Origin of the sequence: Synechococcus sp. H55.10, from assembly GCF_047502715.1 — a bacterium.
In the GTDB taxonomy this organism is placed as follows: Bacteria; Cyanobacteriota; Cyanobacteriia; order Thermostichales; family Thermostichaceae; genus Thermostichus.
Window position 1 is genome coordinate 1 of the sequence record NZ_JANSJJ010000257.1, and the last position, 55,466, is coordinate 55,466.

Genomic DNA, 55,466 nt, shown 5'->3' on the forward strand with positions numbered 1-55,466 from the left:
TGCACGAGCGGAATGCGCACAACTTCCCGCTGGATTTGGCGGCGGTGGAAGTGGCGCCGGCCATCCGTGGCTAATCCACTCTTGACCGAGTAGACTAGTCCTTCTTGAGTCCCCTGGCAGATGCCGGGGGATTTTTTTCTTCTACTGCCCCCTCCAATCTTTCTACCCAGGTGGGAGACCAAAATCGGCAAACGGTTTACCAGGATCTTTCCCCCAGTTTTTTCCAGTTAGAGTAGGGCTATTGCATCTGCAGGTAAAGGATATGGCGATCATTTCTTCTCGGGCTGTGGGGGCTGAGGATCCCGGGCAGCAGCAAAAGAGTTCTGCTTGCAGAGAAGGGATGGAGTTCCGCTCCCAGAACCGGGGCCGGCAAGCCGATGAGCTGTTGCAGCCACAGGCTCAGCCTGGCGAGGCTCAGGAAGAATCCCTGCGCCCGCGCACCCTAGCCGAGTACATCGGCCAGACGGAGCTTAAGGAAGTGCTTTCCATTGCCATTGCGGCGGCCCGGGCCCGCGGTGAGCCTTTGGATCACCTATTGTTCTATGGCCCGCCCGGCCTCGGCAAAACCACGGTGGCTGCGGTGCTGGCGGCAGAAATGGGATCCCACTTCTACATGACCACAGCCCCGGCGCTGGAGAGCCCCCGCGACATTGCCGGCTACCTGGTGCGCCTGAAGCGGGGGGATGTGCTGTTTATCGACGAGATCCATCGCCTGCCCAAAGTGACGGAAGAATTGCTCTACCCGGCCATGGAAGATTTTCGCCTCGATATCACCATCGGCAAGGGTCGCTCGGCCCGCATCACCTCTCTGCCCTTGGAGCGCTTCACCCTCATCGGGGCCACCACTCGCATCGGCGCCCTCACCTCGCCGCTGCGGGATCGCTTTGGCCATGTGCAACGGCTGCGCTTTTATGAGCCCCACGAGCTGGTGGAAATCGTGTTGCGCACTGCCCGTCTCCTGAACACTTCCATCGATCCGGAAGGGGCGACAGAGATCGCCCGCCGTTCTCGGGGCACGCCGCGTATTGCCAATCGCTTGTTCAAGCGGGTGCGCGATTATGCCCAGGTGCGAGGAGATGGCCACATCAGCCGAGAAGCGGCAGCCGCGGCCCTGGAGTTGTTCCAGGTGGATCCTATGGGGCTGGATTGGACAGATCGTAAGCTCCTGACGATCCTGGTGGAGCAGTTTGCGGGCGGGCCCGTGGGCCTGGAGACGATGGCCGCCGTGACGGGTGAGGATCCCCAAACCATCGAAGAAGTCTACGAGCCCTACCTGTTGCAGATCGGCTATTTGCAGCGCACACCCCGTGGGCGGGTGGTTACCCCCGCCGCCCTGCAGCACTTGGGCTACGCAGCCCGTTCCCTCACCCCCAGCCCCTCTCCCACAAGGGGAGAGGGGAGTTAATCTAGCTGCGATCGTTGCTGCCAACAGGGCTGAAACTGGGCACCACCAGCTCGCGGTTTTGCTTAGTGAGGCGGCCATACAGCTCTTGGGTGTTGGGGAAGTTGGCCGCCGGCAAGGTGGGGAAGCGGCGGTAGGGCACTGTATCTTCCCCGAAGAGATCCCGGTACTCTTGGGTATTCAGCAAGGCGCGCACAAAGGCCTTCAAACCCTGGGTGGCCAGGATCTGGTTGTACTTGCGGATCTCCTGCTGGTTCAGGGGCGCGCGGCCCAGGAAGTGCTTGGTGCCCAACTCGATCACCTTGGTGTTGGGATAGGGAGCGTAGAACTCAGAGCGGTACAGTTCTGAACACCCCAGCGCCTCGATGAACTCCTTGACGGTGATCTCGCCGTTGCGCAGCCTGGACTCGGCGGAGCTGAGCTCGGCACTGATGTTGTAAATGTCCATATCTCGCTCAAAGACCTGCCGGTAGGCGGCGCGGATGAGGTTGTTCACCTCGGCTTTGTTGGCCAGGCTGGTGAGCTTGAAGATGGGAACCTCCTGGCGCACCTTGGGCACTCCCTGCTGGGCCCGCCGCTGGATCTCCAGCTCGCCGGAGGGCATATCCTGCGGCTGGCCCAACTTGACAAAGAGGGGGATATCCTCATCGGTGCGAATGGGCTTGAGCGCCGCCATATCGCTGGATCCGGGGCGCATCCGCCGCAACGCCAGGCCGCCGGGGGTGAGGTAGCGCTCGTAGGGCACAATGTCTTCTCCGAAGGCCCGCTGGTACTCCTCGCTGTCGAGGATGGCATCCACCACTGCGTAGAACCCTTGCTTGGAGGCAATGTCGAACAGACGGTTGATCTCCTGCCGCCCGTAGGTGGGCCGGCCCAGCAGCTTGCGGTGGATAAACTCGATGGCTTTGCAAACATACAAGCTGGACCAGTACTTGTTGCGAAAGAGATCCGATTTGGCCAGTTGGCGCACAAACTCTTTGACGCTGATCTCGCCCGACTCCAGCTTGATCTCCCAGCGGGTTAGCCGTTGGCCTTCGTAGGGCACATAGCCATATAGCTGCTGGTAGCAGGCGCGGATCACCGCTTGTGTGGATCCCTCGCTGCCAACAATCCCCGCCCGTGCCCCCAACCGCCGACTGCGATCGCCAGGGGTTTGGGTGAGCTTGAAAACCTTGGGCCCCAAGCTGCCCGGATCCCCTGCCGCCCTGGGATTGGTGCGCTCGTTGGTGAGGGCAAAGCCGCGCCGGATGAGGATGCGCTTGACATCCTTGTTGAAGGGGGCGGGGCTGGCGTTGAGGGAACGGGTCTCCTTGGGGAAGATGGCGCCAAATTGAATCTCCAGCGGGTCGTTGCCGACGCCATAGGCATGCTGATCCGGCAAAGGGCGATTGTAGCGGGCAAAGAGGGTGATGAACTGGGGCACCTTGCGGCGGGGGGCAGCGTAGTTGTAAAGATCAAACTTGGCCCCCCAGTTGGCGCTGGTTTGGGCTTCCACCCCCAGCTTGCGCAGGTAGGGCACCGTCTCCTCGCCGAAGTAGTCGCCGTACTCGCGGCTATCCACCAGCGCATCCACCAGGCCGGCCAGACCCTTGCTGGAGATGATGGAGAAGTAGGTCTGCACTTCCTCGCGGGTTTCTGGGGCCCGTCCTAGGAAGTGGCGGAAGGCCAGCTCCACGACGCGGCTGTTGATGTAGGGCTCGTAAAACTGCTTGCGGTACAGTTCGGATTTGCCCAGGCGGCGGATGAACTCCTTCATGGAGATCTCGCCGTTTTTCACCTTCGATTCCAGGTCGGAAAGCTTGAGGCCGTAGGCACGGCGGATGTCTCGCTCGAACACCTGCCGGTAGGCGGCTTTGATCACGTCTTCTTTCTCGGCGTTGGACAGCCCCGGCTTCATGGCAAAAACGGGCACTTTTTCCGCCGCCAAGTTGTAAATCTGGGGGAGCTGTAGCCCCTGCAGGGGCAGGCCATCGGCGGTGCTGGCGTTGCGCTGCCGCAGCTTATCGGAGGGGGAAGGAGCGATGAACTCGCTCAGCAAGACATCGAAATATTGGTTGATGATGGCCACCGCCTCGGCATCTTTGCGGAAGTAGCCAGCGGCAGCCCGCTTCATTTCTTGAATGGCGACGATGGTGGCCTCGGCGGAGCAGGCGTTTTCGATGATCTCCCGCAGGCCACGGGTGTTGACGGCAATGATGCTGGGATCCCCGGCCACAAGAGCGTAGGTGACGTAGCGCAAGAACCAGCTCAGATCCCGCAGGGACTTGCGCATGTTGGCGGCGCCGTAGCGGGAGATGTTAATGGGGCGGAAGTTGGGGGGAATCTCCACGCCGCTGGCGCTGAAGAGGTTGCGGATGGCCTCGAGGAAGCCGCCGGTGGACTCCACGTAAAAGGCGGTGCCCAACTTAAAGGCTTCCTTCTCGTCCTGAGTGACTTCTGGCCGCTCCAGATAGGCCATGGGCGAGCCCCCCGTGAAGATGCGGTTGGCCGCCCGGCTGACGATGATTTCGGAGTTGGCCGCGATCACTTGGGCAATGTCCAGGCGTTTCAGGCCGCTGGAGAAAAAGTCCTCCAGGCGATCCAACTCGGTGCGTCCCAGATAGCGATCCTGCTGTTCTGCCTGGGAGATGGTCGATACGGGCACGGTTTGGTACAGACGGGGGCTGGAAACGACGGTGCCAGCGGATACGTTGATACCCATCGATCTCTTAAACTCCGTTTTATCGAAAAAATGGCCGACAAAGGCTGAGGACGGTGCCCTCCCATCGCGCAGCGGGCCATAGCCTTTGGGGTGAAGAGGCCGACCCACGCTCGAACCGATGTCTCTCCCTGAGCCGAGAAGGATTGATGCCGGAGGGAGAAGCCAAGCCTAGAATACTAGGGGGATGTGCCCAGAGTGGGGGGGTTGTTGCAGTTTGTAACACTGTTTCTCATCCACATAGACATGGCTCCCGACCCGGCTCTGCCCTCACATCCGTTGTTTTCCGTCTCCAGCCTTGAAGACTGGCAACAGGGGCGTTACGAGTGCCTTGTCCAAGCTTTGCAGCAGCAGCTCCAGCAGGGATCCCCCTCCTCAGAGCTGTATTGGGGGCTGGGAGCTGCCTATCTGCTGCTGGGGCGGGAGCTGGAGGCGCAGCTTGTGTGGCAAGAGGGCTTGGCAATGCAGACAGCCGGAGGTGTAGCCGAAGCCGAGGCTGTGCGTGGGTGGGCAAGGGAGCTGCAGGAGCTGGCAGAGGGGCTATGGGAAAAAGGCCATTGGCCGCAGGCGGCGGCTTTGTACCGACAGCTTGTGGAGCAGGGATCCCTTCCTCCCGATCTGGCGGCGCTGGCCGCCCATCGCGTTGGCCTAACCCAAGAGCGCAGCCGGCTGTGGAGCGCGGCAGCGGAGTGGTATGAGCGGGCTTGCCGGTGGGATCCAGCAGCGGCAGAAAGTTCTTGGCGCTGGGGCCTGGCGCTGCTCAAGTTGGGCCGGTTCCAGGAGGCCACCTCGGCCTTGGAGCAAGCCGTGCGGCTGCGGCCGGAGTGGGGGGATCCCTGGGTGCAGATGGGCTTGGCCTGGCTGGATCAAGGGGATCCGGCGCAGGCGGTGCGGTGTTTCCGGGAGGCGGAAGCGCGGGGCACGAAGACGGCAGAGCTCTACAGCTACTGGGCAGAGGCCCAGGTGCGGCTGGATGACCCGCAGGCTGCCTGGGAAAAGTTCCGGCAGGCGGTGGCGGCGGAGCGGGAGTGGCTGCAGGCGTGGTGCGAAGGCAGCGGCAGAGAAAGCCCGCTGCGGTCTGGACTGGAGCAGGCAGGCAGGGGAGAGGGGATCCCCCAGGACCTGGATTCGGCTTGGCGACGGCGCTGGGCTCCGGCAGGCTCTGTTGCCCAGGCCAGCCCCCTTGTAACCGACTCCTGGCCGCTGCCAGCCCAAGGCTACCTCACCACCCGGCAGTGGCATCAGGCCACAGGCGAAGGGGACTACCAAGCACTGGATCCAGGGGAGGTGCTCTGTCTGCAAGCGCCCCCTGTAGCTGATCCGGCCATTGGGCAAAAGCTGCGCCCGCAGCGGATCCCCCTGGCCGAGACTTTTGTGGCCCAGATCCCCCGCGGATCCGTCCATGTGGGCCACTATCCCCGCCACCTCTACGCCAGCTTTGCCAGTGCGGTGCTCACCCGCCGGGGAGAATTGCTGGCCGATGTCTCCCTCAGCTTGCCGCCACCGGAGTTTCTCGACTGGGACTGGGGGCCGGATCACCTGGAACACCACCCCATCTTGAGCTTACCCCACCTGCCGCCGCCGATCCCACTGGACGGCTCTGTCGCCCTCTTGCCGTTGGGAGCGGTCAATTACTTTCACTGGATGGTGGATGTTTTGCCTGCCCTTGATGTCCTGCAGCGGTCGGGCGCCCTCGGAAAAGACATCCCCATCTTGATCCACGGGTATCAAAGAAAACCCTTTCAGGTGCAGAGCTTGGCCGCTTTGGGGATCGCAGCCGAGCCCATCCTCAGCTTCGAGCAGGTGGGGGGATCCCATCTGCAAGCGCAGAACCTGATCGTGCCCTCAGCAGGGGCTCCGGCGGGGTGCTTGACGCCCAGGGGATTGGCGGTGCTGCGGCAACTGGCCCTGCCGAGCTTGTCCAGCGCTCCCTTGCTGCCGCGGCGGATCTACATCAGCCGTCGTGCTGCCCGCTGGCGGCGGGTGATCAACGAAGCGGAGGTGCTGGCGGCTTTGCGCCCCTGGGGATTTGTATCGGTGCAACTGGAAACCCTTTCTCTAGCGGAGCAAGTAGCGCTGATGCAAGGGGCCGAGGCGGTGATCGGGATCCATGGGGCGGGCCTGACCAACCTCGCCTTTTGTCAACCCGGCGCCACCGTCATCGAGATCCTGCCCCGCAACGCGGTGCTCCCCTACTTTTGGATCATCGCCCAGGTGGCAGGGCTCAATTATTTCCCTTTGCTGGCGCCGGTCTGCGATCCAGCTTTGGTGGCCCTTCTGGCCAGCCCCGATTTGGATCGAGAAGATGCCTGGGTGCGGATCCCGGACTTGCTCAAGGTGCTGGAACAGACAGAGCTCAATTGATGGTGGGAAAATGCCTTTTTTCGAATTTACGAGAGTTCTGCAAGCCTCGCATTCAAGATGGGATCGGAGGGACTCGAACCCTCACGTTCTTGAGGAACAACGGATTTTAAGTCCGTAGCGTCTACCATTCCGCCACGATCCCCTCTAGCGGCAACAGTACTCTAACAGACCACAGGCCAGCAGGATCAGCCTGTAGGATCCGGTGGTGACCTGATGGGGTTGGAGTCGGTCGGTCAACCAGCCAAACAAGGTAACGGGGGATCCTACTCTTCTCGTGGATGACGATGGCGCGGATGGCTTCGATTGCCACAGCCCCCATGGCCGGGACCCCCACCTCGGGCACGTCACCGCCTGGGATCCCCCCACCTACTCAGGAGAGGCGCTCAGGCGGTAGCCGCGGGGGGTGATCAGCCGGCTGCCGTAGCGAAAGGTCTGCGAGTTGCCGATCAAGACCAGGGTAAACATATCCACCTGCTCAGGATCCAACTCCCCCAGCGTGGTGAGGTGGATGACCTCGCCGGAACGATAGAGGTTGCGGGCCACCGCCACCGGGGTGTGGGCGGGGCGGGCGGCCAAAAAGATCTGCAGGGCTTTGAGGAAGGGATCCAACCGCTGCCGCGAGCGGGGATTGTACAGAGCCACCACAAAGTCGGCCTGGGCAGCCGCCTGCAGGCGTTGCTCGATGGCCGGCCAAGGGGTGAGCCGATCCGAGAGGGAAATGGCGCAAAAATCCTGCATGAGAGGGGCTCCCAGGCGGGCGGCAGCAGCCTGAAGGGCGGAGATCCCCGGCAGCACCTCCAGAGAGGGGCGGATCCCATCCCAGCTGCTGCGGGCCAAGTACTCCAGCACCAGCCCGGCCATGCCGTAGATCCCCGCATCTCCCGAAGAGATCACCGCCACCTGCAGCCCCTGCTGGGCCAGGGCAATGGCCCGCTGCGCCCGCTGCACCTCCTGGGTGATGGAAAAGGCTTCGCAAATCTGGCCCGGGTGTAAGAGGGGCGCCACCAAGTCCAGGTAGAGCTGGTAGCCGATCACCACGTCGGCTTGGGCCAGGGCCAGGCGGGCGGCCAAGGTCAATTGGGCGGGATCCCCGGGGCCGGTGCCAATCAGCCACAGGTGCCCGGCGCGAGGGGAATACTCCTGAGCAGCGCGGGCAATGGCCAGGGTACAAGCTCCCTCGCTTTCTGAGGCAAAGACCTGCTTGGGGCAGAGAAGGGTGGCTCTCCCCTGGGCTGGATCCTCATCCCCCGACATGCGCTGGGCGGCCAAGAGGGCAGCCGCCTCCGCCACCGAAGGGGTGCCCACGGCCTGCCGCACCGCCTCCGAAGGGTGGGGAACTGGGATCCCCGCCAGGGCCGCGGCAGAGAAGAACTGGATGGGCCAACCGTGGGCCTGGGCCAACTCCAGCAGTCCCGCCTCATCCCGTTTCAACTCCAGGGTGGCCAAGCCGGCAACGGCCTCGAAGGCCAGCCCCTGGGCCTGCAGCAGGCGGCGCAGGGATCCCTCCATCCAGGCGCGGCTGGTGCCCCGCTCGCAGCCCACACCCACCCACAGCACCCGTGGATGCCAGTGAACGGTGGGGAGCTTGTCCAGAGAAGTTGTAGATTCGCTGATCCGGATCTGGGCCACTGCTTGGTCGGGAGCGGTGAGGAAAAGAGAATGATCCGCTGGCCAGGCTCGCCGCCAGAGCTGCGTGCCACAGGTTTGCTCAACGGCCACCGGCTCTCCCCGCGCCAGAGCGGCTGCCACCCCGTTCCAATCGCCGGCGCCCCGCTGCCAACCGTAGGGATCCCCCAGCAAATCCAAAGGCGGGATCCCCAGCCCTTCCGAGGCAGAGGTGAGGATGGGCTCGGCTCCCAAGGCAGCCGCCACCCGCCGCGCCAGCGCCTCAGCTCCTCCCACATGGCCGCCACAGAGGCTAATGGCCCAGCGCCCAGCTTCGTCCACCACCACCACCGCCGGATCCCGGTATTTGTCTTGCAAGAGGGGGGCAATGAGCCGCACCACCGACCCAACTGGCAAGACAAAGATACAGCCCTGCACCTGCGGCCAGCTCTGGGCCACCGCTGCCGCCAGGGGATCCCCATAGGCTTGCCAGGGGGGTGGCAGCGGCTCTCGCTGGGGGTTGGCCTTGCTCCAGCAGATCCACTCCTCCGGCAGCAGCGACAGCAAAGGCTGGGCCAAGCGGCGACCGCGCGGGGTAGGGGCAAACAGGGCAAGCTTCATCAGCCTAGGGATCCTATACTGGACTACAGAGCCACCCGCAAATAGACGAGTGCCAATGCCAACCCCCCTTGGACTGATGCTGCCGCTGATCCCCCTGGAGGTTCTGCTCTCCACGAAGGGGCTGATGTTTTTGTTGCTATCGGCCTATGGCGGGGCCATGTGGACATTTTTAAGTGGCGCTCCCCGGGTGTACACCATCATCGTGCCCGATCTGGAGCAGGCAAGGGGCTTCTACGAAAAGGTTTTGAAGCTGCCGGAGGCGGAGCTGCCGCTGCAGTACTACTACGGCTATGAGCAAAGCATGGTCAGCTCCAGCCTGGGATCGCCCTATTTTCCGGGAGATATTGGCCTCAGCTCTCACTTCGATACCAGAACCCGTCCCACTTCTGGATCGACACAACCGGATACCCCTGGCCTCTGGTATCAGCTCTCCGACAATGTGCAATTGCACGTGATCCTCGGCTCCACGGATCCCTACGGCAGTCCCTCCAGGCCCTCCTCTGTGCCTGCCTACGGGGCGGCAGCCGGTCGCACTGGCGGCGTCCGCTATCGCCACACCACCTATGAACGGGAAGCCCTCAAAGCGCTCCTGAAGCGGATCAACAAGCAAGGGATCCGCAACAGCGTCCGCTCCGAAAAGCCTTTTGTCTTCTGGGTGCGCGATCATCAAGGGCAGATCATCGAATTTGCCGAAATAAAAGGATGAAGGGATCCCCTAAGATCGTTGAAGGAAGGGGAAGCAAAAAGTCGGCGAGGGGAGACGCCAACAGATGAAACGGATGCTGCTGCTGTTGCTGGGTTTGCTGTGGATCGGGATGTGGGGTGGACAGCCGGCCGTGGCTCTGTCGCGGGCCAAAGACAACCCCGTGGTGGGCATCCAATCCCCAGCCAAAGACTTCATCACCACCGAGTCGGGCCTGCAATACTACGACATCGCTCAAGGCAGTGGGCCTTCACCTCAACCGGGGCAAACGGTGGTGGTGAACTATGTGGGCAAGCTGCAGGATGGCACCGTCTTCGATAGCTCCTACAAGCGCAATCAACCTTTCATCTTTACCTACGGAGTAGGGCAGGTGATCCGCGGCTGGGAGGAAGGTCTGGCCACCATGCGGGTGGGTGGCAAGCGGTACTTGCGCATTCCGCCGGAGTTGGCCTACGGCAGCCGCGGCGCCGGCGGCGTGATCCCACCCAACGCCACCCTTGATTTTGAAGTGGAGCTCCTGGCCATCCAGTAGACTCTGGACATCCACACCTAAGCTTGACTGGGGGTGGGGAAAGTCAAGGCGGTGAGATTGCAGGGCGCTGCGGCAACTCCCTTCTGGGTAACAAACCTGTCTCCGTCTGTGGAGCCCAATTTTCCCCCTGAAGCTCCTAGCGCAGAAAAAGCTCGCCTGCGCCAGCACTTCCGCCAAGTGCGGCAGGGGCTGGAACGATCCCTGATCGAGCAGAAAATAGTGGCTCATCTGGCCTCTCACCCCCGGCTTTTGGCGGCCAGAACCATCTTGGCCTACGCGGCCTTCGGCTCTGAGGTGGATCTGGGATCCCTGTTCGCCCTTTTCCCTGAAAAGCGCTGGGGGATCCCTCGTTGCTTGCCGCAGCGGCAGTTGGGATGGCACCGCTACCACCCAGCCGAGCTTGTTCCCAACCGCTGGGGGCTGCCGGAGCCCTCTCCCACCAGTGAGGTTATCGACCCTGCCGAAGCGGAGTTGATCCTCGTGCCCGCCCTGGCCTGCGACCGCTGGGGGAGGCGTTTGGGCTATGGCGGCGGCTATTACGACCGCTTTTTGGCCTCGCTGCCGGATCCCGGTGTGCCCAAGTGGGGCATTGTCCCGCAGGCCTGCCTGCTGCGGCAGCCTCTGCCTCAGGATCCCTGGGATCAACGCCTGGACGGGATCCAAACCGAAGAGGGGTTTTACCCGGCGGGGGATCCCCTAGACTAAGGGAGATGGGCCTTGGAGGAAAAACATGAGCCAAGTTTGGAAGAAGGGGCTTCGCTCCCTCTGCTGGAGCCTGGGCTGGGCGGCTTTGGCGGCCCTCTTGCTGGGCTTTGGCGCCATCCCCCTACAATTGAAAGATCTGCACATCACCCCCTGCCCGGATACCCCCGAATACACCAACCTGGTCACCAGCAACGGCAACCCCATACCGGCCAGGTGCATGTTCATCGAAGGGACGGTGGTGAACCGCTCCAAAAACACCTTGGTCAATGCGGATGTCTTCGGTCGCCTTTACGATGCCAACGGCAATGAGGTTCTGCCGGAGCGCACCCGCGTGGGAGCCATCGAAGAGGTTCCCCCCGGCGAAAGCCCCTTCTCCATTCGCATCTCCGTGCCCGTGACCAGCCCGCTGCCCTTGACCCTGGAGCAATTCAAGGCCAGCGGCTTCAGCGGCACCGTGCGCCGTTGACATCCAGTTGATCCCTAGAAGAGTTGGCGGGTGAAGTCCACCTGGGCCGGGCGCCCGGGCAAATGGAGCTGGGCAACCACCGGCGGGGTTTGGGCGATCAGCCGTCCCCGACGGAAAACGTACAGGCAAGCCGGTTTCAGGCGAATGGCTTCGACGGCATCGGCAGCCTGGAGCACCACCAAATCGGCATAGCAGCCGGGTTCTAGTCCGTAGCCTTCTAACCCCAGAATGCGGGCCGGGTTTTCCGTAACGGCCAAGAAGCACTGGCGCATCTGCTCATAGCCGGTCAATTGGGCAGCGTGGATCCCCATGTGGGCCACCTCCAGCATGTTGCCGCTGCCCAGGGGATACCAGGGATCCATCACGCAGTCCTGGCCAAAAGCTACTGTCAGCCCGGCGGCCATCAGCTCCGGCACCCGCGTCAGCCCCCGCCGCTTGGGGTAGGTGTCGTGGCGGCCCTGCAGCACCAGGTTCACCAGCGGGTTGGCAATCACCCCCAGCTCTGCCTCGGCCATCAGGGGGATGAGTTTGCTCACGTAGGCGTTGTCCATTGAGTGCATTGAGGTGAGGTGGGAGGCGGCCACCCGCCCCTGCAAGCCCAGCCGCTGCGTCTCGTAGGCCAAGGTTTCCACGTGGCGGGAGAGGGGATCGTCTGTCTCGTCGCAGTGCAGATCCACCCGCAGACCCCGCGCCGCCGCAATCTCGCACAGGGCCCGCACCGAAGCTGCCCCTTCGGCCATCGTCCGCTCAAAGTGGGGGATCCCACCCACCACCTCTACCCCCCAATCCAGAGCCTTCTCCAAGAGCTGCACCGCCCCCGGCGAGCGGTAGTAGCCATCTTGGGGAAAGGCCACCAGTTGCAAATCCAGGTAGGGGGACACTTTTTGCTTGACCTCCAGCAAGGCCCGCACCGCCAACAGGTTGGGATCGCACACGTCCACATGGGCACGGATGGCCAGGATCCCGCGCGCCACCGCCCAGTCGCAATAGGTCAAGGCCCTCTCCATCACTGCCTCTGGCGTCAGCAGCGGCTTCAACTCCCCCCAAAGGGCGATCCCTTCTAGCAAGGTGCCCGATTGGTTGACGCGCGGGATCCCGTAGGTGAGGGTGGCATCCAGGTGAAAGTGGGCATCCACAAAGGGGGGCGACACCAAGCGGCCACTCACATCGATTTCCTGCAGGGCAGTGGCTTGTAAGTTGTTTTCCAGAGCAACAATGCGGCCCCCTTCAATGCCGATATCAACCCCCTTGCGGCCATCCGGCAAATTGGCCCGACGCAGAATGAGATCCATAGGTTATGGCTATTTCAACTTGGGATGAGCGACTAAAGTTGTTTCAAGGGCCTCCCTCCCCCCACTAAGGTAGGGGGATTTCCAGTCCTACCTATAGTGAGAGTGGCCGCCAACAAGCAATTCAAAAAGTAAGGCTCATGGCCTCAGCCCCAGCTCCGGCCCGCCAAAGCCCTGCAGAGGATGAGCATATTCTGAGCTGGTCAGGCCCTTGGCCTGCACCAACACCCCAAAGCTCCCCAACCCCATCGGATCCAGGAGGGCGTGAAGAGCGTATCGTCGCTGCAACACCTGGCCCACATCCACAGCTTCGCCGTCAAGCGGGTCCTCAATTTGGCCGAGAGCGGCCAGCCGCTCGGTTAACCCCAGGTTCACCAAAAAGCTGCTCTGCCGGGTGAACCCCAGATACTTCAGCCCCAGCGATTCTCCCACCTGCTCTAGGGTCGTAAAGTCCACATGGGCCGTGAGATCCTGGGATCCCACCTGAACATAGGGATCCGTGTAGCTGCCGTGCCGTCGGTAGGCCAGGAGCGTGCCTTGAGCGCGCTGGGGGCTATAGTAGCGCTGGGCGGTGTGGCCGTAATCGACAGTCAGCACGTAGCCCCGCCGCAGCTTGCGGGCCAGGAGCTGCAACCACTCCAGGGCTTTCAAGTTCACCTCGGTTTGGTAACCGGACGGATAGGTTTCTATGGGGATCCCCAGACGGGCAAAATACTCTCCCAGCTCAGGAGTGGACAGATCCCCCAGCACCTCCCGGAAGTCGGCTGCGGCAGCATCGCCACAAGCGACGTAAATTTCCCGCAACGCTCCCTCTTGCACCTGCACCCGATGTACCGGAAAAGCATCCACCAGCTCGTTCGAGAAAAAACAGCCGATGACCGAGTCATCCGGGATCTCATCCCAATCCAGCCAGCGCACCTTTTCCCCAAAAGGGGCCAGTCGCTCCTGCTGTAGCCGACGCAGATGGGCAGAACGCTCCAGGATCCCATATTCCAGCACCTGCCAAAAAAGGGGGTGAGCAGAGCGCACGTAGGTCAGCCAATCCTGGGCCAAACGGCCGCTGCCCGCCCCCATCTCGATCACCCTGAAGACAGAAGGGGATCCCAAAATATTCCAGAACTGGCGGATCTGCTCCGCCAACAGTTGGGCAAAATCTGCCGCCAGGTGAGGAGAGGTCAGGTAGTCGGTGCCAACCGGGGATCCCCGCTCGTAATAGCCCAGCCCCGGCTCGTAGAGAGCCCACTCCATAAACTGGGCAAAGGTCACCGGCCCCTGAGCGCGAATGCGGCTGCCGATCAACTCCTGCAACCTCTGTGTGGACCGAGGTAACAACCAAGGCAAACTCAGGTCGCGCCGGGGCTGCTCAGGAACGATCACAGGTGGGGGTTCCAAAGATCCAGACTCACTTGCTCAGAGGGCGACGCCAATTTTGGCGAAACTGACGGTTCGAGACCAACAGCAGCGGCCAGAGAGCCGATACCAGCCACTTTCCGGATCCCGAATAGACGCGATCCGCTTTGCGGGCCGAGTACCAGACTCCACCTGCATAAATTGCCAAGAGCAAAAAAGGCCACATCTCAACCCATCCTGTTAACGCTGCTCAGCGAGTGGGGATCTCCGATCAGTAGGCATCCTGCAGCTCATAAAAGTCAGGCGTGATGTAGTCTTTGCGCAGCGGCCAACCAATCCAGTCTTCCGGCATCAAGATCCGCTTCAAGTTCGGGTGTCCCTCAAAAACAATGCCATACATGTCGTAGGTTTCTCGTTCCTGCCAATCCGCCGACTTCCAGATCCAATACACGGAAGGCAGCCGCGGATCCTGGCGAGGCAACTTCACCTGTAGCCGCACCTCTTGCGGGCGGTCTGCCCCATCCGATAGCTTGATCAGATGATAGAGGCTGACCAGTGGCTGACCTGCCCCCAAGTCGTACCCACACTGGCACTGCAAATAGTTGAAGCCGTAGGCATAGAGGGCGGTGCACACAGGCAGGAGAAAATCCCGCTCCACCTCCAACAGCTCCACCCCCGCCGCATCTTTCCCCAGGTACTGGTGGTCAAAACCGTTGTCGGCCAGAAACTGGGAGACCGGGCCGCGCTCCAACGTCGCTAACGGTTCCGCTTGCCTTTCCTGAGCCTTGTCCTCTGCCATCTTACATCCCTCCCCGCAAAGCTTTGAGCTGCTGTTCCGCCTGCTTGAAGTCGGCAGTCTGCAAGGCCGGCGGCACCGGCAAGCCGATGGCAGCCGCCAGTTCCGGCGGAGGAGCTTGGCGGGTCTCGCTCTCCAGATACTTGCCAGTGATGATCTCCGGCACCGGCTTGAGGTTGTGCTTGACCGTGTAGTAGCGGTGAGTTTGTTGCAGGCGGCCCCGCTCCCGCATGTCTTCAGCGGCGATCTTCTTGCGCAGCTTGACAATGGCATCCATGATCGCCTCCGGGCGCGGCGGGCAGCCGGGAATGTACACGTCCACGGGGATTAGCTTGTCCACCCCTCGCACTGCTGTGTAGGAATCGGAGCTAAACATGCCGCCACTGATGGTGCAGGCCCCCATAGCGATCACGTACTTCGGCTCAGCCATTTGCTGGTAGAGCTTGACCAGCGCCGGGGCCATTTTCATAGTGACCGTGCCCGCCGTGATGATCAAATCAGCCGTGCGCGGTGAAGACCGGGGCAACAGGCCAAAGCGGTCGAAATCAAAGCGGGATCCCAGCATGGCGGCAAACTCGATGAAGCAGCAGGCGGTGCCATAGAGCAGGGGCCAGAGGCTGGACATCTTGGCCCAGTTGTACAGGTCGTTCACCGTCGTCAGAACGACATTGTTGGAGAGGTCGGTGGTAACCTGGGGGGCGGCCCCTGGAAACAGAACCTGCGGTTTCTCAGACGTCATGACCATTCCAATGCTCCTTTTCTCCAGGCGTACACAAGACCCACCACAAGGATGGCGATGAAAATCAGGGCCTCCACAAAGGCCAGCAACCCCAGGCGGTGAAACGCCACCGCCCAGGGATAGAGGAATACGGTCTCTACGTCGAAAATGACGAAGACCAAAGCAAACATGTAGTAACGGATGTTGAACTGGATCCAGGCTTGCCCAAACGGCTCCATGCCCGACTCATAGGTGCTGCGGCGTAGGGATCCCCGCCGCTTGGGAGCCAAGAGCGCAGAGGCCCCCAGCGCTAAAATCGGCAGCAGAGCGCAGACGATCAGGAAAACCAGCAGATACTCGTAGCCGGACAGAACAAACACAACCTCAGACCGCCTCAGTTGCTCAACATTTAGATACGTTTTCAGTATAGAGCCAGTCTGGGATTCCCCTGCGCCCTCGAATCTTCATTCTAATCATCAGTTCTGGTGATGATCACGATTGCCGGGAGCGGCGTTTTTCCAGCCAAGCCCACACTCCGCTCACCACCGCTCCGGCCATCAGGATCCCCAAAGCCGGCTGAAACAAAGGCAGCCACAGCCGCACCCAAAGCTTGTAGCCCAGTGGGATCCCGACAAAAGCCCCCGTCACCGAAAAGACAAACCAGACAAACCCGGCGAACACCAGAAAGACAATGGCAATCAGGAAGTTATCCAGCCAGCGCTTGAGGTCAGAGGAAGTCATGGAGATTAAGGCAGAACAGCTTGAAGTCAACCCAGAAGCAATATCTGAACCGAACTTTTTGGCTATCCAACGCTGGGCCAGCTCGGCTCTCGCCTGCCGTGAGCAGGCTCCAAAACCACACTAACGCCAGCGCAGTTCTCCTGCCAGCCTACCGACAGCATTTGAGAGTTGCGATTCCCTTGGTCAGCTCAGGTGGGAGATTGTCCCCCAATCGGCTGTAGCGGCTGTTGACTTGTCAAGATATAGTGGTGAAAATCTGCTTATACACAATCTGTAGCGCTAAGCCGATGTCCATCTTCTCGAGCTCCTCTTTTGCAGACCGCTTACGACAGGTGATCGGCGACGAGGCCATTTATGCGTTTGGGCGACGGGCCGGCATTAGCGATACGGCCTTGCGCAGCTACCTGAAGGGATCCGTGCCCGGCATTGACAAGGCGGTGAAAATTGCCCAGGTGGGCCAAGTCAGCCTCAATTGGCTGATCACAGGGGAGGGATCCCCACGCTTGGATTCCGACTCGAAGGCAGAGTATGTGTATGTACCTTTTGTCGATGTGGCCGTCTCTGCGGGAGCGGGGGTGTTGGTGCGGGAAGAAGCGATCGCCGCGGTGATGGCTTTCGAGCGAAACTGGCTGCGGGCCCATTTGAAGGGAAACCCTGCCAAGCTGAGCCTGATTCGGGTGCAGGGGGATAGCATGGCTCCCACCTTGGAGGATGGCGACTGGATCTTTGTGGAGCGGCAGGAGGGTGGGGATCTGAGCTGTGAAGGCATTTATGTCTTTCAGATGGATGGGGATCTGTTGGTCAAACGACTGCAGCGCCTGCCCGGATCCCAGGTGAAGGTGATCAGCGACAATCCCCGTTTTCCTCCCTTTGTGGCGGATCTGGCGGATCCCGCCAACGGATTGGCCATCATAGGGCGGTATCGAGGCCGCCTTAGTTTTGATTAGCCCTTTGAACGATGGCGGGAAGTGGCAGCTTGACCGACCGAGAATCCCCTCGGCGAGCTCCGGTCGCCGGCTAGGATCGCTTTCTAGAGTTGAGTGGAGTTCCCACTCCTTGCCTGCGTCCATTTAGCCGGAGGTTTGCCCAGGATGCCTCGCTCGTCCCAGCGCTCAACGGTTGCTCTCAATTTCCTCAGTGGGATCCTCTTGGTCAGCAGCGGGATCTGGCTGGGGATAGAGCTTCCCCAGCAGGCTCAACCTCAGCCCCAACCGGAGACCAACCTCTCTGCCGGTCAACCGGCTCCGCCTACACCAGCGATCTTGCCCACCCTGGCCCCACCCCAGGCCAATCCGCCGCTGGCCAGCCCAACGGCCAATGCAGATCCAAATGCAGATCCAGAGGAACGTCAGGCGAGCCCCACAGATCTGGAAACGGAGATTCGGGAAATCCGCCAGCAGGTGATCCAGCTCTTGATAAAAATTGAGGAACTGGAGTCGCGGCTGCAGCGGCTGCGTTCTCAAACAGCCCCTGAGCCCGTCAGGGAATCTTCCACCGCCGCCGAGATCGCTCCAGGGGAAGCCAGCGTTCCCGCCCCGACCCCAACGCCGACTCCCACCTCTTTTCAGGTGGGAACCCAAACCATCAGCCTGCCGGGGGATTTGCTGTTCGATTTTGACAAGGCCGAGATTCGACCTGAGGCGACCTCGCTGCTGGCCCAGGTGGCGAAATCCTTGGAAGCCATGCCCGGCGCCCGCGTTCAAGTGAACGGTCACACCGACAACATTGGATCCCTAAACTACAACCTGGCTCTTTCCCTGCGCCGCGCCAACGCGGTTAAAGACTATTTGATGAAACTCTTGCCGGAAGGCCATCCCATCAGTTGGACAACCTCTGGCTTTGGCCCTACCTTGCCAGTGGCCGATAACGACACAGAAGCCGGACGGCAGCGGAACCGCCGTGTGGATTTGATCATCGCTCCCTAGCTTCCCCCCCCAAAATGGGGGATGACATATTCTGGCAGGGCTTTGGTCTAGAATCTGGTAGGGCCAAATGGCTTCAGGTTCAATCCCTATCGTTGGGGTTCGGTTTTGAACGCAGCAGGGATCCCTTCGGGTGAGAAGCAGACATTTGCGCTGAGGGTTGAGACAACTCTCGACGCTCTTGGCCAAGTTTTAACCTGGTTTGAATCTTTTCGAAATGCCGGCATCCCGGATCCCATTTGGACGGAATGTCAGTTGGTTTTGGCGGAGGGGTTTACCAACGCCGTTCGCCACGCCCACCGCGCCCTGCCTCCCAGTACGCCCATTGATATTGAGCTGATCCTGATGCCGCAAGAGCTGGAGTTGCGCATTTGGGATCAGGGGCAGGAGTTTGACCTGGAGGGAGCTTTCCGGCACCTGGTGGCCAACCCCGATCCCGAATCCGAGGGGGGACGCGGCATTTGGCTGATGAAGGCTCTCTCCACCCACCTGAGCTATACTCGTCAGGCGGATGGGCGCAACTGCCTGTTGATCGGCAAGCGCTTCGACGATCTAGCTCAAGTCTATCGGTGCCAGGCCTAGGTGAGCAGGCCGCCGCTTAACTTGCGAATGGCCGAGCTGGCCACATCGCTGTAGCGCAGTTCACCGGCCAGGATCTGGCCCATACGCCGAGTGGCTCCTGGTCGTTTGACGCCCACCTTGTAGCCCACGCCTGGAAAGCGGTAGAACAAGGCCGCAATCCGTTTAGCCCAGCGCATCTCTGAGCCCCATTCCTGTTGCACGCGGGCCGAGTAGTTCGCCAGAGCCTCTGTGTTCCCCGCCAGGGCTTGGTCGATGGCCTCTGCCGCCAACATGCCGGTGAGGAGGGAAGGGCGGATCCCCTCGGCGGTAAACGGATCGACGACGCAGGCGGCATCCCCCACCAAGAGGGCATTTTGGCTGTGGAGCGGTTGCTCTTCATCCCAGAGGCAGATGGGATGGCCGAACTGCTTGACCGATTTCAAGTCTACGCCGAAGCTTTGGGCATATTGGGCGGCAATTTCCCGCAGGTTTTGTTTTTCTCCACCGCGAAAGGTGCCGGCCCCGATCGAGTAGCCATCGGCCTTGGGGAAGTTCCAAAGGTAGCCATTGCTCACGGCGCCGAAGTCGAAATGGGCGGCTGCAGTTGGCGGTTGCCCAACGGGCACCTCTGCTTCCAGGGCGGCGGCTAGACGACGGCGGCGTTCTTGAAAGCCCAGCCACTTGGCCATCGAGCCTTTTGCCCCATCGGCTGCGATCACATACCGACCCCAGACGGGGCCGGTGCTTGTCATCACTTGCCAGCGGTCGCTTTGCCACTCGAGGCCGGAGACGGGGCATGTTGCCTGGAGCGCTGCCCCTTGCTTTTGCGCCTGCTGAATCAAGTAGTGGTCGAAAACATCCCGCCGCACCATCCAAACGGGTTCTTGCAGATCCAGGTCGGCCACCACCGGATCCCCGCCGCGCCAGGTGTAGCGAATTTGCCGGATCTTCAGGGAAATGGCGGGGCTGAAGTCGAAGTCGAACCAAGCTGCCACCATGGGAGAGACCCCGCCCCCACAGGGTTTGTAGCGGGGCAAGGGATCTTTTTCCAAGACCAGCACCGAGCGCCCCCGCTTGGCCAGATGGTAGGCAGCAGAGCCGCCGGCGGGGCCAGCACCGACAATGACACAGTCGTAAAGCTGCGACATAACCTGCGATTCCCCAGCTCCCATGTCCTGGGCTTTGTTTATCGGCTTCTAGACTATTATGGCGGCAGCAAATCTACCCGCCTGTTTTTGGGAAGCCCATGCGAATTCGATGGCAACGGCTTGCCAACTTGCCCTTGACTTGCTGCTATGCCGCCTTCAAACCCTCTAGCTCGCTTGATCTCGTTGGATGAGGAAACCCCATGCACGACCTGGACAGTTTGCCAGAACCGGTAGCCGACGCCCTAATCAAAAGCCTGCTCACGGATGTGGAACGGCTGATCAACCAGCACGGCCTGTCAGAGGTTCTGGTGGGGTTGGCCATGTATTGCAATGTGCAGTTCAAGGCCAAGTTCAATAAACCCAACCGCACCGAAAAGGATGAGGAGCTGGGATTTTATTTCCGCGACGCTGCCAAAGCCCTAGAGGTGGCGGCCAGCCTCACCTACCGCACCATCGATCGCTCCCGGCCCAGCCAGCCCAACGCTTAGAGGGTAGGGATCCCGCCCTCACCCCTCTCCCAGAGGCAGCCCTCACCCCCAGCCCCTCTCCCTCAGGGAGAGGGGAGGTAGGAGGGAGGAAGGGTTTTGCGGCACTGGCACCAATTAGGCGATACCAGTTCGCTTCTGGGCTTCCTTGCGGGAGACAGCCACATGGCGCAGGCCGGCGCGGATCAGCTCCTGCTCGATCAGGGCAAAGAAGCGCTGCCGATCCCCGCTCCGCACCACTGCCAAATGATGGGCTTCCGCCAGGGCAATGGGGTAGCCAAAGCCCTTTTGCACCTGGCTCAGTACTCCCGCCAGGGCCCGCTGCAGCAGCTGGGCATCCTGGGCCACCCAGGCGGGAAACTCCAGGCGGGCGATCTCGGGGCCCCCCTTCCCGCCGACATTCAAGTAACAGCAGTGGATGTGGTGTTCCCCGAAGGCATCCAAGACACTGGCGCCACTGCGCCAGAGGGGGCTGCGCTCTCCCGGCTGCAGCAGGGATCCCCAGAAGACGCGATCCGGCAGGGGAGCAAAGGGGTGACAGGGGGGGGTTTTCTCGCCGGCACAGTAGCGATGGCAGTCGCAGCCCAGGTAGGGGCACAGCCCCAGGCGTAAGTAGTTAAGGGTTTCGCTGCTGCGGGAAGCGCTGATGTAGCCCACCAGGGGGATGCGGGCGGCCCGCAACTGCTCCAGAGTCGCCAGGATGGGATCCAGCCAGGGACGCTGGGTTGATCTGGGCAGCGGCTCCAGTCCCCAGGGGATCAGGGATCCATCCAGGAGCGCCAGCGTGGCGCGGCGACGGGGCACTGACAGGGCCAACTGCGCCAGCTCCTCTAGCTCTGCCTGAGCCCGCCGCAAGGCCAACACCACTTCCGGCCCCAACGAGACCCCTGTCCCGCTGCCGGGGTTCCGCACGGCAATGGCAGCACTTTGCAACCCTTCTGCCATTTGCTCCAAGAGAGAGGAGTCCGAGCGCTGCCCATACAGCAGCAGAGGCTGACTATCCAAAAGCGGCCACTCCTGGGTGCCGTAGTGCAGAACCACCCGCCCAACATTGATCAGCGAGCAATAGGCGATCTCGTGGTGGCTGGGCAGGATCTGGGATCCATCGGTGGCCACCACCGTGTGTCGTCCCTGCAGCGGCTCCACCTTGGGCAGGGATCCCCAGGTTTCCGGGGGCTCGGCGGGGCTGGCGCAGGTAAAGGCCAGATGGGATCCCCACTCCGTCCAACGCGACTGCCAAACCTGCGGCTCCTGCTGCAGGCGCCCGAAGACCTGCAGGGCTTGGCGCAGGCGCTCCTGACCGGCCCGCGACTCCTGCTGCAAGTGCCGAGCAAAGGCGGGGATCTGCCCACTCAGCTTAACCAGATCCAACATGGTTACATCAGCGTCGCGCGGCAACACGGCTGCCGAAACTCTGGGGGAGCCCTTCTGAAGAGTTGAACAGCTCTTCCAGCGGAAACTCCCCGTAGACCTCGCTGCTGTTGTTGGGGCTCTCTTGCAGGCGAACCCGATGCAGTTGCACCCCCAGCTCGCGCAGGGGCAAAGTCAGCAGCCGTTGAATGTAGAGGGCGATGTTTTCGGCGGTGGGCACCACCTGGGCAAAGTAGGGGATGTCTTTGTTCAAAAAGGTGTGATCCAGCGGTTTGACCACCTGCTCGTCAATGATCCGCTGCAGAGCCGCCAGATCCACGAGCATCCCCGTGCGCGGGTCGATGGATCCCTTGACGGTGATCTCCAGGCCGTAGTTGTGGCCATGGCCATGGGGACGGGCGCAGAGGCCGTAGATGGCGGTGTTCTCTTCCAGGCTCAAATGATCCAGGGCCAAACGGTGAGCGGCGCTGAAATGGGTGGCAACGGTCAAGTAGGCTTGCATGGCTTCTCCTCGGTATTCGGCCCAAAGTTCGGGATCCTCGTACAGGCGGACGCTGGTCAGCGGCAGCGCATCGGCCAGGCGTTGCCAAATTACGTAAGCGATAAACTCGGTGGTGGGCAGGGTTTGGGCAAACTCCGGCCAGGCTTGATTGAGGTAGGCGAAGTTGAGCTCTTGAATCACCCGCTCTCGGATCACCCGCTTGACCTCTGAGAGGTTGAGCACCATGCCGTACTCATCTACCTCCCCCGTCAGGCCCACCTCCAGCACGTAGTTGTGGCCGTGGCCGGGAAAACGGGCTTGGGGGCCAAAGCGGGCTACGTTCTCGGCTTCTGAGAGTTCGGGCAACCAGTAGCGATGGCTGGCGGCAAATTGGGCACGGCGGTAGATCGTACAGGTTCTGGGCATGGATTATCTGCCAAGGGATCCACCCTGTCAGCATAACTCTCTACCCCAGAGGATGGAAATTCTCGGCCTGGATCTGCAGGCATTGCTCCAGGCCAACTGGGTCAGCGTCCCCTCACCGCTCAGAGCCGCCCAGCATTTCGAGCAACGTTTTGGCGGCATCTTGCCCTGAGAGCCAAGCCCCTTCTACGCGCCCCCCGGCGCACGAATCGCCGGCACAAACCAAAGGCAATCCCTCAGCCGCCGGAATCCGGGTGCCCAAGCTGGCCAATCCCATGGTTTCCAGCGGCAAAGCGTAGCGCCAACGGTGCACCTGCATCCATTGGGGCGAAGCCAGCCAGGGATCCAGATGCTTGGCGGCGTGGGCCAACAATTCTCGACCTGCCTTTTCTAGCTCAGGTGGGCCGGCCTCCAGGTACAGAGATGACCACTCCGCCCCCCCATGCAAGACCACCACCGGCGAGAGCGGCTGCGGGCGCTTGCTGCTGTCCAACCCCAGCCAGGCCAACATCGGATCCTCCAAGCACTTGATCCCTTTCCAGGGCGGCGGCGGCGTGTCCTTGGAGTAGCCGGCCAAAACCGCAAGGCAGGGCTGATACTCGGCGGATCCCAGCAGAGACAGCAGGCTATCGGCAGGAGGGATCTTCTCTTGCAGCAAAGGCAGCAACTGCGGGGCCGGAATGGCCGCCACCAATGCGGCAGCCTCGTAGCATTGACCATTCTCCGCCTGCACTTGCCAGGTTGTGGCCAAACTTTTGAGGCCGACCACACGAGTTTGGGTGTGTACCGACAGCGGGGCAGCCAGGTGTTTGGCCAACATCGTCATGCCCTGGGGGCAGATGTAGCGCGGTTTCTCCTCGTTGGGATGCTCCGGGCGCAGCCCTTTTCGATCCAGCACATGCAGCGAGCGCGTCCATTCCGTCAGCAGCCCCAGGCCCAGCAGCTCCTTCACCCAGCGATGAAAGCCATCGGAATCGGCAGTCAGGTATTGAGCCCCGTGATCCACCGGCACCGTTTGTCCGAGATGCTCAACCCGACGGGTGGCCAGGCGCCCGCCCAAGCCCGCCGATTTTTCCAGCACCAGAACCCGCAGCCCCGCCCGCAGCAGTCGCCTTGCGCAGACCAAACCGGCCACTCCGGCCCCGATGACAATCACATCGGCGGATTTTGGGTTTGTCGCCTCGCCTAGCATACTGAGCCTGCCGGCCGGATCCGCACGTTCAGCTCCCGCCTTTGCCGAAGGGGTTGTTGCCCTTCTCGCCGAAGAGCTTGGCCTCTCCTTTGATGGCAGCCTTGATGATGTTGTAGGCAGCCCAGGCAACCACCAAAACAATGGGCGACAGAACGATCAGCGGACGGAGATCAATGTCCATGGTTTTCATCCCCCCCTAACATGGGCCTATCAGTGGCTGGGAATCAGAACCTCCAGAGCTGGCAACTGCCGGGAAACCCTTTTTCGACTTTTGGATCCCGCCTGGGCTGGGACGCAACTCTGGAAGGATGGCTAAGTCCAGAATAAACCCAAATGGGGATCCCTGCCGGACAGACTTTGCCTCATCCAGGTCTGTGAATTGGCGCCGGCTCAGCTCTTTTGGATCTTCACCAGTGGCTGGAGATTTTGCCCAAAGCAGCCGGCGGGCGAGTGCGGCTCAGCATTCTCGACAGAACCCCATCGTCGGATGGGGCAGCACCACAAGTCCCAGGCTCAAGGTCAACAGCCCGCGCAGGCGCCGCTACAGCACCCCCTTAGAACTGGGGATCCCTTCCTGTCGGCGCGGATCCCGTTCTACGGCCATGCGCAGGGCGCGGGCAAAGGCCTTGAAACTGGCCTCGACGATGTGGTGGGCATTGAGGCCGGCTGCCTGGCGAAGGTGCAGGGTCATCTGGGCATGGTTGACCACCGCCTGATAAAACTCTCGCACCAACTGGGTTTCGTAGCGGCCAATGCGCTCGGCGGTCAGCTCCAGGCCGTAGCTGAGGTGGGGTCGCCCGGAAAAGTCCAGCACCACCTGCACCAGCGCCTCATCCAAAGGCGCCCAAAAATGACCAAAACGATAAATGCCCCGCCGATCCTGCAGCGCCAGCGCCAGCGCCTGTCCCAACGTGATGCCCACGTCTTCGTTGGTGTGGTGGTCGTCGATGTGCAGATCCCCCACCGCCTTGATCTGGAGATCGATCAACCCGTGGGTGCTGAGCTGGGCCAGCATGTGATCCAAAAAGGGGATCCCGGTGTCGATCTCGTGCTGCCCTCTGCCGTCCAGGTTGAGATGGATTTGCACATCCGTTTCCCCCGTGCGACGGTGAACAGAGGCCATTCTGGGCTGGAGCAAGGGTGGGGAGTCGTTGGCATCAGCGGTGCGGAGCACATTGGCAGTCATAGTTCCAGCATCGAGCTAGGCGGGAAGTCCCAGCTCTAGAATCGCACAAGACCACCGCCCTGTTGTGCTACGCGACCGATACCTTGCCAAGGGCAGCAAAGAGCATTCCTTCCCGGCCACCGACCTGGATCCCAGCCATCCCGATACGGGTTCCCTCACCCCTACCCCCTCTCCCAGAGGGAGAGGGGAACTAGAGGCAGAAAGGGGGTTCCGTGGAATTGGAAATAGCCTGTTGTTGGACAACCCCCTTTACAATCGCTGTAGATTGCTGAAGGAAATCGCGGCAAAAGGGGTTGCCGTTTGCAGGATTGGCAGCAGGTTCAATCCGCCCTCAAGCAGTACTGGGGCTACGAGGCGCTGCGCCCGCCCCAGGATCGGGTGATCCGCGCCTTGCTGGAGAAGCGCGACGCGCTGGTGGTATTGCCGACGGGGTTTGGCAAGTCTCTTTGCTTCCAACTCACATCCCTCTTGCAAACAGGGCTGACGCTGGTGGTCTCGCCCCTGATCGCCCTGATGGAAGACCAAGTCCAGGATCTCTGGAAGCGCCGTCTGCCGGCGGCCTGTCTGCACAGCGAGCTGGATCCGGCCCTGCGCAAGCGCGTGTTGAAGGCCCTTGAGGAAAACCGACTGCGTCTGCTCTACCTGGGGCCGGAAACCCTCTTCAGCCCCCCCGTTTGGCAACGGCTGCAGCAGCCCCAGGTGCAAATCAGCAGCCTGATCGTGGATGAGGCCCATACGTTGGTGCATTGGGGGGGATCCTTCCGGCCCGACTACCGCCGTTTGGGATTGCTGCGCCCGGCTTTGGCCAAGCCCTCGTTTCCCATCGCCGCTTTTACCGCCACCGCCGATCCCCAAACCTGCACTCGCCTGGGCCACATCCTGGGGCTGCAGGATCCGGAGTGCATCCGCGCCGATCCGCTGCGGGCCAATATCTCCCTCAATGTGGCCATCGCCTGGAGCCCGGCGGATCGCCGTCGGCGGCTGTTGCGTTTTCTGGCCGAAAACCCCGGCCCGGGCCTGGTGTACGTGCGCACACGGCGGGATGGGGAGGAGCTGGCCGCGTGGCTGGGCCGCCACAACCAAGAAACCGCCACTTACCACGGCGGCCTGGAGGCGGGATCTCGCCGGCGCTTGGAGCGGGCCTGGCTGGCGGGCGAGCTGCGCTTTTTGGTTTGCACCAACGCCTTTGGCATGGGGATCAACAAGCCGGATGTGCGCTGGGTGCTGCATTTTCATCCCCCGCCCCATTTGATGGATTATTTACAAGAGGTGGGGCGGGGCGGGCGGGATGGCGGCCCCTGTCAGGCCCTGATGCTGGTCTCGGAGCCGACGGGCCTGCTGGATCCCAGCGATCGCCAGCGCCAAGCCTATTTCTATTCTCAGCAGGAGCGCCTACTGGCCCAAGCACGCCGCCTGCTGCAAACTCTGCCCCCGCAGGGATCCTATGCCGACCTGCCGCCAGGAGAAACCCGGGTGGCCCTGGGCCTGTTGCAGGAGATGGGCTGTCTGCGCTGGCCGGATCCCTTTCACTTTCAGGTGCTGCACCGCCGTTGGCAGCCGCCGCCGCGGCAGGATCCCTGGCACGAGATGGAGGCCCTGATCCACGCTCGCGGCTGTCGGTGGCAGGCGATCTTGCCCTACTTTGGCTACCCTGGGGAACACCCCGGCCTGCCCTGCGGCACCTGCGACCGCTGCCGCCAAAGGCGCTGATTGTTTTGGCAGCAGGGAAGCCAGAAGCCGGGAGAGCGGCTAGGATCATCTGCGCTTGGGTTTTCGCAAAAGATGGGGATCCCCCAGCATTGCTGACGACTTCCGGTTATGCCCATGAGTGTCTCCGGATCTCTGGCCGACGAGCTTGACCAGCCCTTGTCCCTAGCTCGACAAGTGGCGCAACTGCTGGTGGTGCCGGTCTCGGCCCGTTTGGGATCTCAGTCGCCCCCTCGAGAAGTTCTCAGGCGGCTGATCCAAGAGGTAGGGATTGGGGGCATCTGGCTGACCGAGGGCCATGTGGCAGAAGCCCTGTTGCTGGTGGAAGAGTTGCAAACCTGGGCTGCCCTGCCCCTTTTGGTGGCGGCGGAGGCCGGTCGTGGGCTGGCCCTGCAGGGGGCGACTTCTTTTCCCCACCCCCTGGGCCTGAGCCGCCTGGGATCCGAAGCCGAGCGCTGGGCGGAACAGTGGGGTTGGATCACGGCGCGGGAAGCAGCGGCCCTCGGCATCAATTGGCTGCTTAACCCGGTCGCAGAGCTGCTGGGGGAAGATCCCCTGTCTGCTTTGCAACTGGCGCGAGCCTTTGTGCGCGGATGTGAGCAAGCCGTCCCAGAGGGGATCCTGACCACGGCCAGCTCTTTCCCCGGCAAAGGGGAAGTAAGGTCGGCTGCAGCAGAGCAGGTTTCAAAGGCACCGGACATCCCCTGGTGCCCCCGTTTGAGCCTGACCCCAGCCCAGCTCCAAGAGGGGCCTTGGCTGCCGTTCCTGCTGGAGCAGGTGGGGGCGATCTTGGTTTCTCATGTGGTGCTGCCGGAGTGGGATGAGCGCTGGCCCATCACCCTGCTGCCGGGGCGGCTCACCCAGCTGCTGCGGCGGGAATGGGGGTTCGGCGGGCTGATCGTGGTGGATAGACTCGATGACGGCTTTCTGGCGGAGCTGGCCGCTGGGACGGAGCTCTCTCCCAACCGATTGGCCGTGCGGGCTTTCCAGGCCGGTGCCGACCTGATTTTGGCCCCCCCCGATCCAATGGCCTCGCTGGCAGCCGTTTTGGAAGCGGTGCAGCAGGGATCCCTCAGCGCCGTCCAACTGGCCCAATCGGTGACGCGGGTGCTGCGCGCCAAGCAGCGAGTCCTGCCTGCGGCCTCAACTCTCCTCAAACAGGTGTGGCCGGCCTTGGCGGAAACGGATTTCAGCGCTGTTGGCGGCTGGATGGGGGCCAAGGATCCCACCGACCCGGCCCTCAGCCGCGGCTCCCCCGCCGAGCACCTGAAACCCCTCTTGCTGGGGGATCCCATCCGCAAGGACTCGGCTTTGGGAAAGCTGTTCAACGCGCGCGCCAACCTGCCCTCTGCTCTGCACAAAGCCGCCCAGCTGGGATCCCTCTTGGCCGAGCAGGATATTGCTCCCTGTCAAGCCGCCATGGCCCGCGGTGGGGTGGAAGGTGGCCGGCCCCTCAGACCGCCCCCAGAGCCCAGATGGTTGAACTGGATCTGGCTGGATCCCCCCCTGGACACTGCCGACCTGCAGTTGCAGTCTCCCGCTGTTCAGGTGCCGGCGGCGTTGGGCATTCTCCCTGTGGTCAGCGATGCCCTCACCCCCCTGCCTTGGCTGGAAGCTGCTTTGAACAGCGCTCCAGGGCTGGTTTTCCAAGCTTTCCTTCGCGATCCCCTGCCCAACTATGTGCTGGATTGGCTGCAACAGCATCGGGAGCGGGTGGCAGCCGTCGTCGTTTATGGTAATTTATCCTTCTACCGCCGCCTGCAGGCGCACTTTCCAGGGGCCAATCTCATCCACAGCCTGAACCGGGATCCCTGGGCCCAAGCAGAGGCGATGGAGCGGCTCTTTCCCAACCGCGCCATCCCAGAGGGAGCGCAATCTCAGACAGACCGGCAAATCATTAAGAAAAAGTAAATACCATTACAGATTATTGGCAGGGAAGGGCTCCTGAGTTATCGTGTTGGTTGAAATGTAAAAGATTGAAACGGTCTCTCTCAGCGTTGTCTGTGCATCCCTCCCTCTCAGACATCCCGCCATCCGGCAGCAGCCAGGCGTCGCCCGGCTGCTGGGCTGAGTTTGAGCAGAAGCGACTGCCCTCCTCCCAAAAGCGTTTACAACCTTTCCTCAAGTCCTTGCAGCAGTTCTTCACAGGTGTCTGGGCCCAAAAAGCTCGTTGGGGCGTCGTCCTCCTCGGCCTGGCGGTAGTCACCTGGGTTTGGTTGAGTGCCGGGGCTCGGCTGGATCCCTACACTCAAGCTGTCCTCAGCCTAGAGGGGCAGGTTGGCCGTGGTGCTTCCTTGTTTGCCCTCAACTGTGCGGCTTGCCATGGAGAAGAAGCGGATGGTCGGGTGGGGCCCAGCCTGCGGGGGGTGAGCAGCCGCCGTTCGGATCGGTTTATCATTCAGCAAGTAACCGGTGGCAAAACGCCTCCCATGCCCCAGTTCCAGCCCGATCCCCAGGAGATGGCGGATCTGCTCAGCTACTTGAAAACGCTCTGAGGCCGTTTCATGGGCCTGACCCAGCAGCTTGCTTGCTATGCTCTCTGGCTGGCCTCCGTCTTTGCTTTTGCGGAATGGCTGCGCTCCCAGCAGGTGGACGGAGAATGGGTGCGCAAGGCAATTCACATCGGCGTGGGCAATATCATTTTGCTGGCTTGGGCCTTGCAAGTGCCCCGCTGGCTGGGGGTAGGGTTCTCGCTGGTGTTTGCCGGCCTGGCGCTGCTCTCCTACCGAGTGACCCTTTTGCCCAGCTTGAATGGGGTCGGTCGGCGCAGCTTTGGCACCTGTTTCTATGCCCTCAGCATTGGCCTGCTGCTGTTTTGGTTTTGGCGGCCACAGCGACAAGTCTTCGCGGTGATCGGCATCTTGGTGATGACGTGGGCGGATGCCTTGGCCGGCTTGGTGGGCAAAACCTGGGGCAAACACCCCTATCAACTGGGATCCCTTCAAAAAAGCTGGGAGGGATCCCTGACCATGTGGGCGGTGAGTACCTTGGTGATCGCGGCGCTGCTTCTGGGGTACTTCGGCTTCTCTCCCCCTTTGCTCGCCATCAGCCTCTTGGTGGGGGGAATAACCATGGGCTTGGAGGTGTTCTCTTGGTGGGGGTTGGATAACCTGACCGTGCCTTTGGCCAGTGCCGGCCTCTGTTTTGCCCTGCTGCAGAGCCTCAACTATTTATAAACTTTACATAAACTAAATCCTGCAGTCGGGCTCGCAAGCGGTCGTCCTCTTTCAAGCCTGACGGCGTTCTTGCTCCTGCTCTTCCTGCTGCTGCCACTGCCTGAGCAACTCTTTGGCCGCCTGTGGGGTAAAGTAGTCCAGCTCCATCAACTTACGGTAGGTCAGAATTTGCCGCATCTCCAGGGGCATGTCTGCTTTTCGGTAGAAGTAGTGGATGCGGCTGATGTTTTGCTCCATCTCCGTAAACTCTTGCTCCCGCTTCACCTGCTTTTCCTGCTTAAGCACCTCATGGGGAGCAGACCTGCGGTTGTAGTTAGGGATCCGCTGCCTGCCGGTGGTCTTGCCTGAGGCAGGCACACGATGGGCTCCGCTTTGCCGGTTGTTGGCCGGATCAGAAGAGTTGAAAAAGAAGGAGAGCATCCGTCAACCTCACACAAGCAGGTGAAATGGGGCCGTCTCAACAGCAAGTTAACAATATCAAGTTTAGATGAAGAAGTGAAGGCGTCGGTGATCTGGATCCCGTTGGGGCCCTGTATCTTTACTGTCTTGCTCCCCTGGGATGGTTGAGGGAAATCGGATGTAGCTTCCCCCCGACTGCTACAGATGGGATTCATCTCCGCTTAGCAGCCAAGTGACCGACACTCCCAACGCCTTGGCAAAAGCCACCAGTTCCTTGTCGATGACGCGCCGTTTTCCCTTTTCCACCTGGCCGATCTTGACGTAGTCCAACTGCACACCGTACTTGGCCAAGCGGCCCGCCAGTTGATCTTGGGTAAGTTGCAGCTTCTCCCGTACCCAGCGCACCCGCTCCCCAATCAAGTTGGCCGATGGATGGTGCCGGTCGTTCAACTCCATAGGAGCAGCAAGTTGTAAATATTCTTTATCCAGACTGAAGAGGTTCGCAGCTCGCCAATCGCCCCATGGTAGCCTGAGCTGGCAAGGTTCCCTTTTCTTTGGGATCCCAGCCGTGGAGCTGGCCAGCCCACGAACAATCTTACCTCAAGGCCTAGATCGAAAATCGCTTACTGCTTTTTGGCGGGCAATCCCTTACCCACAGAGGCTTGGCGGACGGGATCCCTGTTGTTCGAGCATTGAACCGGAAAAATCTCGGGACAAAAAAGGGTGGCATGATCGATTTTCGCTCGCACCGGAAGAAAAAACCTTTCTAGACTGGGAGGTGACGTTCTCTCCTCACTTGGCCGTGGTTTTTTCTCGTCCTCATCCTGAAGACTCTGCCTCTTTGCCTCAGGAGCTCGACGAGCTCTGGTTTGACCCTGAGTCTGCCCTTCAAGAAGTCGACCCAGAGCCGGTTGCTGGGGGCTCGCGGTTGAATGAAGATGCCGTCGATCACTACTTAAATACAATCGGTCGCGTGCCCCGCATCGACCACGCCGAAGAAATCGAGCTGTCGCGCAAGATCCAGCAAAAGCTCCTCATCGATCAAGCCCGGCAGGAGTGGCGGCAACAACGGGGCAGGGATCCCAGCGACGAGGATCTGGCTGAGGCCCTGCAGATTTCCGTATCCACCTTACGGTCCCGCATCCGACAAGGGGAACAGGCCCAGCGCAAGCTGATCAACGCTAATCTGCGTCTGGTGGTCAGCGTGGCCAAGAAATACCTCAATCGGGGGGTGCCCTTTTTGGATCTGATCCAAGAGGGCAATATCGGGTTGATTCGGGCCACCGAAAAATTCAATGCGGAACGGGGTTTTCGCTTCAGTACCTACGCCCATTGGTGGATTCGCCAGGGGATCACCCGCTGCATTGCCAACCAAGCGCGGACGATTCGCCTGCCGGTGCACATGGTCGATAAAGTACGCCTGCTCAAACGCACCAACCGCGAGCTGATGAAGCTACAGGGGCGGCGGCCCACCGAGGCGGAGCTGGCAGAGGCACTGGGCATTAAAGTCAAGAAACTGCGCATGATCCAGCAGGCTGCTGCTTTGCCCCTGTCACTGGATGTGCCGGTTGGCCAGGAAGGAGAAAGCTGCCTTGGCGATTTGCTGCAGGATGAGCGGCAAGAGCAGCCTTTCCAAGGGATCCTTGTGCAATCGATGCAGCAGGATGTGCGTTCTGCCATGCAAACCCTGAAGCCGATTGAGAGGCAAGTGCTGGAGTTGCGCTACGGGTTAGACGGGCAACAGGCGAGAACCCTGCGGGAGGTGGGGGAGCACTTTAACCTGACGCGGGAACGGATTCGTCAGATCGAGCGGGATGCCCTGCGCAAATTGCGGGTGGGATATCCTTCACGAGCTCTGGCCCAGTACATTCGCTAGCTGTCACGGCTTCGCAGACGGGTTTCCCGACCAGCTTTCTTTTTGCTCTTGGGTTGAACGCCGCAGCCCAGCGATGAAGCGGCTCGTTACGTCGTTGTTGCTACGCAGCGTTGTCGCGAATGCGCCAGCGCGCGGAGCTCTATACCTAACTCCCCTCTCCCTCTGGGAGAGGGGCTGGGGGTGAGGGATGGGAGAGGGGCTGGGGGTGAAGGTAGCGTCAGATGCCAGGAACCAGACTTGAACTGGTGACACGAGGATTTTCAGTCCTCTGCTCTACCAACTGAGCTATCCCGGCTCTGGGCCTACTATCTTACAATGCTACGAGGGCTTTCGGCAACTGGTAATACCCCCCATTCAGCCAATCAGTTTCTCCAAAGCCTCCATCTGGGGAATGCAGAGAACCTCTCGGGTGCGATCCCGGCGGATCAGCTCTTCCTGCTCCAGCTTAGACAGGACACGGGTGACCGTTTCCCGAGCCAAGCCGCTCAAGCTGCTCAGCTCCCGATGGGGCAGGTTGGGAATCTCTACGCCACCCCGGCTGACCCGGCCACGAGATTCGGCCAAGAACAGCAAGATATCGGCAACACGGGCCGTACTACTGGCCTCGCGTAACTGCAGACGACGGTTGATCTGCCGCAAACGACGCGACATGAGTTGAGCAAGGCGGATGCCGGCCTGGGCATCCGAGGCCAAAAAAGCCCGAAAGTGCTGGGCCGACAGACAACTGACTTTGGTGGCTGTTAGAGCTATGACGTCGGTGGAACGGGGCGCTTCGTCCAAGGCGGCCATCTCCCCGAAGACTTCTCCTGGACCGAGAATGGTGAGGGTGATCTCCCGGCCTTCGAGATCATGGGTGCGAATCTTGACCCACCCTTCCAGGATAAAGTAAACGGCGTTGCCCCAGTCATTTTGTAGCAAGATGGCCTGATTGGCCGGGTGGGAGCGCAACGACATTTGCCCGGCCAGAACCTCTAGCTTCTCAGGAGGGAAGCCCTCGAACAGGAGCATCAGGCGCAGGTCATCTGAAGTTACATCGCTCACCGCTGGATCCTCCTGCAAGCGGTCAATTCTGGTCGAGTTGGGTGAGAAAAGGGTGGGGGCCTTTAAAGACACGTTGACACACTTCCCAACCTCCTGCTGGCTTTGTGTAAGGCGAAATGTTCGGGTAAGCGCACCCCTGTTCCCTGCTCAACAAGAGCTGCTGCCCTCCTCTACAGCCATTGCAAATAGCGATGCAGCGGATGGTTGTGTCGATCCCCAACTCCCTTCTCCCTCTGGGAGAGGGGCCGGGGCGCGGCGGGTTCGGGAAGTGTCTTTCGGGTTGGAAATAACCTCAACCCGCAAACGGTGAAATCCACCTTGCTCATGTCAATTTTCCTGACTGGGTGCAGTTTGAGTCGAGACCCAAAGCTGCTGAAGTTGAGAGGACCAATCTTGGCTGGTATCCAGAACCCTTAAAAAAGGCCGTTCCAACTCGGAAAACTCCTCCCAGTGGGCTTGTTGCTCGGTAAGCATCTCGGCGGTGGCATCGGCAATGTCGGCAGGGCGCTGCTCAACTCCATCGATGCAGCCGGTTTGAGGAGCTTGGCTGCGGCGTTGCAGTCGCTCTCGCAAAACAGGCTCAGGGGCGTAACAGTGGAGAATGTGCAGCGGGATCCCCCGTTGTTGGGCCTGCGCAATGGCCATTCCCCGCAGCGCCTGCCGGTCGAACTTGGCATCCAGAATCACGGTGTAGCCCTCCTGGGCCAGCTCCACGCCCAACTGCACCAGGCGGCGGTAGGTTTTATCGGTCATCTCCGGGGTATAGACCGCCGGCCCCCCCCGTTGCCATAAGGGGATCCCGGCCAAATGCTTGCGCACGGCATCAGAGCGAATGTGAATGGCTCCCCGCTGACGGGCTAGGTGACGGGCCACCGTACTTTTGCCGGATCCCGACAATCCCGACATTAAGAACAACTGCCCCCGCTTGGGGAGAGTGTATTCCCAGGCCAGACGATAGTACCGGGCAGCAGTGCGGAAGGCCGTTGCCTTGGTTTCCTCTGTTGCCGTGGGATCCTCCAGCAAAAAAGAGGTGACCTTGGCCCGCACATAAGCTTGGCGATTGAGGTAGATGGGCAGGATTTTCAGCCCTTCCCAATCTCCGGTTTCTTCCAAGTAAGTGTTCAAATAGACGTTGCCCAGATCCGGACGATAGCGGGCATCCAGATCCATCACTGCATAGGATACGTCGTACATGACATCCACAAAGCGAAAGGCTTCGTTGAACTCGATGCAATCAAAAAGTAGGATCTTCCCTTCCCAAAAACAGATGTTGCGCAGGTGCAAATCTCCGTGGCATTCGCGAATGCGGTCTTGTTCTATTCTTTGTTGGAAAAGCTCCTGCCGCTCGGTAAAAAAGCGATCGGTGTAGGCTCGGGTTTCTCGATATTGCCGAGCTGTTTGGGGGCCGCCGATGTAGCGCTGGGTTTGGGCGTAATTCTCGTCAAAGGCCTCGCGCACCCGTTCTGGCCGGCCAAAGCTGCGAATGTAATCGTTGGTCTCGGCCTGGGCATGAAACATCGCCACCACCCGCCCCAGCTCTTCCATCAAGGCCGGCGTCAGCTCTCCTCGCTCAAAGAGGTTGCTGAACAGTTGCTCTTGGGGAAATTGCCGCATTTGCAGGGCGTATTCTACAAGCTCGCCGCTGCCGCTGAACTGAAAGCGGCCATTGGTTTGAAAAATAGGCAACACCTGCAGATAAAGGCCGGGAGCGCCGCGTTGGTTCATGCGCAGCTCCTCTTGGCAAAAGTGGCGCCGCTGCTCTAGAGTGGTGAAATTCAAAAAGCCGAAATCCAGAGGCTTTTTCACCTTATAGGCATAGTCCCCCGTCAGCAGAATATAGGAAATGTGGGTTTGAATAAGCTGAATGGGATCCTGCGCCGGATGAGGGTAGAAGGCGGGATCCAGCATCGCTTGGATCAAAGGGGGCAGGTGGGCATCGGCCATGAAAAACGATAGAGATGGAAAGGTTGGGGTTAGGGATCCCGATCTTCCGCCACCTATTCCCTGAAGGGCAAGGCAGCCTCCTGAGGGGAGAGGCGGATCAGGCTGATCCCTTGCTTAATTAGGGTATCTTGAGCTGCACCGGAAAGGGCGTAGGGCCAGACCAGATACTTGGTGTTGATGTAGTCTTGTCCGCGCTTGGCCAGGTTCACCTGTTCCGAGAGCATGCGCACCTCTGGCCCGCGGCTGATGGTGGCTTCGGCCCGGCGAATGCGCTGCATCAATTGGCTGAACAGCTCCTGGGGCTGCTGCACAAACACCACAATGGCCAAGTCACAGGGGTTGTAATAGTTGCCGATGCCACAGAGGAGCAGGGCTTCACTGCAGAGAACGAGGCTTTCCTGGTCTCCCAAGGCCACCACCGGATACAGAAAGGTGCGCACATCCTCCAGTTGCCAGTGGTTAAAAGAGTGGCTATCCACCTCTCCCCGCACCCAAGAGGAGATGGCAGGAAAAACCGCTTCACTCAACAGCCGATAGGCCGTCTGGGGCCGTCCCAGCCAGCAGAGGGCATTTTCGTAGAAGCTCTCGTTCTCCAACAGGTGGGGGGTGAGAGGAGCGACCATGGGCAGATCCTCGACCAACTTTTCCAGCATGCCTACTCGGGGATGGTTAAGGCAATTTTGCCCAGAACGGATCCCTGCTCCAGCAGCCGGTGGGCGGCAGCCGCTTCGGCCAGAGGAAAGGTATGGCTGAGCTGGATCCGCAGTTGGCCCTGGTCGATGAGGCGGGCACACTGCCTGAGAATTTCCGCCTGGTTTTGCTGGGCGTTGGTGAGGTTTTTCAGCATCGGGGTGAGCATCAGCTCGAACCCCACCCGCAAGTTGCGGTCGCGGGCCACCCGCCAATCGGTCTCCGGGGCCGGCGCCAGCAGGGTGACGATATCCCCGTACACGCGCACCGCGGGGAAGGTCTGCTCCAAGATCGCGCCGCCCAAAGTATCCAGGGCCAGATCCACCCCTTCCCCCCCTGTCCAGTCCCAAACGGCCCGCACAAAGTCGGTCTGCCGGTAGAAGATGGGCAAGTCGGCCCCCAAAGAACGGACAAACACCGCCTTTTCTGGGGTGCTCACGGTGGTGGCCACTTTGGATCCCCGTAGGCGGGCCAGTTGGATGGCCACATGGCCAACTCCACCCGCTCCCCCGTGGATAAGCACACGTTGGCTGGCCTGCAGCCGTCCCCGGTCGTAAAGGGCTTCCCAGGCGGTGATCAGCACCAGCGGAGCAGCCGCAGCTTCGGCAAAGCTCAGTGTTCTGGGCTTGGGAGCCACAAAGCGCTCGTCCACCACGATCAGCTCGGCATAGTTGCCCGCCTGCCTGCCCAGACCGCCGTGGCAGAAGTAAACCTCATCTCCCACCGTAAAGTGCCTGACGCCGGATCCCACGGCTTCCACAACGCCGGCACCGTCACACCCCAAGATGGCTGGCATCTCTTCGGGGTAGAAGGTGCCTCGCCGCCGCAGCTTGGTGTCGATGGGGTTGACGCCGGCTGCCTTGAGGCGGATGCGCAGCTCCCGCTCACCGCGAATCTGAGGTTCAGGGACTTCTCGGAGTTGCAGAACCTCTGGTCCACCGGGCACACTCATGACCACAGCTTTCATGCGCTCAAGTTGTTCGGTTCTGGTTGGATTGGCCCGTTCAATGGATGCAAGATAAGACTTGGCATTATCGACCATCACCGGGGAACTCCCATAGCATTCGGGTAACATTTGGAAAAAGCTGCATCGAGAAATTCCCCGATGAGGGGCAGCACTTGTTCCCCATGCAAGGCAGGGATAGCATGGCTGGCGCCGGGCAGGATCTTGAGCTGCGCTCCGGGGATCCCTGCGGCGTAGGTTTGGCAGTGCCAGAGGGGGATGGTGTCGTCCTGTTCGGCGGCAACCACCAGGGTGGGGGCCTGAATGTGTTTGAGGTAACGCTCAACCGTATCGACGGCAGCTTGCGGGCGCAGACGTTGTCGGAGAAATTGCCGGGCCACCGGTTGTTGGCGCAGGGATCCGCGCAACCACAAGAGTTGAGCCAGTTTGTCTTCCCAATGCCACCATCGGGCCAGGGGGGTGATCGCCCGCAACAGCCAATCGACCCAAACGCTTTCCCAGAGCAAGGGCCGCAAATGGCGGTAGCGTTTAACAAAGCTGTCGTCGCGGATCCCGGCAGGGGCCAACAAGACCAACCCCCGCAGTGGATACCGCACGGCATAGGCCGCTGCCACCCAGCCGCCAAAAGAATGGCCCACCAGAACCGGAGCCGATAGGCCCAGCGCCTGGACAAATCCGCGCACAAACTCCACTTCTGCACCGATGTCGTAGCGCAAGGCCGGCTGGCTGGACTGCCCGAACCCCAGCAAATCGAGGGCGATGCAGCGGTACTCGCCTCCCAACCCCTGCATCAGCGGCCACCAATTGGCGTGGGTGGCCATAAAACCGTGCAAAAACAGCAGGGGGATCCCGTCTCCCCACTCTCGATAGGCGGCCCAGCAGGACTCTGCCCCCGGGATGTTCAATCCTTCCAATTTCACCCTCTGCAGCGGGATCGCTTGAACGCGCGCTCGTAACTCCGCCAGGCGCTGCGCCAAAGGCAGCCGTTCCAACAGCTCTTGCTCGATCATCGGCCCATCGTCAGCAGATACAGCCTTTTCCCGTGCTACGCCAAGGTCACCCCGCCGCGAACGGGTGAGGGGACAGAGCCCTTGATGGATCCCAGGCAGCACTTCTTCTGAGGATCTTGTAGAGATCCTAACTGATCCTAAAAACTCCCACAGGGTCGGGAAAAGCTGCGACTCAACCGAGCAACTGCAAATGGGGAGGGGGGATTTTCAGCCAGTCCTGGCGGGTCAGTAGCCCTTGGAGAAAGCGGGTGGCCGCCTGCGATTGATAGCGCTCCGGGTTAAAAGCCAGCCAGAGGGTACGCCGTATCTGCAGCCCTTCCACCGCCAGCTTTTGGAACCGACCTTGCTCCACATCGGATCCCACCGCCACCATAGACAAAAAAGCCACCCCCAAACCCGCCTGGACGGCATTTTTGATGGCTTCAATCGAGCTGAGCTCCAGCCGCACATTCAGTTGGGCCGGGTTGATGCCGTGGCGATTCAACACCCGGTCGATGGTCTGCCGCGTGGAAGACTGGGGATCCAGGGTAATGAAGGGCAAAGTCAACAGATCCGCAAGAGCAGGAGAGTCAACAGCGCAGCCAGGGGCGCCGACCAGCACGTATTCGTCTTCCGCCAGAGCCATCACCTTCAAGTGCCGTTGTAAGTCAAACGGGATCTCCCCGCCAACAATGGCCGCGTCCAATTGGCCGTCCACCAACTTCTGGGCGATTCGCCGCGTGGATTGCACCAAGAGCTGCACGGCAATCTGGGGATAGCGGCGGTGATATTGCGCAATCAAAGAAGGCATGACATAGGTGCCCACCGTTTGGCTGGCCCCCAAAATCAGGTGCCCCCGCCCCATTGCTTGCAAATCTGCCAGAGCCTCAAGGGTTTCATGGCACAGCTTGAGGATGCGCTCGCTGTACTGCAGCAATACTTTGCCGGCATCCGTCAACTCCACCTTGCGCCCACTGCGGTCGAACAACACCACCCCCAACTGCCGCTCCAGGTTCTGCACCTGCAAGCTGACAGCGGGTTGGGAGACAAACAGGCTATCGGCAGCACGGCGAAAGCTGCCCTGCTGGGCAATTGCCCGCACAATGAGAAGTTGATCTAGGGTAAACGGCAACTCATCCGCCATAGGGAACTCCAAATTGCCCAGTTGGATCCCTTACACCTCCCTGAAGAACTGGGCAGCCCACGATTGGAAACCCACATGAGATCATCATAAACAAGCGAGAAATCCCAAGAGAACAGCTCAACCCCTCCCCGGCGGCTCGGCTGCAGGGGTTGACCCGAAAACTGGGTCTCAAGCCCCGCCCTTTAGGGCGGCTTTTGCACTAATCTGAGCACAAGGGCAGGAACCCAGCGGCATGTTGGTCAGAGAAGCCAAACTCCTCAACGGCACCCCTGAGCAGTACCAGTCTCTGGACGAGGCCATCCGGACTGCCCAGTTTGTGCGCAACAAGTGCCTGCGCCACTGGATGGATAACCGGGGCGTAGGCAAGAAGGAGCTGTATGCCCTCTGTAAGCACCTGGCTGCTGCGTTTGAGTTCGCCAAGCGGCTCAACTCTTCTGCCAGGCAAGCCAGTGCCGAGCGGGCCTGGGCAGCCATTTCTCGCTTCTACGCCAACTGCAAAAAGAAAGGGGTTGGCAAAAAGGGCTATCCGAGGTTCAAAAAGAACTGCCGCTCCGTCGAGTACAAGCAATCGGGGTGGAAGCTCTCGCCCGACGGGATGGCCATCACCTTCACCGATGGCAACCAGGCTGGCACCTTCGCCCTGTATTGCAACGGCGAGGCCAGGCGGCTTCTTCTCGGCTCCAAGATCAACCGCGTGCGGGTGGTGCGCAGGGCTGATGGGTACTACGCCCAGTTCTGCCTGGATGTGGAGCGCCGGGAGCCGGGGGAGTCCACGGGCAAGAGGGTGGGGCTCGACCTGGGGCTGCACCACTTCTACACCGACCAGGACGGGAACACAGTAGATTGCCCAAAACCTCTGCGCCGAGCGGAGAAGCGCCTGAAGCGGCAGCAAAGAAGGTTGAGTCGTCGGTTTAGAAAGGGAGTCAAGGCGCAATCGAAGCGCTACCTGAAGCAGAAGCGGCGAGTAGGCAAGGTACACCTCAAAGTCCAGCGCCAGCGCAGAGACTGGGCCAGCAAGTTGGCCCGGTGCGTAGTGGTGTCTAACGACATCGTGGCGTACGAGGACTTGCCAGTGAGGAACCTGGTGAGAAATCACCACTTGGCCAAGTCCATCCAGGATGCGGCCTGGTCTTTGTTCACCCGTTGGCTGGACTACTACGGCAAGGTGTGGGGCAAGGTGGTGGTTGCCGTCCCGCCGGAGTACACCACCCAGGAGTGTTCTGGGTGTGGCTATCGGGTGAAGAAGACCCTCTCCACCCGTACCCACCGGTGCCCAAAATGCGGATTGGTGCTGTGTCGAGACCAGAACGCGGCGCTCAACATTCTGCGCCGGGCATTGCAGATGTTGGGGGTGGAGTGGAACGGTACCCAAGGGCATTGGGGAACCGCCTCGCGAGAGGGAACGCTTGGGGAGAGAGGCACCGCTGCTGGAGAGGGGCGACCCAACTCAGTAAGTGCGCTCGTAGAACCGAGAACCAGAATCCCCGCCCTAAAGGGCGGGGAGTATGTCAACAGCCAAGGATAGAGAGGGAGGCCTGGAACTTACAGGCTGTTTTAGCGAAAAGCGACCTAAAGTTCCCAGTTAAGAGCTACGCCAGGACTTCATCCCGCCAACGCGACTGGCCGTGGGGAGCAGGTCAGCGAGGGCCATAGGACGTCCAATAGCCGCGCCCCTGTTGCCTTGCCGCAGTGGCTGCTTCTCTGAGGATAGGGCCATACTTGAGGCCATCGGTTCGCCCAGACAACAGGCCATGGCCCAAAAACAGCATTTCCTGGTTGATGAGGGTATTGGCCTGCCAAACGTAGGCAGGTAACGTGGGAGCGGGAGCCAGGGCAGGATCCAACTCCAGAAACACCTCCCGTCCCAGCAAAGCCGTCTGCAAATATTGGCCGGCATTGTAAACCGCCAAAGGGGTTTGTCTACGCAGCTCCGTCCACGTAGGATTGATCTCCGCCGGCAGGGGATCGATCCCGATCAGTTGCACCAGCCGCAAATCCAAATCCCCTTCAAGCTGGACAACCAGGGTGTTGTTGTCGACCACCCGAACTATGGCTGCACGCTTTAGATCGCGCAGCTCCGGACGCGCCACCCGTGTCAGGGCCCAAGCGGGCCATGCCGAGCACAGCAAGGGCAAAGCCAGAACGCTGCCCAGTTTGATAAGGCTCCGTCCATTGGCTACAAGCAGGGATCTGGGGCGAGGAGAACTCGGAGCAGAACGCAGAGATTTTTTCAGCACGGACTTTAGCCGTTGCAGGACAGACTTGACGATAGGGATGGTTCGCATGTTGAACTTTGGCTAGATCTCACGCCGCCCTCGCACCGCCGCCCACTGGGCCTCAATGCGGGATCCGGCCTGCCGTCACTCTACAAAAAACTTGGGCAGATGGGTTGGTTCTGCGGGCTGTCTCTTGATTTCAACTTAGCTCCCCTCTCCCTGAGGGAGAGGGGCTGGGGGTGAGGGAGTTCCCCAGGGAGAGGGGCCGGGGGTGAGGGTGTCCAAAGAATCTCTCAAAAGCGGGGATCCAAGAGGGTAGTAGGGTTCTTCTCGACTTCTGCGGATAGGAGGGAGTTGACCAGCACGGTCACCAAGCCCAGCCGATTGCCCGCCAAAATATCGGTCAATAGGCGATCTCCCACCATGGCCACTGCCTCCACCGGCAAGCCCATCTGAGCTACGGCCCGCCGCAAGGCCCGCCGTGAAGGCTTCCCAGCGCGGTGAATGTAAGGTAGATCCAGGCTTTCTCCAATTTGTTGGATGCGGTTGCGATTGATGTTGTTGCTCACCAGCCAAATTTGAAAGTGCGGACGCAACTGCTCCAGCCAAGCGGCCACAGCAGGAGCCACCTCAGCCTGTCGGATCGGCACCAGCGTATCGTCCACATCCAAGATGACGCCTTTTACCTGCCAGGCCCACAGGTCTTCGGCCCGCAACTTCAAGACAGTGCCGGGCACCACCACATCCGGTTGCAGGAGCTTGAACCAAGGCTTACGTACCATTCTCGGCTAAGGACTTGTTTGAGAACTGGGCCGAGATCCCTGGGCAGCTTGCTGGCGCTCTTGAAGAATCTGCAATTGGGCTGCCTCGTGCTCGGCTAAAGTTTTGCTGAAAACATGGGTGCCATCGTAGCGGGCTACAAAGTAGAGGTAATCGGTCTTTTCAGGCTCCAAAACGGCTTTGAGGCTGGCCAAGCCTGGGCTGGCGATGGGGCCAGGGGGCAAGCCGGGGTTGAGGTAGGTGTTGTAAGGAGAGGGGGTACGCACCTCGGCAAGGGTGAGGCGGCGATCCGGAGTTTGCCGGATATTCAAGGCATATTCCACCGTCGGATCGGCTCCCAGGGGCATTCCCTGCTTGAGCCGGTTCAAGAAGACACCCGCGATCAAAGCGCGCTCTTCCGGCACCACAGCTTCCCGCTCCACAATACTGGCCAGGGTGACCCACTCATGCAGAGACAGGGAAGTGGCATGCTGCCGGAACAGGGGCAGAGCCACCGCAACAAATCGCTGGAGCATGGCATCGATCACCGCCTGGGCCTTTTGCCGGTTCGGCAGGGATCCCTCCACCTGTTCGACGGGAAAAAGATAGGTATCCGGGAACAGGTAGCCTTCCAAAGAGCTCAAGCTGGGGGGCAGCCAATCAAGGGGAGGGATCACGCGGGCTGTGGCAATGAAAACTTCGGCTGGCATCCAGTTGCGCTCGGCCAAAGCTGCCGCCATCTGCTCGATGCGCCAACCCTCCGGGATGGTCAGCCGTCTCTGCAAGATCCTTCCCTGCCGCAGTTGTTGCGCTACGGTCAGCATGTCTTGGTTGGGATCCAGAGCGTAGGTGCCCGCCTGGAAGACCCAGTCGCGCCCGAAGGTGCGGCTCCACAGCTCCCAGGCCAGAGCCGAGCGGATCACCCCTGCTTGGCGCAGTTGTTGCCCGATCCGACGGCTGCTGCTGCCCGGCTGGATCCTCACCTGGATCGGCTCTGAACCTCCTACAGGCTGGATCCAAGTCTGCCACCGCCAGTAGCCGAAGCCGACGGCCAAAGCCAGCAGGAGAGCCAAGCCCTGCAGCAAGCGCCGACCCCAGCGCCCACGGAAGCGGCGGGGAGCGCTTTGGACAGCAGAGGGTTTGGGCGAGACGGGATCCCCTGGGGCCGAATGCCGGATCTGCTCTGTCATCGCCTTCTCCTCCCAATGGCCTGAGCACACCTTTGGGCCAGGTTACTCCTCAACTCCAACTCATGCCAGGGCATCGCTGGGCACTCAGGGCCGACCTCAGTTTGACATACTCCCTCGCCTAGAGGCAAAGGATTCTCCTCGCGTCAGGATTACTGGTGGTTCTACAACAGCACCTCCAAGGGCCTACGGCCCACCAAAGGGGAACGGCGTAGCGGTAGGACGGGGCCTTAGGCCCAGTTTTTTGGGTAGCCTGGACTGCGCCCAGCTGGGATCAAGTCTCCTGGGCCAACCTGGCAGGGATCCCGTTGTTTTCGACAGTTCGTTGCCCGATCCAAGTGCCGATGGGCTCTCCCTGCACCACGCGATAGATGTTGCCGGGGGTGGTCAGGTCGAAGACCACAATGGGCAATTGATTTTCCTTGCAGAGGGCGATGGCGGTGCTGTCCATGACCCGCAAATCGTGGGTGAGCACATCCTGATAGCTGAGGACATCGTAGCGGCGGGCCTGGGGGTGGGTCTTGGGATCCGCATCGTAAACCCCATCCACCTTGGTGGCCTTGAAGATCACCTCGGCATCGATCTCCGCCGCCCGCAAGGCCGCCGTCGTGTCGGTGGTAAAGAAGGGATTTCCAGATCCAGCGCCAAAAATCACCACCCGCCCCTTTTCCAGGTGACGAATGGCGCGACGACGAATGTAAGGCTCTGCCACCTCTTGCATGGCGATGGCCGTCTGTACCCGCGTCGGGATCCCGGCTCGCTCGATGGCATCTTGTAAGGTCAGGGCGTTGATGACGGTGGCCAGCATCCCCACGTAGTCGGCAGAAGCCTGATCCATCCCTTGGGCAGCCGCCTCTTTGCGCCCGCGCCAGATATTGCCCCCGCCCACCACGATCGCCACCTGCACACCGGCCCGCACCACCGCGGCCACTTCGCTGGCAATGGCCTGCAAGATTTCGGGATCGATCCCGTAGGGACGTTCCCCCATCAGGGCTTCACCACTCAGCTTTAGGAGAATTCGTCGGTATTTCATCTTCATCCGCTCCAGCCCACCCCTGCCTACGATAGCAGGTTTGTTGGGCTAGCTCTGTTCACAGGATGGATCCACAGACTCTCTCGACAAAACCCCCCTCACGGCTGTTCTTCGCCAGCGCTGGCCTCATTGTCGCGGGGAGCAGAACGGAAGCGGCGGCCATTGCGAGCACGACTTTTCTGAAACTGCTTGGCATATTCGCGGTTGCGCTCGGCTTTTTCCCGCTTCAGGTTGCGTTTTTTGGCCATGCTGGTCTTCCTGACCGGTTATCCGGTATGAAGTGGAGTGCCCAAAGAAGGTGGTTTTTATCCTAACATGCTTGGCCGGCACTTTTCTGGAGCCTTCTGCTCAGCCGGCTAGGGATTCCCCCAACAGGGCCAGGCCCATCAAAACAAACCCCACTCCTGCCAGGGTCTTGATCCAGCGGGGTGGGATCATTCGCGCCACCCAAGCTCCTGCCCACACTCCGATGAGGCTGGTGCTGATCAAAGCGGCAGCAGCGCCCAAAAAGATCACCCCGGAGTTTTGCGAGCGGGCGCTGAGGAGCAGAGTGGCCAATTGAGTTTTGTCGCCCATTTCCGCCAGCAGAATCGAGCCGAAGCTCACCAGCGCCGCCCGTCCAGCCATTTGCCGCAGCAAAAACGGTGGGGTCTGGCTGTCGTTATCTTGGATCAACACGTTCCTCTGTTGCTCTCTGCTCTGTTCTGCCTTCTAGAAGGGGCTGGCGCTCTGGGGGATCGTCGCCGCGCCATTCCTGCCACAGCACATAGCCCCCGATCACCAGGAACCCTGCACCCGCCAACCATTGTAGCCAGCCTGGAGGGATGACTTGCCCCAGACCTTCCCCCAGCACCACGCTGAGCAAGCTGGCAGCTACCAAAGCGCTGGCGGAACCGAAAAAGATCGCCCAAGGAGATTGGGATTGGGCACTCATGAGCAAGGTTGCCAACTGCGTCTTGTCGCCCATTTCCGCCACAAACACAGTTAAAAAAGTAACAAGCCAGAGTTGCAGCGGGGATCCCTCGGCAGAGGGGAGGTCAGTGAGGGGCGGTGCCGTCGGAAGCTCAGTATCGAGGGCAACAGAGGGGGCCAAGCTCTCCCCGGCAGGCCGGAAATCCGCGGCGGCTCGCTCGCCGTTGAGGTAGTGCTGACCAAAGGTCAAAAAGCCAAAACAGAGGGCTAGGGACACGGCAATCAGACCCAAGCCCAACGTCAGTTGACCCTGCCAAGAACGCGCCGTTCGCGCCAGCGGGACGGAGTCCCTTGCCATCGCCTCTGCCCTCACAATCACCGACATGCAGCTTATCCCGTCGAGTAGCTCTTTTTCACCCCGTTTTGGATAAAGACAAGAGCGCTAGAGTAGAAGAATAAGGGGCGTTGGCCGAGCGGTTTAGGCAGCAAACTCATAATTTGCCTTACACAGGTTCGATCCCTGTACGCCCCATCGGCAAAGTTTCCCTGCAAAAGAGTTAGAGTGGCCAAAGAGGACGTAGCAAAGGCTCCGTGCGGGATCCCGTATCCAGAGAGCGGGGCGTCCAGCGTTTGGGTAAGGCGGCAGGGGATCCCCATTGCGCTTGGAGCTGGCTGAGGAATTGCCCCTGCTGGGCGCGCAAGCCGGCCAGGTCAGATCCGCCGTTCATCAGGGCAAACCAGATATCCCCCTGCTGGGTGGGCAATACCCCCGCCAAGGTGCTGACGCCGCTCAGGGTGCCCGACTTGGCGATCAAGATCGCCGGCAGCAGCCGCCGCTCCAGCACCCCCACGTCCTGGCCGACGACGGCAAAAGCATCGGCCAGAGAAAGCCCCTGCTCCTCGAGAAGCGATTGGATCGCCTGCCACAGGGCCACGTTGGCCCGTGGAGAGATGCGGTTTTCTACCCCCAACCCCGAGCCGTTGATCAGGTACAGCTCTTCTGCCGGGATCGCGGTGATGGCCTGGGCCATTTGTGCCACCTGAGCTGCTCCCCCCACTGCATTGGCCACCATCTCGGCCATGGCATTGTTGCTGTAGAGGTTCATCAGCTTGAGCAGGTGAATGAGGGGGGGCGATTCATGCCTGAGCAAGACCTGGGCCTCCGAGGGGATCTGCTGGGCAACCCGCACCGATCCCAAAATCTCCACCTGCGGCCTGGGCGTGCCGGGGGGCAAGGTCTGGAATTGCGCCTGGGCTTCCGGCGGCCAGAGGCGGGCATCCAGCCCCTGCCGCAACAGCGCGCCCGAGCGGGCCACATCCTGGAAAAAGTTCATGTAAAAGCGGCCCACCACCACCAGATCCCCCTGCACCTGGCGGATCCCCTGGGCGTTGAGGGCGTTCCCCACCGCGAAGGCTTCCTCCCAAACAAAAAAGGGATCCTCCCCTCCCAGCACCCAGAGATCGCCCTGCAAAACCCCATCCGCTCCCAGGGAACCTGTTGTCAAGTAGGTGGTCACAAAGCGATGGTGCGGGCCAAACTGCTGCAAAGCGGCCAGGGTAGTGGCCACCTTGGTCAGAGAGGCCGCCGGCAGAGCCTTGGATCCTTGATGTTGCCCCAAAACCTGGTCGCCCATCTGCAGCCAAACCCCCTGGGCGGCGGAAGCAAAGCCGCGACCGCTCAGCTGGGCCAAGTAGGTCTCCACCTGGGGTTGCAGGGATCCCTGCGCCGTCGCCTGGCAAAAATGAGCTGAGCTCAACAGCAGGAGCGCCGCCGAGAGCATCCCCACCCAGATCGCAACCAGCCGCCAGACCCGCCGCTGTCGTTCGCAATAGTATTGCAGAGCACCTTTCACCCAAAATGCCCTCTAAAAACGCCGACCCACCGCAGGAGCGGATCCCTCAGCTCGGCAACTCCCAGCCGCTTTCTTCTAGCGGCTCCACATCGATGGTGCCGGGGGGCGTTTGTCGATAAAAATGTCCATCGGCAACAAACAGCGGCTCGCCACAACTGGGGCAAAAGAAGCGGCTGCCCTCGATGGCCTGCGATTCTGACCCACACACCGGGCAGCGATCCGTGGCGATCCAGCGGCGCGCCCACCAGCGAAAGGCCAGCAGCACCAACACCGGCAGAGAGAGCAAGAACACCAACAGAGCCACCAACCCGGCGACCAGCCACCCCAGCCCGACACGGGTCAGCAAAACTGCCAAGGCCAGGGATCCCAGCCAGAAGCCCCAGCCGGTTAGAGAAATGGAATAGGTTTTGGGCTGCTCAAACCGCATCTTTGTTTTCCCTTCCCGTATTGACTACGTTGACCAACGCTGCCGGGATGCCGCGGGCCTTTTCCCGAGTATGTTAGCCCAGACTCACCCGCACACCAGAAAAATCCATCCCCTAGCCATGCTCTGTAGGCTAGCTCATCCCGAATGGATAGGGCATCCGGTTTCCCGCACCCACTCTCTAGCCCTCTCCCGACAGGTTTCCTGGTGTTGACAACCAAGGTCGTTAGCATCGCTGCAAATGCAGTTATTATCAATTACAGAACTTATTGACTGTTACGGCGACGTTGCCCAACAGCGGAGGGGCGGCATCATGGTCTACACGGAAGAAGCTTTCAAAGCAGAGCTGAATGCCAAAGGCTGGCGAGCCACTCGGCAGCGGGAAATCATCCTCCAGACCTTTCAAAACTTGCCTGAGGGGACTCACCTGAGCGCGGAGGATCTGCACAAAAAGCTGCGGGAAGAAGGCCACAACATCAGCCTTTCTACCATTTATCGTACCGTCAAGCTGATGGCTCGCATGGGCATTTTGCGCGAGCTGGAACTGACCGAAGGCCACAAGCATTACGAGATCAACCAGCCGGCCCCCCACCACCACCACCATTTGGTGTGCGTCAAGACCAACAAGGTGATCGAGTTCAAAAACAGCGCCATCCTCAACATCACCCAGAAAGTGGCCGAAAAGTACGGCTTTAAGGTGCTGGATTGCCAGCTCACCATCATCGGCATCAGCCCGGAGGGGCAGCGCTCGATTTTGTAGCCAAGCAATTCCCGAAGCTCAGGCTGGCTCTGGGCGCTCTCCCGGCAGTGGGGCTGTACTGGGTTTGTAGGGAGATGGGGATCCCCTTGGCAGGGAACATGCCAGAATAGCCGCTGTAAAGTCGCAAGCCATTGGCAGTTGCAGCAATAGCTGAGCTTACCCTACCCAATCCGGGAGATGGCTATGAACGAGCAGGAAGTGGCGCAGTGGCTAGAGCAAGCTTTGGCAAACCTGCGTCTGAGGATCCAGGTGAAGGCCCAGCCCCTCCAAGACAATGCCGAGGACTACGCCTTGGTGGTCATGATCAACCACCCTGCTCACGTTGCTCTCAACCATGAGAGGCTGACGGCCTGGTTCCAGAAGGCAATTCCCAGCCGCTATCCTCAAGTCAAGCGCTTGGCCCTCTACAGCCGCCCCATCGGCCAACAGCAGGCCAACTGGAAAACTCAGGTGAGGCTGGCTCCGGAAGCGGCGACGGGCAGGGGGGATCCCGCCGACAGTCCAGATCTCAGCCGCTACTGCTTTGTCCAAGACCGCCAGTTGCTCACTGCCGACCTGCCTCAACCCTCCAGCCTGCTGCGCCAGGCGATCCTGGGTTTTCACGGCCTCACGGCTGGGCAAAAAGAGGAAGTTCTGCCCTTGCTGCCCACCTTGTTCCGCAACCCCGGCGCCGTCTCGACGGTGACGTTGTCGGTGGAAGCATCCCTGTGGCTGGAACCTCTGAAAAGCCTCAATCCCCATGAGCTGCGCCTGTTGAGCGTTTGGCTGAGCCGCTATTGCTTCAATCCCAGCCGCACCTTGGCCGAATTGGATCCCGCCACCTCAGGTCTTAAAACCGGACAAACAAGGCGCAGCTACCGCGCCCCCCAAGTGGGGGTTTCGCTGATTCTGGCCAGCTTTGCCGGCAACCTGACAATGTCCGCCGGCGTAACCCTGAGCTTATTGTTTGGCATGGTGTTTGTGCTGGCCCTGGCCGTTTTCGGCACCTTGGAAGGGGGGTTCTCTTTTGGCTCTCTCCTTTTTGCTGTTTTGCTCACCCTGGCCTTCAACGCCCTGATTTTCTTTTTGTCCCCCTGGCTGATGGACTGGATCCAGCACAGCCTCTACGGCACCCAGTGGGTGAGCCTGGCAGAAATCGGGCGTCGCAGCCCCGAAAGCGCGGAGGTGATCGAACGGGTCTGCCGCCAGTACAAGCTGAAGCAGCCGAAGCTGGGTCTGATCCGCGACCAAAACCCCACTGCCTTTACCTATGGCAGCCTGCCGGATACGGCCCGCATCGTCGTCAGCGAGGGCCTGTTCACCTACTTGGAAGATGAGGAGGTGGCTACAGTTTATGCCCACGAGCTGGGGCATGTGATCCACTGGGATTTCGCGGTCATGACCCTGGCTTCCACGTTGGTGCAGATCCTCTACCTCCTCTACGTCTACCTGCGCGACACGCGCCGGGATCGCAGAGGGGGCAAAAACATAGGTTCCTTGGCGCTGGTCGCCTACTTTTTCTACGTGGCTGGCTCCTACTTGGTGCTGTATCTGTCGCGGGTGCGGGAGTACTTTGCCGATCACTTTGCCGCCGAAACCACCGGCAACCCCAACGCCCTCTCGCGGGCTCTGGTGAAAATAGCCTTTGGCATTGTGCAAGAAGGGGAGCGGGAACAGGATGAGGAAGCCCGACAGCGCAGTGCTCGCCTGCTGGAAGGGACGCGGGCCTTGGGGATCTACGATGCCAAGGCGGCGGTGATGGCGGGGACAGCTTACCGGGTGGCTGCGGATCCCAGCCAGGTGGGCAGGGTGTTTTTGTGGGATCTGTTTAACCCTTGGGCCTGGTGGATGGAGCTGAACTCCACCCATCCCCTCACCGGCAAGCGGGTGCGGGCGCTGGGCACCTATGCCGAACAACTGGATCTGCCGGTGGAGTTCGACATGGCCAGCGTGGTGGCCCAGGGCAAGCAGCTCAACCGCCAGCAGCTCTACGGCAATTTTCTTCTGGACGTGGTTTTGTTAAACGCCGAGTGGCTGGGGGCGATCTTGGGGATGGTGCTCGGGATCCCGGCTCTACGGGCAGGGTCTTACGGCATGTTTGCCGGCCTGGCCGTGGCGGGAGCCAGCTTGGGCCTACTGCTGAAGATGACGGTGATGTACCCCAGCTTGGAAAACCCGCCGGCGTTGACGGTGTTGAAGGCGATGAGCAACCCCTACGCCAGCCCCTTGCGCGGCTTGCCGATGCAGTTGCAGGGGCGGGTGATTGGGCGAGGGGATCCAGGCTATCGCTTTGGCGCCGATCTCAAGTTCCAGGATGAGACGGGGATGATTTTCTTGCGCTATGTTTCTCGGTTTGGGCCGCTGGGCAACTTCCTGTTTGGGGAGAGCCGGGCAGGCAGGCTGATCGGCCAAGAAGGAGCGGTGGTGGGATGGTTCCGGCGGGGGGTAGTTCCCTACCTAGATCTGTCCCGCTTCCAGAGCAGCTATGGCGAAGTGGTGACCAGCCATCCTCCTTTTGGGCAGGCGGTTCAGGTGGCGCTGGGCTTGATTGCTGCCTTGCTGCTGATGGTCTTTTTCCCGTTCTAGGCTATCTGGCCAAGGATGCCAAGCTCAGGCTTTTGCCGGTTGCCCACCGTTGGCGCGGGCGTAGTCGTCGCTGAAGCGGACGATGTCGTCTTCGCCCAGGTACTGGCCGTTTTGCACCTCGATGATCACCAGGGGGATGACGCCGGGATTTTCCAGGCGGTGCTTGGTGCAGGGGGGCACGTAGGTGGACTGGTTGGTGGTGATCAGCCGCTCTTCATCGCCGCAGGTAACTTTGGCGGTGCCGGCAACGACGATCCAGTGTTCGCTGCGGTGGTAGTGCATCTGTAAGCTGAGGCGATGCTTGGGCAGCACCACAATCCGCTTGATTTTGTAGCCAGGGCCCTCGTCCAGCACCGTAAAGCTGCCCCAGGGACGAGTTTCAGTATTGCTCTCGATCAGCTTGTTGAGGGTTTCGGCAGAAAGGAAAGGCGAGGGCTTTTCCAGGGAGGCCGGGTTGGCATTGGGGGTTTCCAGCATGGGATGCTCTCCTTAGGGCTTACCTTCAGCTTATCTCACGTAGCTTGGGGATAGGGTGTAAACTCCCGCCTGCCGGAGAGCAGGCGGCTGTGGGCGCTGCCACTGGGCCGCGTCTAAAAGGGTAGATTGGAAACCCAGAAGCCCCAAATTGACAATTTGTCGTCCACCCCCAACTCCTTCCCCCGCCCCCAAAGCCGGGAGAGGGATGCGATTTTTTGAATTGCGGAGGAAAACTTGCTATGTTCGGTCGAGCCTTGAAAAGCGGGAACCGAAGGTCACACCGATGGCCTTGGGTTTGCGGGCTGCTGCTGTTGTGTTGGCTGGGGCTATGCGGGCCGGCGTGGGCTGTGAGTTTGGGGGATCCCTTGCCGGAGTGGGCTAAGTCTATGCAGGTAGGGCGGCAGCGGCTACGGGGCGTGGAGCACTACCAAGGCCAAGAGCAGATCCGGGCCTACGGCAACCAGGCGGGGCGGGTGTTTTGGATTCAAATCGAAAGCAGTGCCGACCTGCCGCCGGATCCCCGGCAGTACCTGGGAGAGTACCAGGCGTTTCCAGCCGAGGTCATCCAGGTGGTGCCGCTGCGGGCGCGGCGGTTGCGCTTCCAGCAGGGAAATCGCAGCGCCGAATGGCAAGTTGTGGGCATGAGCGGCCACTTTGAAGCCGAGGCATTTAGCCACGATCTCGCCCGGCAGCCGTGATTTCCATCTCTTCCGGTTCTACAAGCACCGGCTGCCGCGAGGGTCGGGCGCATTCGGCCAGCAGTTGCCTGTATAGGGGCCGGATCTCATCCAAGAGGGCTTGGGCGGTGGGGTAACGGGCATCTGCATCGGGGGTAACCATGCGCTCCAAAATGGCCAGCAGGCGCGGATCCCCGAAGCCGAAGGGAATGGCTTCGGCCAGGGGTTCGCCGATCCGCGGCAACGTCCCCATAGACATTTCTACGGCCACCCGACCAAGGGCGAAAATATCGCTGTTGAAGCGGGGGCAGCCAGACAACTGTTCAGGAGGAGCATAATCGCCGGTTCCGATGAAGACGCCAGAGAAGGGATCTTGGCCAGGCGGGCCATCAATGTGCTGGATGGCACCGAAATCGATCACGGTGAAATGGGTGCGTTTGTCTCGTCGGGTTTGGATGATATTCGAGGGTTTGATATCGCCGTGGATGACGCCATGCTGGTGGACAAAGACGAGGATCTTGAGGAGTTCACAAAGGAAGTGGGCGGTCTGGGCCGGCGACCAGATCACCCCCCGGTTGGCATGCTGCCGCAGCGAGGATCCCCGGACAAAATCTTGCACCGTGTAGAACTGCCCGTCTTCTTCAAAGTGGGCCAACAGCTTGGGAATGTAGGGATGATGGCCCAGCTTCTCGAGGATTTGCGCTTCCCGCTCAAAGGCTGCCCTGGCAATTTCCGCTATCTTCTCGTGCTCTTCTGTTCGGTCTTTGTCTTCTTTATCGTCCATGCGTCGCAGGCGCTTGACCACGCAGAGCGGGTTGCCAGGACGATGGGTATCGCGGGCCAGGTAGGTTTGGCTGAAGCCGCCGATGCCGATCAAGCGTTCCATTTGGTAGCGCCCCTTGCCAACCTGGTTGGGTTGCTTGGCAGTGCCAGCTCGCCGGGCTGCGCCCAGAGCAATTTGAGAGCGAATGCGGGCCAGCACCACCTCAGGAAGGAAAGGTTTGGTGAGGTAGTCATCTGCCCCTAGGTCAAAGGCGGCCACCATGGCCGCTGCATCGTTGTAGCTGGAGAGGATCAGCACCGGCAACTCCAAGCGGGAACGAGCCGAGCGGATCCTCTGCAACAGCTCCAGCCCATTCAGCCCCGGCAGCACCAACTCCATCAGCACCAGATCTGGCGATTGATGAATGATGGCTTCCAAAGCCTTGATGTTGTTTTGCGCTGCAAAGACGCTGTATCCAGCTTGCTCAAGGCTGCGTTTCAACTGCTGGCTAACCGCGGGATCCCTGTCCACCAGCAGAATTTTGCCAAGCTGTTTTGCAGAGGTCATCACAAGCGCCCGCGCAGCTCTGAGCTGAGTATATCCAATAACGGCGGGGATACGGGAATGCTGCGATTGCCAGGCCGTAGGGGATCCCCGACTGCCGTCCTTGCTAGGATTGGGGGGTGGTTGGTGTTGTGGCTATGGAGATAAATGAGGTCTGGAAGACCTTTTTGAGCAATCCTGTTCCTTTTTGTGGTGGCTTCCTGAGCGGCCTGCTGCGTTTGGATGTCAGGCAAGATCCCCTGCGCAGTTGGCTGGAGTCGCAGGGCTTGAGGGTGGAGAATTCGCCCGCCCCCACCCAAGGCCCCCAGTCCATTTCCATCGAATAGAGGTACCAGGGATCCCTTGCGGAGGGTTTTCTCTGGGGTCTGGGAGGCGTCCCCGTTTGGTAGGGTGAGCTGAGGTAAGCCAATGTCCCCTGGACAGTCCGAACTCAGGAGATGGCGACGGCCGGGATCCCTTCGAGGCTGCGGCTACCTCGGCGGGATTGTCTTCCTGCTAACGGGGCTGGTTGCCCTACAGGCAGCAGATCCGGCCTTGGCTCAGTCGGATCCCGCTTCTTCTCCAAGCGCCGAGCTGGATCCCCAAGCTTGGCTGCAGCGCTTCAACACTGCTCTAAAGCAATTGCCGCCGCTGCCCAACTTGCAGTACCGCCAGCAGGTGCGGGTGGAGGGATCCCAAACCTTCACAGCCACCCTGGATGTGCTCCGCCGCCGTGACGGCAGTTGGCAGGCGTGGGTAGCTGAAGGGGATCGCATTCGCCTGTTGGATTCGCGGCAACTGGAGGTGGTGAACCAATCGGACCTGCTCAAGCTGTATTCGGTGTACGTGAGCTGGCCCGAAGCGCTCCTGCCCTCGGTGAGTTTTGAGCTAGAGGCTGATCCCAGCCGCTACCGCGTCGTCTCCTCAGAACGAGCGGATCTGGCGGGATCCCCTGTCCAGCACTTGCGCCTGGAGCCCTTGCAGGAGGGCCAGTTGCGGGAGCTGTGGCTGGAGCCGGAGTCAGGGCTGCCGCGGCAGGTGCTCTTGTTTTTGTCAGGGGTGTGGGGGCAGGCTTATGTCCTCATGGGGTTTACGGCAGTGCCTGCTCCCCAGGGAGGCGCCCGTTACTGGCTGCCGGAGAGCAGCCGCATCAATGTGGGCTATGGATTTTGGACGCTGGAGGGCCTGACCCGCCGCGTGTTCAGGGGATCCCTTGCCATCCGGCACGACTACCAGGACTATCGCCTTCTGCCAGAGGGGGTGCAGTTGCGCTTTTTGCCCTCACAGCCGCCGCTGGATGCACCGCCGGTGGTGGCCGGTCTGCCGGAGAGCAGTCCCCAACTGGAGCTGGGAGAGGTGCGGCCCTTAGGAGTGGACGAGCGGGGGAACCAGCAATTTAGCATTGGCCTGGGCAGACGCACCGCCGCAGAGACCCCCTTGGAAGACCGCATCGCCGCCTTTAACCTCACCCGACCGGCCAGCCGCAATGCCCTCACCCAGATCGATACCTTGGCCTTCTTGCCATTAGGCGACAGCCAGTTGCCGATCTATCTCTTTCAATTCGACACCGGTCGCCCTCTCTCGCCCCTGCAAGGGGTGGAGCGCCCGCGGGTGGATCCCAACGGGGTTTTTGATCCCAAGCCACCTGCCATCAAACTCTTTGGAGACTAGCTCCCATGCTGACCGATGCTGCCTACGGCGTGATCCCGGTGCTGCCCCTCCCGCCCGCCCAGGGATCCCACCTCTACCTGCTCATCCAGCACCAGAAAGGGCATTGGGCCTTCCCCAAAGGGCACAAAGATGAGGGCGAAAGCGACCTGGCCGCAGCCCAGCGGGAGTTGCGCGAGGAAACCGGCCTGACCGACTACCAGCTTCTGACCCTGCCCGGCCAGCCCGACCCCCTGACGCTGCAGGAGGCCTACACCTTCACAGATCCAGAGGGGAACGCGGTGGCCAAGACCGTTACCTACTACGTGGCCCTGCTGCCGCCCCAGTTTCCTCCCCCTCAGCTGCAGGTACAGCCGGAGGAGGTGGCCGCCTACCGCTGGTGCTCCTACCCCGAAGCCTTGGAGCAGATCAGCTTTGAAGAAAGTCGGCAACTGCTGCGCCGCTGCCAAGCCTATCTGGAGCCGCTTTGGAAATTGGAGAGCATCTAAGTTCCGTATGTTTACGGGAGAGATTTATTCGGATTACTTCTATATTGTCTTGCGTCTTGCAGGCTTTCCGTGGACAGTTTCCGCGGAAGAAAACCGCCAGACGATCTGAAGGTTAATTCTCATTTGTGACGATTGACTGGTGATCCCCAGTCATCGATAATCTACTCTGTAAAACCTACTCTAAGTTTCGTGCAGCCTTGTCCCGTTCTGCTGGGCTTAGTTCAAAAGCGGTTGTCTGGGTCAGAGCTGTGCGTGAACTTGAATTGTATTCTTGAAAACATTCTTGCGCCGACTTGTGAGTGGAGCATAGAGTTTCACCGATATTGTCAATCTCAGCGCAGAAAATTGCCCAAGCATGTCCTCTCCGCCGATGAATTGCCCCAACGTCTGTACGCAAGTCTCTGACCATTTGCTGAAGGTGGAGGCTGGTTTCACAGGGGTTGTTCGGTATT

At 60.7% G+C, this 55,466-nt stretch carries 56 protein-coding genes and 3 tRNA genes; 23 read left to right on the top strand and 36 right to left on the bottom strand.

Going from position 1 to position 55,466, the window contains the following annotated elements:
• The first annotated feature begins 262 nt into the window (after positions 1–262).
• Positions 263–1,405 (top strand): Holliday junction branch migration DNA helicase RuvB, encoded by a 1,143-nt coding sequence (ruvB, locus tag NW858_RS12420; protein ID WP_414334583.1) that lies wholly within the window; start codon positions 263–265, stop codon positions 1,403–1,405.
• A gap of 1 nt (position 1,406) precedes the next feature.
• Here ruvB and NW858_RS12425 read toward each other — a convergent pair whose 3' ends face one another.
• A complete protein-coding gene (locus NW858_RS12425) occupies positions 1,407–4,103 on the bottom strand; it encodes a phycobilisome rod-core linker polypeptide (protein WP_414334581.1) in 2,697 nt (898 codons plus the stop codon).
• A 207-nt stretch (positions 4,104–4,310) separates the two neighbouring features.
• Here NW858_RS12425 and NW858_RS12430 point away from each other — a divergent pair, with 207 nt between their 5' ends.
• Positions 4,311–6,464, top strand: a complete 2,154-nt coding sequence (locus NW858_RS12430; protein ID WP_414520619.1) for a glycosyltransferase 61 family protein — start codon at positions 4,311–4,313, stop codon at positions 6,462–6,464.
• Positions 6,465–6,522: 58 nt separating this feature from the next.
• Here NW858_RS12430 and NW858_RS12435 read toward each other — a convergent pair.
• Together NW858_RS12435 and cobJ are read right to left on the bottom strand one after the other, a co-directional pair.
• Positions 6,523–6,606 (bottom strand) — tRNA-Leu (locus NW858_RS12435).
• A 224-nt stretch (positions 6,607–6,830) separates the two neighbouring features.
• Positions 6,831–8,690 (bottom strand): precorrin-3B C(17)-methyltransferase, encoded by a 1,860-nt coding sequence (gene cobJ, locus NW858_RS12440; protein WP_414520620.1) that lies wholly within the window; start codon positions 8,688–8,690, stop codon positions 6,831–6,833.
• 55 nt (positions 8,691–8,745) lie between these two features.
• On the opposite strand from cobJ, the gene NW858_RS12445 reads away from it, so the two are divergent.
• The 4 genes from NW858_RS12445 (at position 8,746) to NW858_RS12460 (ending at position 11,096) form a co-directional block, all read left to right on the top strand.
• Complete coding sequence (locus NW858_RS12445; RefSeq protein ID WP_414348719.1) at positions 8,746–9,396, top strand: hypothetical protein; 651 nt, start codon at positions 8,746–8,748, stop codon at positions 9,394–9,396.
• Positions 9,397–9,460: 64 nt separating this feature from the next.
• Positions 9,461–9,925 (top strand): FKBP-type peptidyl-prolyl cis-trans isomerase, encoded by a 465-nt coding sequence (locus tag NW858_RS12450; protein WP_414334574.1) that lies wholly within the window; start codon positions 9,461–9,463, stop codon positions 9,923–9,925.
• Positions 9,926–10,033: 108 nt separating this feature from the next.
• Positions 10,034–10,630, top strand: a complete 597-nt coding sequence (locus tag NW858_RS12455; protein ID WP_414520621.1) for a 5-formyltetrahydrofolate cyclo-ligase — start codon at positions 10,034–10,036, stop codon at positions 10,628–10,630.
• A 25-nt stretch (positions 10,631–10,655) separates the two neighbouring features.
• Positions 10,656–11,096, top strand: coding sequence for an FxLYD domain-containing protein (locus NW858_RS12460; protein WP_414334570.1), 441 nt, complete (start codon positions 10,656–10,658; stop codon positions 11,094–11,096).
• 14 nt (positions 11,097–11,110) lie between these two features.
• On the opposite strand, the gene NW858_RS12465 is transcribed toward NW858_RS12460, so the two are convergent.
• The 7 genes from NW858_RS12465 to NW858_RS12495 form a co-directional block, all read right to left on the bottom strand.
• Positions 11,111–12,388: an amidohydrolase family protein gene (locus NW858_RS12465; RefSeq protein WP_414520622.1), complete on the bottom strand. Its 1,278-nt coding sequence runs from the start codon at positions 12,386–12,388 to the stop codon at positions 11,111–11,113.
• A gap of 135 nt (positions 12,389–12,523) precedes the next feature.
• Positions 12,524–13,777, bottom strand: coding sequence for a class I SAM-dependent methyltransferase (locus tag NW858_RS12470; RefSeq protein ID WP_414520623.1), 1,254 nt, complete (start codon positions 13,775–13,777; stop codon positions 12,524–12,526).
• Between the two features lie 10 nt (positions 13,778–13,787).
• Positions 13,788–13,961 (bottom strand): hypothetical protein, encoded by a 174-nt coding sequence (locus NW858_RS12475; RefSeq protein ID WP_414334564.1) that lies wholly within the window; start codon positions 13,959–13,961, stop codon positions 13,788–13,790.
• Positions 13,962–14,006: 45 nt separating this feature from the next.
• Positions 14,007–14,534 (bottom strand): NAD(P)H-quinone oxidoreductase subunit J, encoded by a 528-nt coding sequence (locus NW858_RS12480; protein ID WP_414334563.1) that lies wholly within the window; start codon positions 14,532–14,534, stop codon positions 14,007–14,009.
• A 1-nt stretch (position 14,535) separates the two neighbouring features.
• A complete protein-coding gene (locus tag NW858_RS12485; RefSeq protein ID WP_414334561.1) occupies positions 14,536–15,276 on the bottom strand; it encodes an NADH dehydrogenase subunit K in 741 nt (246 codons plus the stop codon).
• The gene (gene ndhC, locus NW858_RS12490; protein WP_414334560.1) at positions 15,267–15,629 is read right to left on the bottom strand and encodes a photosynthetic/respiratory NAD(P)H-quinone oxidoreductase subunit C; all 363 of its coding nucleotides are present in this window, start codon (positions 15,627–15,629) and stop codon (positions 15,267–15,269) included. The genes NW858_RS12485 and ndhC overlap by 10 nt, the downstream gene beginning before the upstream one ends.
• Before the next feature lie 112 nt (positions 15,630–15,741).
• On the bottom strand, positions 15,742–15,990 hold the full coding sequence (locus NW858_RS12495; protein ID WP_414334559.1) for a hypothetical protein: 249 nt from the start codon (positions 15,988–15,990) through the stop codon (positions 15,742–15,744).
• 287 nt (positions 15,991–16,277) lie between these two features.
• Between NW858_RS12495 and NW858_RS12500 the strand changes: the two genes are divergently transcribed.
• The 3 genes from NW858_RS12500 (at position 16,278) to NW858_RS12510 (ending at position 18,494) form a co-directional block, all read left to right on the top strand.
• A complete protein-coding gene (locus tag NW858_RS12500) occupies positions 16,278–16,937 on the top strand; it encodes a LexA family transcriptional regulator (protein WP_414334557.1) in 660 nt (219 codons plus the stop codon).
• Between the two features lie 144 nt (positions 16,938–17,081).
• Entirely contained in the window at positions 17,082–17,915 is an 834-nt protein-coding gene (locus NW858_RS12505; protein WP_414520624.1) for an OmpA family protein, read from the top strand.
• 105 nt (positions 17,916–18,020) lie between these two features.
• Entirely contained in the window at positions 18,021–18,494 is a 474-nt protein-coding gene (locus NW858_RS12510; protein WP_414334553.1) for an ATP-binding protein, read from the top strand.
• Here the strand turns inward: NW858_RS12510 and NW858_RS12515 are convergent.
• Complete coding sequence (locus NW858_RS12515; RefSeq protein WP_414368449.1) at positions 18,491–19,621, bottom strand: geranylgeranyl reductase family protein; 1,131 nt, start codon at positions 19,619–19,621, stop codon at positions 18,491–18,493. The two genes, NW858_RS12510 and NW858_RS12515, sit on opposite strands and share 4 nt — an antisense overlap.
• Before the next feature lie 200 nt (positions 19,622–19,821).
• Between NW858_RS12515 and NW858_RS12520 the strand changes: the two genes are divergently transcribed.
• A complete protein-coding gene (locus NW858_RS12520) occupies positions 19,822–20,109 on the top strand; it encodes a hypothetical protein (RefSeq protein ID WP_414334549.1) in 288 nt (95 codons plus the stop codon).
• A 114-nt stretch (positions 20,110–20,223) separates the two neighbouring features.
• Here NW858_RS12520 and NW858_RS12525 read toward each other — a convergent pair whose 3' ends face one another.
• The 5 genes from NW858_RS12525 to hisB form a co-directional block, all read right to left on the bottom strand.
• Positions 20,224–21,504 carry a DNA double-strand break repair nuclease NurA gene (locus NW858_RS12525; protein ID WP_414341534.1) on the bottom strand — a complete coding sequence of 427 codons (1,281 nt, stop codon included), beginning with the start codon at positions 21,502–21,504 and terminating at the stop codon, positions 20,224–20,226.
• A complete protein-coding gene (locus tag NW858_RS12530) occupies positions 21,488–22,384 on the bottom strand; it encodes a 6-carboxytetrahydropterin synthase (RefSeq protein ID WP_414334639.1) in 897 nt (298 codons plus the stop codon). Before NW858_RS12530 ends, NW858_RS12525 begins: the two co-directional genes overlap by 17 nt.
• Positions 22,385–22,496: 112 nt before the next feature.
• Positions 22,497–23,573: an NAD(P)/FAD-dependent oxidoreductase gene (locus tag NW858_RS12535; RefSeq protein WP_414334638.1), complete on the bottom strand. Its 1,077-nt coding sequence runs from the start codon at positions 23,571–23,573 to the stop codon at positions 22,497–22,499.
• A 28-nt stretch (positions 23,574–23,601) separates the two neighbouring features.
• Positions 23,602–23,754, bottom strand: a complete 153-nt coding sequence (locus NW858_RS12540; protein WP_011432316.1) for a photosystem II protein Y — start codon at positions 23,752–23,754, stop codon at positions 23,602–23,604.
• A gap of 360 nt (positions 23,755–24,114) precedes the next feature.
• Entirely contained in the window at positions 24,115–24,759 is a 645-nt protein-coding gene (gene hisB, locus NW858_RS12545; RefSeq protein WP_414334636.1) for an imidazoleglycerol-phosphate dehydratase HisB, read from the bottom strand.
• Positions 24,760–25,059: 300 nt separating this feature from the next.
• Between hisB and NW858_RS12550 the strand changes: the two genes are divergently transcribed.
• From NW858_RS12550 to NW858_RS12565, 4 genes are all read left to right on the top strand, one after another.
• The gene (locus NW858_RS12550) at positions 25,060–26,469 is read left to right on the top strand and encodes a RecQ family ATP-dependent DNA helicase (protein WP_414520625.1); all 1,410 of its coding nucleotides are present in this window, start codon (positions 25,060–25,062) and stop codon (positions 26,467–26,469) included.
• A gap of 114 nt (positions 26,470–26,583) precedes the next feature.
• The gene (locus NW858_RS12555; protein WP_414509593.1) at positions 26,584–28,377 is read left to right on the top strand and encodes a glycoside hydrolase family 3 N-terminal domain-containing protein; all 1,794 of its coding nucleotides are present in this window, start codon (positions 26,584–26,586) and stop codon (positions 28,375–28,377) included.
• A 92-nt stretch (positions 28,378–28,469) separates the two neighbouring features.
• Positions 28,470–28,961, top strand: coding sequence for a c-type cytochrome (locus NW858_RS12560; protein WP_414334630.1), 492 nt, complete (start codon positions 28,470–28,472; stop codon positions 28,959–28,961).
• A 9-nt stretch (positions 28,962–28,970) separates the two neighbouring features.
• A complete protein-coding gene (locus NW858_RS12565; protein ID WP_414334628.1) occupies positions 28,971–29,642 on the top strand; it encodes a diacylglycerol/polyprenol kinase family protein in 672 nt (223 codons plus the stop codon).
• A gap of 51 nt (positions 29,643–29,693) precedes the next feature.
• On the opposite strand, the gene NW858_RS12570 is transcribed toward NW858_RS12565, so the two are convergent.
• Positions 29,694–30,062 carry a hypothetical protein gene (locus tag NW858_RS12570; protein WP_414520626.1) on the bottom strand — a complete coding sequence of 123 codons (369 nt, stop codon included), beginning with the start codon at positions 30,060–30,062 and terminating at the stop codon, positions 29,694–29,696.
• A gap of 177 nt (positions 30,063–30,239) precedes the next feature.
• Positions 30,240–30,497 (bottom strand): helix-turn-helix domain-containing protein, encoded by a 258-nt coding sequence (locus tag NW858_RS12575; protein ID WP_414334625.1) that lies wholly within the window; start codon positions 30,495–30,497, stop codon positions 30,240–30,242.
• A 346-nt stretch (positions 30,498–30,843) separates the two neighbouring features.
• Here NW858_RS12575 and NW858_RS12580 point away from each other — a divergent pair, with 346 nt between their 5' ends.
• On the top strand, positions 30,844–31,917 hold the full coding sequence (locus tag NW858_RS12580; protein WP_414334645.1) for an RpoD/SigA family RNA polymerase sigma factor: 1,074 nt from the start codon (positions 30,844–30,846) through the stop codon (positions 31,915–31,917).
• Between the two features lie 222 nt (positions 31,918–32,139).
• On the opposite strand, the gene NW858_RS12585 is transcribed toward NW858_RS12580, so the two are convergent.
• The 7 genes from NW858_RS12585 to NW858_RS12615 all read right to left on the bottom strand — a co-directional run bounded on the left by NW858_RS12585 (position 32,140) and on the right by NW858_RS12615 (position 38,689).
• Positions 32,140–32,212: transfer RNA gene (locus NW858_RS12585), tRNA-Phe, on the bottom strand.
• 59 nt (positions 32,213–32,271) lie between these two features.
• Positions 32,272–32,925, bottom strand: coding sequence for a Crp/Fnr family transcriptional regulator (locus NW858_RS12590; RefSeq protein WP_414337388.1), 654 nt, complete (start codon positions 32,923–32,925; stop codon positions 32,272–32,274).
• Positions 32,926–33,285: 360 nt separating this feature from the next.
• Positions 33,286–34,902, bottom strand: a complete 1,617-nt coding sequence (locus tag NW858_RS12595; protein WP_414520627.1) for an AAA family ATPase — start codon at positions 34,900–34,902, stop codon at positions 33,286–33,288.
• Between the two features lie 53 nt (positions 34,903–34,955).
• Positions 34,956–35,525, bottom strand: coding sequence for a hypothetical protein (locus NW858_RS12600; RefSeq protein WP_414334621.1), 570 nt, complete (start codon positions 35,523–35,525; stop codon positions 34,956–34,958).
• 32 nt (positions 35,526–35,557) lie between these two features.
• Positions 35,558–36,559: a zinc-dependent alcohol dehydrogenase family protein gene (locus tag NW858_RS12605; RefSeq protein WP_414367663.1), complete on the bottom strand. Its 1,002-nt coding sequence runs from the start codon at positions 36,557–36,559 to the stop codon at positions 35,558–35,560.
• A gap of 74 nt (positions 36,560–36,633) precedes the next feature.
• On the bottom strand, positions 36,634–37,566 hold the full coding sequence (locus NW858_RS12610; RefSeq protein ID WP_414334618.1) for an alpha/beta fold hydrolase: 933 nt from the start codon (positions 37,564–37,566) through the stop codon (positions 36,634–36,636).
• A gap of 172 nt (positions 37,567–37,738) precedes the next feature.
• Positions 37,739–38,689, bottom strand: a complete 951-nt coding sequence (locus NW858_RS12615) for a LysR substrate-binding domain-containing protein (protein ID WP_414520628.1) — start codon at positions 38,687–38,689, stop codon at positions 37,739–37,741.
• A gap of 232 nt (positions 38,690–38,921) precedes the next feature.
• Here NW858_RS12615 and NW858_RS12620 point away from each other — a divergent pair, with 232 nt between their 5' ends.
• Complete coding sequence (locus tag NW858_RS12620) at positions 38,922–40,214, top strand: RNA-guided endonuclease InsQ/TnpB family protein (RefSeq protein WP_414520629.1); 1,293 nt, start codon at positions 38,922–38,924, stop codon at positions 40,212–40,214.
• 112 nt (positions 40,215–40,326) lie between these two features.
• On the opposite strand, the gene NW858_RS12625 is transcribed toward NW858_RS12620, so the two are convergent.
• The 7 genes from NW858_RS12625 to NW858_RS12655 all read right to left on the bottom strand — a co-directional run bounded on the left by NW858_RS12625 (position 40,327) and on the right by NW858_RS12655 (position 45,181).
• Positions 40,327–40,974 (bottom strand): thermonuclease family protein, encoded by a 648-nt coding sequence (locus tag NW858_RS12625; protein WP_414520630.1) that lies wholly within the window; start codon positions 40,972–40,974, stop codon positions 40,327–40,329.
• Positions 40,975–41,198: 224 nt separating this feature from the next.
• Positions 41,199–41,687 (bottom strand): YqeG family HAD IIIA-type phosphatase, encoded by a 489-nt coding sequence (locus tag NW858_RS12630; RefSeq protein ID WP_414520631.1) that lies wholly within the window; start codon positions 41,685–41,687, stop codon positions 41,199–41,201.
• Between the two features lie 6 nt (positions 41,688–41,693).
• Complete coding sequence (gene mltG, locus NW858_RS12635) at positions 41,694–42,854, bottom strand: endolytic transglycosylase MltG (RefSeq protein WP_414520632.1); 1,161 nt, start codon at positions 42,852–42,854, stop codon at positions 41,694–41,696.
• A gap of 271 nt (positions 42,855–43,125) precedes the next feature.
• Positions 43,126–43,884, bottom strand: a complete 759-nt coding sequence (gene pyrH, locus NW858_RS12640) for a UMP kinase (protein ID WP_414334014.1) — start codon at positions 43,882–43,884, stop codon at positions 43,126–43,128.
• Positions 43,885–43,982: 98 nt separating this feature from the next.
• Positions 43,983–44,132, bottom strand: a complete 150-nt coding sequence (locus NW858_RS12645) for a hypothetical protein (RefSeq protein WP_414334013.1) — start codon at positions 44,130–44,132, stop codon at positions 43,983–43,985.
• Positions 44,133–44,232: 100 nt separating this feature from the next.
• A complete protein-coding gene (locus tag NW858_RS12650) occupies positions 44,233–44,562 on the bottom strand; it encodes a TMEM165/GDT1 family protein (RefSeq protein WP_414334012.1) in 330 nt (109 codons plus the stop codon).
• Positions 44,546–45,181 carry a TMEM165/GDT1 family protein gene (locus NW858_RS12655; protein ID WP_414334011.1) on the bottom strand — a complete coding sequence of 212 codons (636 nt, stop codon included), beginning with the start codon at positions 45,179–45,181 and terminating at the stop codon, positions 44,546–44,548. Before NW858_RS12655 ends, NW858_RS12650 begins: the two co-directional genes overlap by 17 nt.
• A gap of 74 nt (positions 45,182–45,255) precedes the next feature.
• Here NW858_RS12655 and NW858_RS12660 point away from each other — a divergent pair.
• Positions 45,256–45,328 (top strand) — tRNA-Ile (locus tag NW858_RS12660).
• Positions 45,329–45,353: 25 nt separating this feature from the next.
• On the opposite strand, the gene NW858_RS12665 is transcribed toward NW858_RS12660, so the two are convergent.
• Both NW858_RS12665 and NW858_RS12670 read right to left on the bottom strand, forming a co-directional pair.
• Positions 45,354–46,649, bottom strand: coding sequence for a D-alanyl-D-alanine carboxypeptidase (locus NW858_RS12665; RefSeq protein ID WP_414334009.1), 1,296 nt, complete (start codon positions 46,647–46,649; stop codon positions 45,354–45,356).
• A gap of 46 nt (positions 46,650–46,695) precedes the next feature.
• On the bottom strand, positions 46,696–47,076 hold the full coding sequence (locus NW858_RS12670; protein ID WP_414334008.1) for a hypothetical protein: 381 nt from the start codon (positions 47,074–47,076) through the stop codon (positions 46,696–46,698).
• 310 nt (positions 47,077–47,386) lie between these two features.
• Between NW858_RS12670 and NW858_RS12675 the strand changes: the two genes are divergently transcribed.
• Complete coding sequence (locus NW858_RS12675; protein WP_414334007.1) at positions 47,387–47,833, top strand: Fur family transcriptional regulator; 447 nt, start codon at positions 47,387–47,389, stop codon at positions 47,831–47,833.
• 183 nt (positions 47,834–48,016) lie between these two features.
• A complete protein-coding gene (locus NW858_RS12680; protein ID WP_414426970.1) occupies positions 48,017–50,398 on the top strand; it encodes a M48 family metalloprotease in 2,382 nt (793 codons plus the stop codon).
• A 24-nt stretch (positions 50,399–50,422) separates the two neighbouring features.
• On the opposite strand, the gene NW858_RS12685 is transcribed toward NW858_RS12680, so the two are convergent.
• The gene (locus NW858_RS12685; protein ID WP_414520633.1) at positions 50,423–50,875 is read right to left on the bottom strand and encodes a phosphomannose isomerase type II C-terminal cupin domain; all 453 of its coding nucleotides are present in this window, start codon (positions 50,873–50,875) and stop codon (positions 50,423–50,425) included.
• A 365-nt stretch (positions 50,876–51,240) separates the two neighbouring features.
• On the opposite strand from NW858_RS12685, the gene NW858_RS12690 reads away from it, so the two are divergent.
• Positions 51,241–51,573 (top strand): hypothetical protein, encoded by a 333-nt coding sequence (locus NW858_RS12690; RefSeq protein ID WP_414349148.1) that lies wholly within the window; start codon positions 51,241–51,243, stop codon positions 51,571–51,573.
• Here NW858_RS12690 and NW858_RS12695 read toward each other — a convergent pair.
• Positions 51,545–52,882: a protein kinase domain-containing protein gene (locus NW858_RS12695; protein ID WP_414349149.1), complete on the bottom strand. Its 1,338-nt coding sequence runs from the start codon at positions 52,880–52,882 to the stop codon at positions 51,545–51,547. The genes NW858_RS12690 and NW858_RS12695 overlap by 29 nt on opposite strands.
• Before the next feature lie 164 nt (positions 52,883–53,046).
• On the opposite strand from NW858_RS12695, the gene NW858_RS12700 reads away from it, so the two are divergent.
• From NW858_RS12700 to NW858_RS12710, 3 genes are all read left to right on the top strand, one after another.
• Positions 53,047–53,205, top strand: a complete 159-nt coding sequence (locus NW858_RS12700; protein WP_414509601.1) for a hypothetical protein — start codon at positions 53,047–53,049, stop codon at positions 53,203–53,205.
• Positions 53,206–53,287: 82 nt separating this feature from the next.
• On the top strand, positions 53,288–54,529 hold the full coding sequence (locus tag NW858_RS12705) for a hypothetical protein (protein ID WP_414520634.1): 1,242 nt from the start codon (positions 53,288–53,290) through the stop codon (positions 54,527–54,529).
• A gap of 5 nt (positions 54,530–54,534) precedes the next feature.
• Positions 54,535–55,014 (top strand): NUDIX domain-containing protein, encoded by a 480-nt coding sequence (locus tag NW858_RS12710; protein ID WP_414333993.1) that lies wholly within the window; start codon positions 54,535–54,537, stop codon positions 55,012–55,014.
• Positions 55,015–55,466: the final 452 nt, after the last annotated feature.

Excerpts from the sequence above, each read along its gene's own strand:
- ruvB (WP_414334583.1), top strand. The coding sequence starts at position 263 with ATGGCGATCATTTCTTCTCGGGCTGTGGGGGCTGAGGATCCCGGGCAG.
- NW858_RS12425 (WP_414334581.1), bottom strand. The coding sequence starts at position 4,103 with ATGGGTATCAACGTATCCGCTGGCACCGTCGTTTCCAGCCCCCGTCTG.
- cobJ (WP_414520620.1), bottom strand. The coding sequence starts at position 8,690 with ATGAAGCTTGCCCTGTTTGCCCCTACCCCGCGCGGTCGCCGCTTGGCC.
- NW858_RS12445 (WP_414348719.1), top strand. The coding sequence starts at position 8,746 with ATGCCAACCCCCCTTGGACTGATGCTGCCGCTGATCCCCCTGGAGGTT.
- NW858_RS12450 (WP_414334574.1), top strand. The coding sequence starts at position 9,461 with ATGAAACGGATGCTGCTGCTGTTGCTGGGTTTGCTGTGGATCGGGATG.
- NW858_RS12460 (WP_414334570.1), top strand. The coding sequence starts at position 10,656 with ATGAGCCAAGTTTGGAAGAAGGGGCTTCGCTCCCTCTGCTGGAGCCTG.
- NW858_RS12465 (WP_414520622.1), bottom strand. The coding sequence starts at position 12,388 with ATGGATCTCATTCTGCGTCGGGCCAATTTGCCGGATGGCCGCAAGGGG.
- NW858_RS12475 (WP_414334564.1), bottom strand. The coding sequence starts at position 13,961 with ATGTGGCCTTTTTTGCTCTTGGCAATTTATGCAGGTGGAGTCTGGTAC.
- NW858_RS12480 (WP_414334563.1), bottom strand. The coding sequence starts at position 14,534 with ATGGCAGAGGACAAGGCTCAGGAAAGGCAAGCGGAACCGTTAGCGACG.
- NW858_RS12485 (WP_414334561.1), bottom strand. The coding sequence starts at position 15,276 with ATGGTCATGACGTCTGAGAAACCGCAGGTTCTGTTTCCAGGGGCCGCC.
- NW858_RS12495 (WP_414334559.1), bottom strand. The coding sequence starts at position 15,990 with ATGACTTCCTCTGACCTCAAGCGCTGGCTGGATAACTTCCTGATTGCC.
- NW858_RS12500 (WP_414334557.1), top strand. The coding sequence starts at position 16,278 with ATGTCCATCTTCTCGAGCTCCTCTTTTGCAGACCGCTTACGACAGGTG.
- NW858_RS12505 (WP_414520624.1), top strand. The coding sequence starts at position 17,082 with ATGCCTCGCTCGTCCCAGCGCTCAACGGTTGCTCTCAATTTCCTCAGT.
- NW858_RS12515 (WP_414368449.1), bottom strand. The coding sequence starts at position 19,621 with ATGTCGCAGCTTTACGACTGTGTCATTGTCGGTGCTGGCCCCGCCGGC.
- NW858_RS12520 (WP_414334549.1), top strand. The coding sequence starts at position 19,822 with ATGCACGACCTGGACAGTTTGCCAGAACCGGTAGCCGACGCCCTAATC.
- NW858_RS12530 (WP_414334639.1), bottom strand. The coding sequence starts at position 22,384 with ATGCCCAGAACCTGTACGATCTACCGCCGTGCCCAATTTGCCGCCAGC.
- NW858_RS12535 (WP_414334638.1), bottom strand. The coding sequence starts at position 23,573 with ATGCTAGGCGAGGCGACAAACCCAAAATCCGCCGATGTGATTGTCATC.
- NW858_RS12540 (WP_011432316.1), bottom strand. The coding sequence starts at position 23,754 with ATGGACATTGATCTCCGTCCGCTGATCGTTCTGTCGCCCATTGTTTTG.
- hisB (WP_414334636.1), bottom strand. The coding sequence starts at position 24,759 with ATGACTGCCAATGTGCTCCGCACCGCTGATGCCAACGACTCCCCACCC.
- NW858_RS12555 (WP_414509593.1), top strand. The coding sequence starts at position 26,584 with ATGAGTGTCTCCGGATCTCTGGCCGACGAGCTTGACCAGCCCTTGTCC.
- NW858_RS12565 (WP_414334628.1), top strand. The coding sequence starts at position 28,971 with ATGGGCCTGACCCAGCAGCTTGCTTGCTATGCTCTCTGGCTGGCCTCC.
- NW858_RS12570 (WP_414520626.1), bottom strand. The coding sequence starts at position 30,062 with ATGCTCTCCTTCTTTTTCAACTCTTCTGATCCGGCCAACAACCGGCAA.
- NW858_RS12575 (WP_414334625.1), bottom strand. The coding sequence starts at position 30,497 with ATGGAGTTGAACGACCGGCACCATCCATCGGCCAACTTGATTGGGGAG.
- NW858_RS12590 (WP_414337388.1), bottom strand. The coding sequence starts at position 32,925 with ATGCTCCTGTTCGAGGGCTTCCCTCCTGAGAAGCTAGAGGTTCTGGCC.
- NW858_RS12595 (WP_414520627.1), bottom strand. The coding sequence starts at position 34,902 with ATGGCCGATGCCCACCTGCCCCCTTTGATCCAAGCGATGCTGGATCCC.
- NW858_RS12600 (WP_414334621.1), bottom strand. The coding sequence starts at position 35,525 with ATGGTCGCTCCTCTCACCCCCCACCTGTTGGAGAACGAGAGCTTCTAC.
- NW858_RS12605 (WP_414367663.1), bottom strand. The coding sequence starts at position 36,559 with ATGAAAGCTGTGGTCATGAGTGTGCCCGGTGGACCAGAGGTTCTGCAA.
- NW858_RS12610 (WP_414334618.1), bottom strand. The coding sequence starts at position 37,566 with ATGATCGAGCAAGAGCTGTTGGAACGGCTGCCTTTGGCGCAGCGCCTG.
- NW858_RS12615 (WP_414520628.1), bottom strand. The coding sequence starts at position 38,689 with ATGGCGGATGAGTTGCCGTTTACCCTAGATCAACTTCTCATTGTGCGG.
- NW858_RS12620 (WP_414520629.1), top strand. The coding sequence starts at position 38,922 with ATGTTGGTCAGAGAAGCCAAACTCCTCAACGGCACCCCTGAGCAGTAC.
- NW858_RS12625 (WP_414520630.1), bottom strand. The coding sequence starts at position 40,974 with ATGCGAACCATCCCTATCGTCAAGTCTGTCCTGCAACGGCTAAAGTCC.
- NW858_RS12630 (WP_414520631.1), bottom strand. The coding sequence starts at position 41,687 with ATGGTACGTAAGCCTTGGTTCAAGCTCCTGCAACCGGATGTGGTGGTG.
- mltG (WP_414520632.1), bottom strand. The coding sequence starts at position 42,854 with ATGACAGAGCAGATCCGGCATTCGGCCCCAGGGGATCCCGTCTCGCCC.
- pyrH (WP_414334014.1), bottom strand. The coding sequence starts at position 43,884 with ATGAAATACCGACGAATTCTCCTAAAGCTGAGTGGTGAAGCCCTGATG.
- NW858_RS12645 (WP_414334013.1), bottom strand. The coding sequence starts at position 44,132 with ATGGCCAAAAAACGCAACCTGAAGCGGGAAAAAGCCGAGCGCAACCGC.
- NW858_RS12655 (WP_414334011.1), bottom strand. The coding sequence starts at position 45,181 with ATGTCGGTGATTGTGAGGGCAGAGGCGATGGCAAGGGACTCCGTCCCG.
- NW858_RS12670 (WP_414334008.1), bottom strand. The coding sequence starts at position 47,076 with ATGCGGTTTGAGCAGCCCAAAACCTATTCCATTTCTCTAACCGGCTGG.
- NW858_RS12675 (WP_414334007.1), top strand. The coding sequence starts at position 47,387 with ATGGTCTACACGGAAGAAGCTTTCAAAGCAGAGCTGAATGCCAAAGGC.
- NW858_RS12680 (WP_414426970.1), top strand. The coding sequence starts at position 48,017 with ATGAACGAGCAGGAAGTGGCGCAGTGGCTAGAGCAAGCTTTGGCAAAC.
- NW858_RS12685 (WP_414520633.1), bottom strand. The coding sequence starts at position 50,875 with ATGCTGGAAACCCCCAATGCCAACCCGGCCTCCCTGGAAAAGCCCTCG.
- NW858_RS12695 (WP_414349149.1), bottom strand. The coding sequence starts at position 52,882 with ATGACCTCTGCAAAACAGCTTGGCAAAATTCTGCTGGTGGACAGGGAT.
- NW858_RS12705 (WP_414520634.1), top strand. The coding sequence starts at position 53,288 with ATGTCCCCTGGACAGTCCGAACTCAGGAGATGGCGACGGCCGGGATCC.
- NW858_RS12710 (WP_414333993.1), top strand. The coding sequence starts at position 54,535 with ATGCTGACCGATGCTGCCTACGGCGTGATCCCGGTGCTGCCCCTCCCG.